Origin of the sequence: Flavobacterium cheongpyeongense (genome assembly GCF_003202435.1) — a bacterium.
In the GTDB taxonomy this organism is placed as follows: Bacteria; Bacteroidota; Bacteroidia; order Flavobacteriales; family Flavobacteriaceae; genus Flavobacterium; species Flavobacterium cheongpyeongense.
This window is the reverse complement of record NZ_QJHK01000008.1, coordinates 115,343-173,013: the sequence shown is the minus strand read 5'-3', so window position 1 is coordinate 173,013 and position 57,671 is coordinate 115,343. Positions and strand designations below refer to the sequence as shown.

General features: G+C 33.6%; 58 protein-coding genes (2 of these 58 running past the window's edge). 26 read left to right on the top strand and 32 right to left on the bottom strand.

What is annotated here, in order from left to right:
- Both DMB65_RS11375 and DMB65_RS11370 read left to right on the top strand, forming a co-directional pair.
- A protein-coding gene (locus tag DMB65_RS11375; protein ID WP_110306767.1) for an endonuclease MutS2 crosses the window boundary here: on the top strand, positions 1-99 show its end. 2,067 nt of this gene lie to the left of the window's left edge; the window shows 99 of its 2,166 coding nt (coding positions 2,068-2,166); the start codon falls outside the window, past its left edge; its stop codon occupies positions 97-99.
- A 9-nt stretch (positions 100-108) separates the two neighbouring features.
- Positions 109-522, top strand: a complete 414-nt coding sequence (locus DMB65_RS11370) for a thiol-disulfide oxidoreductase DCC family protein (protein WP_110306766.1) — start codon at positions 109-111, stop codon at positions 520-522.
- 163 nt (positions 523-685) lie between these two features.
- On the opposite strand, the gene ettA is transcribed toward DMB65_RS11370, so the two are convergent.
- From ettA to holA, 4 genes are all read right to left on the bottom strand, one after another.
- A complete protein-coding gene (ettA, locus tag DMB65_RS11365; RefSeq protein WP_057119783.1) occupies positions 686-2,377 on the bottom strand; it encodes an energy-dependent translational throttle protein EttA in 1,692 nt (563 codons plus the stop codon).
- 40 nt (positions 2,378-2,417) lie between these two features.
- A complete protein-coding gene (locus DMB65_RS11360; RefSeq protein WP_110306765.1) occupies positions 2,418-2,807 on the bottom strand; it encodes a four helix bundle protein in 390 nt (129 codons plus the stop codon).
- Between the two features lie 24 nt (positions 2,808-2,831).
- On the bottom strand, positions 2,832-3,014 hold the full coding sequence (locus DMB65_RS11355; RefSeq protein ID WP_110306764.1) for a CAL67264 family membrane protein: 183 nt from the start codon (positions 3,012-3,014) through the stop codon (positions 2,832-2,834).
- A 64-nt stretch (positions 3,015-3,078) separates the two neighbouring features.
- Entirely contained in the window at positions 3,079-4,083 is a 1,005-nt protein-coding gene (holA, locus tag DMB65_RS11350) for a DNA polymerase III subunit delta (protein ID WP_110306763.1), read from the bottom strand.
- A gap of 96 nt (positions 4,084-4,179) precedes the next feature.
- Here holA and DMB65_RS11345 point away from each other — a divergent pair, with 96 nt between their 5' ends.
- The 3 genes from DMB65_RS11345 to DMB65_RS11335 are packed head-to-tail and all read left to right on the top strand — an operon-like array spanning position 4,180 to position 6,539.
- The gene (locus tag DMB65_RS11345; protein ID WP_110306762.1) at positions 4,180-4,632 is read left to right on the top strand and encodes a type I restriction enzyme HsdR N-terminal domain-containing protein; all 453 of its coding nucleotides are present in this window, start codon (positions 4,180-4,182) and stop codon (positions 4,630-4,632) included.
- A gap of 18 nt (positions 4,633-4,650) precedes the next feature.
- Positions 4,651-5,670, top strand: a complete 1,020-nt coding sequence (locus tag DMB65_RS11340) for a glycosyltransferase family 2 protein (protein ID WP_110306761.1) — start codon at positions 4,651-4,653, stop codon at positions 5,668-5,670.
- A gap of 35 nt (positions 5,671-5,705) precedes the next feature.
- A complete protein-coding gene (locus DMB65_RS11335) occupies positions 5,706-6,539 on the top strand; it encodes an OmpA/MotB family protein (protein ID WP_031454675.1) in 834 nt (277 codons plus the stop codon).
- A gap of 152 nt (positions 6,540-6,691) precedes the next feature.
- On the opposite strand, the gene DMB65_RS11330 is transcribed toward DMB65_RS11335, so the two are convergent.
- The 4 genes from DMB65_RS11330 to DMB65_RS11315 form a co-directional block, all read right to left on the bottom strand.
- Complete coding sequence (locus tag DMB65_RS11330) at positions 6,692-7,312, bottom strand: L-threonylcarbamoyladenylate synthase (protein ID WP_110306760.1); 621 nt, start codon at positions 7,310-7,312, stop codon at positions 6,692-6,694.
- A 68-nt stretch (positions 7,313-7,380) separates the two neighbouring features.
- Positions 7,381-9,717, bottom strand: coding sequence for an ATP-dependent helicase (locus DMB65_RS11325; RefSeq protein WP_110306759.1), 2,337 nt, complete (start codon positions 9,715-9,717; stop codon positions 7,381-7,383).
- A 163-nt stretch (positions 9,718-9,880) separates the two neighbouring features.
- Positions 9,881-12,016: an InlB B-repeat-containing protein gene (locus tag DMB65_RS11320; protein WP_110306758.1), complete on the bottom strand. Its 2,136-nt coding sequence runs from the start codon at positions 12,014-12,016 to the stop codon at positions 9,881-9,883.
- 77 nt (positions 12,017-12,093) lie between these two features.
- Positions 12,094-12,861: a sulfite exporter TauE/SafE family protein gene (locus tag DMB65_RS11315; RefSeq protein WP_110306757.1), complete on the bottom strand. Its 768-nt coding sequence runs from the start codon at positions 12,859-12,861 to the stop codon at positions 12,094-12,096.
- Between the two features lie 125 nt (positions 12,862-12,986).
- On the opposite strand from DMB65_RS11315, the gene DMB65_RS11310 reads away from it, so the two are divergent.
- Positions 12,987-13,508 carry a DUF7935 family protein gene (locus DMB65_RS11310; protein WP_110306756.1) on the top strand — a complete coding sequence of 174 codons (522 nt, stop codon included), beginning with the start codon at positions 12,987-12,989 and terminating at the stop codon, positions 13,506-13,508.
- Between the two features lie 175 nt (positions 13,509-13,683).
- On the opposite strand, the gene DMB65_RS11305 is transcribed toward DMB65_RS11310, so the two are convergent.
- Together DMB65_RS11305 and DMB65_RS11300 are read right to left on the bottom strand one after the other, a co-directional pair.
- Complete coding sequence (locus DMB65_RS11305; protein WP_110306755.1) at positions 13,684-14,583, bottom strand: patatin-like phospholipase family protein; 900 nt, start codon at positions 14,581-14,583, stop codon at positions 13,684-13,686.
- Positions 14,584-14,700: 117 nt separating this feature from the next.
- The gene (locus DMB65_RS11300) at positions 14,701-16,767 is read right to left on the bottom strand and encodes a M1 family metallopeptidase (protein ID WP_110306754.1); all 2,067 of its coding nucleotides are present in this window, start codon (positions 16,765-16,767) and stop codon (positions 14,701-14,703) included.
- Positions 16,768-16,832: 65 nt separating this feature from the next.
- On the opposite strand from DMB65_RS11300, the gene DMB65_RS11295 reads away from it, so the two are divergent.
- Genes DMB65_RS11295 through DMB65_RS11285 form a run of 3 tightly spaced genes read left to right on the top strand, consistent with a single transcriptional unit; the run spans position 16,833 to position 18,812 of the window.
- Positions 16,833-17,603 (top strand): Dph6-related ATP pyrophosphatase, encoded by a 771-nt coding sequence (locus DMB65_RS11295; protein WP_078229997.1) that lies wholly within the window; start codon positions 16,833-16,835, stop codon positions 17,601-17,603.
- Between the two features lie 9 nt (positions 17,604-17,612).
- Complete coding sequence (locus DMB65_RS11290) at positions 17,613-18,119, top strand: hypothetical protein (RefSeq protein ID WP_110306753.1); 507 nt, start codon at positions 17,613-17,615, stop codon at positions 18,117-18,119.
- Positions 18,120-18,122: 3 nt separating this feature from the next.
- Positions 18,123-18,812: an aspartyl/asparaginyl beta-hydroxylase domain-containing protein gene (locus DMB65_RS11285; protein WP_110306752.1), complete on the top strand. Its 690-nt coding sequence runs from the start codon at positions 18,123-18,125 to the stop codon at positions 18,810-18,812.
- Positions 18,813-18,818: 6 nt separating this feature from the next.
- On the opposite strand, the gene DMB65_RS11280 is transcribed toward DMB65_RS11285, so the two are convergent.
- From DMB65_RS11280 to DMB65_RS11230, 9 genes are all read right to left on the bottom strand, one after another.
- Positions 18,819-20,516 (bottom strand): carbamoyltransferase family protein, encoded by a 1,698-nt coding sequence (locus DMB65_RS11280; RefSeq protein WP_110306751.1) that lies wholly within the window; start codon positions 20,514-20,516, stop codon positions 18,819-18,821.
- Between the two features lie 49 nt (positions 20,517-20,565).
- Positions 20,566-21,150 carry a chemotaxis protein CheB gene (locus DMB65_RS11275; protein ID WP_110306750.1) on the bottom strand — a complete coding sequence of 195 codons (585 nt, stop codon included), beginning with the start codon at positions 21,148-21,150 and terminating at the stop codon, positions 20,566-20,568.
- Positions 21,132-21,941, bottom strand: coding sequence for a CheR family methyltransferase (locus DMB65_RS11270; protein WP_110306749.1), 810 nt, complete (start codon positions 21,939-21,941; stop codon positions 21,132-21,134). Before DMB65_RS11270 ends, DMB65_RS11275 begins: the two co-directional genes overlap by 19 nt.
- A 7-nt stretch (positions 21,942-21,948) precedes the next feature.
- Positions 21,949-22,314, bottom strand: coding sequence for a response regulator (locus DMB65_RS11265; protein ID WP_110306748.1), 366 nt, complete (start codon positions 22,312-22,314; stop codon positions 21,949-21,951).
- 16 nt (positions 22,315-22,330) lie between these two features.
- Positions 22,331-25,900: a response regulator gene (locus DMB65_RS11260; protein WP_110306747.1), complete on the bottom strand. Its 3,570-nt coding sequence runs from the start codon at positions 25,898-25,900 to the stop codon at positions 22,331-22,333.
- Positions 25,901-25,905: 5 nt separating this feature from the next.
- Complete coding sequence (locus tag DMB65_RS11255; protein ID WP_110306746.1) at positions 25,906-27,126, bottom strand: hybrid sensor histidine kinase/response regulator; 1,221 nt, start codon at positions 27,124-27,126, stop codon at positions 25,906-25,908.
- A gap of 686 nt (positions 27,127-27,812) precedes the next feature.
- Positions 27,813-28,637: a hypothetical protein gene (locus DMB65_RS11245; RefSeq protein ID WP_110306745.1), complete on the bottom strand. Its 825-nt coding sequence runs from the start codon at positions 28,635-28,637 to the stop codon at positions 27,813-27,815.
- Between the two features lie 276 nt (positions 28,638-28,913).
- A complete protein-coding gene (locus DMB65_RS11235; RefSeq protein WP_110306743.1) occupies positions 28,914-29,255 on the bottom strand; it encodes a hypothetical protein in 342 nt (113 codons plus the stop codon).
- A 641-nt stretch (positions 29,256-29,896) separates the two neighbouring features.
- Positions 29,897-30,460 carry a YciE/YciF ferroxidase family protein gene (locus tag DMB65_RS11230; RefSeq protein ID WP_110306742.1) on the bottom strand — a complete coding sequence of 188 codons (564 nt, stop codon included), beginning with the start codon at positions 30,458-30,460 and terminating at the stop codon, positions 29,897-29,899.
- 189 nt (positions 30,461-30,649) lie between these two features.
- On the opposite strand from DMB65_RS11230, the gene DMB65_RS11225 reads away from it, so the two are divergent.
- Positions 30,650-30,862, top strand: coding sequence for a hypothetical protein (locus tag DMB65_RS11225; RefSeq protein WP_110306741.1), 213 nt, complete (start codon positions 30,650-30,652; stop codon positions 30,860-30,862).
- Positions 30,863-31,041: 179 nt separating this feature from the next.
- Complete coding sequence (locus DMB65_RS11220; RefSeq protein WP_110306740.1) at positions 31,042-31,563, top strand: hypothetical protein; 522 nt, start codon at positions 31,042-31,044, stop codon at positions 31,561-31,563.
- Positions 31,564-31,795: 232 nt separating this feature from the next.
- Here the strand turns inward: DMB65_RS11220 and DMB65_RS11215 are convergent, their stop codons facing one another.
- Positions 31,796-31,957: a DUF1328 domain-containing protein gene (locus DMB65_RS11215; protein ID WP_078230027.1), complete on the bottom strand. Its 162-nt coding sequence runs from the start codon at positions 31,955-31,957 to the stop codon at positions 31,796-31,798.
- Between the two features lie 178 nt (positions 31,958-32,135).
- Between DMB65_RS11215 and DMB65_RS11210 the strand changes: the two genes are divergently transcribed.
- The 6 genes from DMB65_RS11210 to DMB65_RS11185 all read left to right on the top strand — a co-directional run bounded on the left by DMB65_RS11210 (position 32,136) and on the right by DMB65_RS11185 (position 37,647).
- Complete coding sequence (locus tag DMB65_RS11210) at positions 32,136-32,450, top strand: hypothetical protein (protein WP_110306739.1); 315 nt, start codon at positions 32,136-32,138, stop codon at positions 32,448-32,450.
- A gap of 1 nt (position 32,451) precedes the next feature.
- The gene (locus tag DMB65_RS11205) at positions 32,452-33,015 is read left to right on the top strand and encodes a 2'-5' RNA ligase family protein (protein WP_110306738.1); all 564 of its coding nucleotides are present in this window, start codon (positions 32,452-32,454) and stop codon (positions 33,013-33,015) included.
- Positions 33,016-33,187: 172 nt separating this feature from the next.
- A complete protein-coding gene (locus DMB65_RS11200; RefSeq protein WP_110306737.1) occupies positions 33,188-34,105 on the top strand; it encodes a helix-turn-helix domain-containing protein in 918 nt (305 codons plus the stop codon).
- A 169-nt stretch (positions 34,106-34,274) separates the two neighbouring features.
- Positions 34,275-35,039, top strand: coding sequence for an SDR family NAD(P)-dependent oxidoreductase (locus tag DMB65_RS11195; protein ID WP_110306736.1), 765 nt, complete (start codon positions 34,275-34,277; stop codon positions 35,037-35,039).
- Between the two features lie 561 nt (positions 35,040-35,600).
- On the top strand, positions 35,601-36,347 hold the full coding sequence (locus DMB65_RS11190) for a hypothetical protein (protein ID WP_110306735.1): 747 nt from the start codon (positions 35,601-35,603) through the stop codon (positions 36,345-36,347).
- Positions 36,340-37,647, top strand: a complete 1,308-nt coding sequence (locus DMB65_RS11185) for a DGQHR domain-containing protein (protein ID WP_165834922.1) — start codon at positions 36,340-36,342, stop codon at positions 37,645-37,647. Before DMB65_RS11190 ends, DMB65_RS11185 begins: the two co-directional genes overlap by 8 nt.
- Before the next feature lie 564 nt (positions 37,648-38,211).
- On the opposite strand, the gene DMB65_RS11180 is transcribed toward DMB65_RS11185, so the two are convergent.
- The 9 genes from DMB65_RS11180 to DMB65_RS11145 all read right to left on the bottom strand — a co-directional run bounded on the left by DMB65_RS11180 (position 38,212) and on the right by DMB65_RS11145 (position 45,446).
- Complete coding sequence (locus DMB65_RS11180) at positions 38,212-38,934, bottom strand: universal stress protein (protein ID WP_110306733.1); 723 nt, start codon at positions 38,932-38,934, stop codon at positions 38,212-38,214.
- A gap of 77 nt (positions 38,935-39,011) precedes the next feature.
- The gene (locus DMB65_RS11175) at positions 39,012-40,415 is read right to left on the bottom strand and encodes a sensor histidine kinase (protein WP_110306732.1); all 1,404 of its coding nucleotides are present in this window, start codon (positions 40,413-40,415) and stop codon (positions 39,012-39,014) included.
- 1 nt (position 40,416) lies between these two features.
- Positions 40,417-41,091, bottom strand: a complete 675-nt coding sequence (locus tag DMB65_RS11170; protein WP_110306731.1) for a response regulator transcription factor — start codon at positions 41,089-41,091, stop codon at positions 40,417-40,419.
- Positions 41,092-41,214: 123 nt separating this feature from the next.
- Positions 41,215-42,678 (bottom strand): MoxR family ATPase, encoded by a 1,464-nt coding sequence (locus DMB65_RS11165; RefSeq protein WP_110306730.1) that lies wholly within the window; start codon positions 42,676-42,678, stop codon positions 41,215-41,217.
- A 141-nt stretch (positions 42,679-42,819) separates the two neighbouring features.
- Positions 42,820-43,938, bottom strand: a complete 1,119-nt coding sequence (locus tag DMB65_RS11160) for a vWA domain-containing protein (RefSeq protein WP_110306729.1) — start codon at positions 43,936-43,938, stop codon at positions 42,820-42,822.
- Positions 43,939-44,043: 105 nt separating this feature from the next.
- On the bottom strand, positions 44,044-44,424 hold the full coding sequence (locus DMB65_RS11155; protein WP_110306728.1) for a YchJ family protein: 381 nt from the start codon (positions 44,422-44,424) through the stop codon (positions 44,044-44,046).
- Positions 44,414-44,647, bottom strand: a complete 234-nt coding sequence (locus DMB65_RS11150) for a hypothetical protein (protein WP_110306727.1) — start codon at positions 44,645-44,647, stop codon at positions 44,414-44,416. The genes DMB65_RS11155 and DMB65_RS11150 overlap by 11 nt, the downstream gene beginning before the upstream one ends.
- A 110-nt stretch (positions 44,648-44,757) precedes the next feature.
- Positions 44,758-44,904 (bottom strand): hypothetical protein, encoded by a 147-nt coding sequence (locus DMB65_RS22135; RefSeq protein WP_165834920.1) that lies wholly within the window; start codon positions 44,902-44,904, stop codon positions 44,758-44,760.
- A complete protein-coding gene (locus tag DMB65_RS11145; RefSeq protein WP_110306726.1) occupies positions 44,904-45,446 on the bottom strand; it encodes a hypothetical protein in 543 nt (180 codons plus the stop codon). The genes DMB65_RS22135 and DMB65_RS11145 overlap by 1 nt, the downstream gene beginning before the upstream one ends.
- Positions 45,447-45,532: 86 nt before the next feature.
- Here DMB65_RS11145 and DMB65_RS11140 point away from each other — a divergent pair, with 86 nt between their 5' ends.
- The 4 genes from DMB65_RS11140 (at position 45,533) to DMB65_RS22685 (ending at position 47,925) form a co-directional block, all read left to right on the top strand.
- Positions 45,533-45,784 carry a hypothetical protein gene (locus tag DMB65_RS11140; protein ID WP_110306725.1) on the top strand — a complete coding sequence of 84 codons (252 nt, stop codon included), beginning with the start codon at positions 45,533-45,535 and terminating at the stop codon, positions 45,782-45,784.
- Between the two features lie 270 nt (positions 45,785-46,054).
- Positions 46,055-46,495: a KTSC domain-containing protein gene (locus DMB65_RS11135; protein WP_110306724.1), complete on the top strand. Its 441-nt coding sequence runs from the start codon at positions 46,055-46,057 to the stop codon at positions 46,493-46,495.
- A 263-nt stretch (positions 46,496-46,758) separates the two neighbouring features.
- Positions 46,759-47,520: a DUF4369 domain-containing protein gene (locus DMB65_RS11130; protein ID WP_110306723.1), complete on the top strand. Its 762-nt coding sequence runs from the start codon at positions 46,759-46,761 to the stop codon at positions 47,518-47,520.
- A 39-nt stretch (positions 47,521-47,559) separates the two neighbouring features.
- Entirely contained in the window at positions 47,560-47,925 is a 366-nt protein-coding gene (locus DMB65_RS22685; RefSeq protein ID WP_110306722.1) for a TlpA family protein disulfide reductase, read from the top strand.
- Positions 47,926-47,989: 64 nt separating this feature from the next.
- Here DMB65_RS22685 and DMB65_RS11120 read toward each other — a convergent pair whose 3' ends face one another.
- Together DMB65_RS11120 and DMB65_RS11115 are read right to left on the bottom strand one after the other, a co-directional pair.
- The gene (locus tag DMB65_RS11120) at positions 47,990-49,030 is read right to left on the bottom strand and encodes a PLP-dependent cysteine synthase family protein (protein ID WP_110306721.1); all 1,041 of its coding nucleotides are present in this window, start codon (positions 49,028-49,030) and stop codon (positions 47,990-47,992) included.
- Positions 49,031-49,098: 68 nt separating this feature from the next.
- The gene (locus DMB65_RS11115; RefSeq protein ID WP_165834918.1) at positions 49,099-51,234 is read right to left on the bottom strand and encodes a S9 family peptidase; all 2,136 of its coding nucleotides are present in this window, start codon (positions 51,232-51,234) and stop codon (positions 49,099-49,101) included.
- A 67-nt stretch (positions 51,235-51,301) separates the two neighbouring features.
- On the opposite strand from DMB65_RS11115, the gene DMB65_RS11110 reads away from it, so the two are divergent.
- Positions 51,302-51,622 carry a YbaB/EbfC family nucleoid-associated protein gene (locus DMB65_RS11110; RefSeq protein WP_110306720.1) on the top strand — a complete coding sequence of 107 codons (321 nt, stop codon included), beginning with the start codon at positions 51,302-51,304 and terminating at the stop codon, positions 51,620-51,622.
- Positions 51,623-51,711: 89 nt separating this feature from the next.
- Here DMB65_RS11110 and DMB65_RS11105 read toward each other — a convergent pair whose 3' ends face one another.
- Entirely contained in the window at positions 51,712-52,731 is a 1,020-nt protein-coding gene (locus DMB65_RS11105; RefSeq protein ID WP_110306719.1) for a threonine aldolase family protein, read from the bottom strand.
- Between the two features lie 151 nt (positions 52,732-52,882).
- On the opposite strand from DMB65_RS11105, the gene prfB reads away from it, so the two are divergent.
- The 4 genes from prfB to DMB65_RS11085 form a co-directional block, all read left to right on the top strand.
- Positions 52,883-53,981, top strand: a protein-coding gene (gene prfB, locus DMB65_RS11100) for a peptide chain release factor 2 (protein WP_110306718.1) whose coding sequence is annotated in 2 segments (ribosomal slippage) — positions 52,883-52,945 and positions 52,947-53,981 — 1,098 coding nt in all. Because the reading frame shifts where the segments join, the coding sequence is not laid out codon by codon here.
- A 106-nt stretch (positions 53,982-54,087) separates the two neighbouring features.
- The gene (gene msrB / locus DMB65_RS11095; RefSeq protein WP_110306777.1) at positions 54,088-54,534 is read left to right on the top strand and encodes a peptide-methionine (R)-S-oxide reductase MsrB; all 447 of its coding nucleotides are present in this window, start codon (positions 54,088-54,090) and stop codon (positions 54,532-54,534) included.
- 562 nt (positions 54,535-55,096) lie between these two features.
- Positions 55,097-56,095, top strand: a complete 999-nt coding sequence (lpxD, locus tag DMB65_RS11090) for a UDP-3-O-(3-hydroxymyristoyl)glucosamine N-acyltransferase (RefSeq protein WP_110306717.1) — start codon at positions 55,097-55,099, stop codon at positions 56,093-56,095.
- Positions 56,096-56,341: 246 nt separating this feature from the next.
- On the top strand, positions 56,342-57,671 hold the 5' portion of the coding sequence (locus tag DMB65_RS11085; protein WP_110306716.1) for an acyl-CoA carboxylase subunit beta. 299 nt of this gene lie beyond the right edge of the window; 1,330 of the gene's 1,629 nt are visible here — the first part of the coding sequence; it begins with the start codon at positions 56,342-56,344; its stop codon lies beyond the right edge, outside the window.

The following is a 57,671-nucleotide window of genomic DNA, read 5'->3' as shown; positions in this document are numbered from 1 at the left end:
GATTCAATTGAGAAAAATAAAGCAACGGTGAATTATGGGATTTTTACTTCGAAGGTTAATCTGGATGAGTTGGAGTTGGTTGAAGCTGTGAAGAAGTAATTTTAAAATATGCAAAACCTACCTCACGATAAAAAAATAATCCTTTTTGACGGTGTCTGCAACTTGTGTGATTCTGCTGTACAATACATTATCAAGCACGACAATAAAGATATTTTCAGGTTTGTAGCTTTGCAATCTGATTCAGGAAAAGAGATTTGTAATTATATTGGTGTTGATCAAACTAAAATCGACAGTATTATTTTATACAATCCTAATATTGCTTACTATTACAAATCTTCGGCAATTATTAAAATTGCTAAAGAATTAGGCGGAATCTACAGTTTAATTTCAATTTTTAAAATTTTACCAGAAAAAAATCGAAATTACATTTACGATTATATTGCTAAAAACCGTTATAAATGGTATGGTAAAAAAGGAAGCTGTATGATTCCGACACCGGAATTGAAGGCTAAGTTTTTGTAAACTAATTTTCTTATAAAACCTGATTTCGTAGCCCTGATAGTAGCGGCATCCTTTTGTGCCGGTGTTCGGCATAAAAGATATAGCGGATAGCAGGAAACAGCTTCAAATAAAAAGCCTCAAATTGCAATTGAATTTGAGGCTTTCAATTTATTAGAATTAATTATTATCTAATCAATTTTCTGTATTTCAAACGTTTTGGAGTTAAGTCACCGCCAAGACGTTTCTTTTTGTTTTCTTCGTAATCAGAGAAGCTTCCTTCGAAGAAATAAACTTCAGAATCTCCCTCAAAAGCTAGGATATGTGTACAAATTCTATCTAAGAACCATCTGTCATGAGAAATAATTACGGCACAACCTGCAAAATTCTCTAAACCTTCTTCAAGAGCTCGAAGGGTGTTTACGTCAAGGTCGTTCGTTGGCTCATCCAGTAACAATACATTTCCTTCTTCTTTTAATGTCATAGCCAGGTGTAAACGGTTACGCTCACCACCTGACAACATTGATACTTTTTTGTTTTGCTCTCCACCACCAAAATTGAAACGGGACAAATATGCTCTTGAGTTAACCTGCTTTCCTCCCATCATAATCAATTCCTGACCATCTGCAAAGTTTTCCCAAATCGATTTGTTTGGATCAATATTAGAGTGTGACTGATCTACGTAAGCGATTTTTACAGTTTCACCAACAGAAAATTCCCCGCTATCCGTAGCCTGCTCGCCCATAATCATTTTAAAAATGGTAGATTTACCAGCACCGTTTGGTCCGATGATCCCAACAATTCCGGCTTGTGGCAAAGTGAAGTTCAGGTTATCATACAATAACTTATCTCCAAAGGCTTTGGCAACATTTTTAGCTTCAATAACATTTGTCCCTAAACGCGGACCGTTAGGGATATAGATTTCAAGATTTTCATCCAGTTGTTTTTGGTCTTCATTTAATAATTTATCGTAATTCTGCAAACGCGCTTTTTGTTTCGTCTGACGGCCTTTAGCTCCCTGACGAACCCATTCAAGCTCACGCTCCAAAGTTTTTCTGCGCTTAGAAGCTACTTTTTCTTCCTGAGCCATACGGTTTGATTTTTGGTCTAACCAGGAAGAATAATTTCCTTTCCACGGAATACCTTCTCCTCTGTCCAGTTCTAAGATCCAGCCAGCTACGTTATCAAGAAAATAACGGTCGTGCGTTACCGCAATTACAGTTCCTGAATATTGCGCTAAATGTTGTTCTAACCAAAGAACTGACTCGGCATCAAGGTGGTTGGTAGGCTCATCAAGAAGCAAAACATCCGGCTGCTGTAATAACAAACGGCATAAAGCTACACGACGACGCTCACCTCCGGAAAGGTTTTTAATTGGTGTATCGCCTTCAGGAGTTCGCAACGCATCCATTGCGATTTCCAATTTGGTATCGATTTCCCAGGCACCTAACGCATCAATTTTATCTTGTAAAGCAGCCTGACGATCCATTAATTTATCCATTTTATCCGGATCTGAATAGTTTTCTTCAAGACCAAATAAATCATTAATTTGATTGTATTCTTCTAAAACTGCCATAGTTTCTGCCGCTCCTTCACGAACAATTTCTATAACTGTTTTAGAATCATCCAAAATGGGTTCCTGCTCTAAATAACCTACAGTATAACCCGGTTGAAAAACAACATCACCCTGATAATTTTTATCTACTCCTGCAATAATTTTTAAAAGAGAAGATTTTCCAGAACCGTTAAGTCCCAGAATACCAATTTTGGCTCCGTAAAAGAAACTTAAGTAAATATTTTTAAGTACAGGTTTGTCTGCTCCCTGATAGGTTTTACTCAATTTCTGCATTGAGAAAATTACTTTCTTATCGTCTGACATATTATTGTTTATTGTTTTTAGTTTATTATTTATTGTTAAATTACTTAAATTTAAGTCCCTTGATTTCACAATTTCTTAAATAATTCATCATTGCTCCTATTTTGTTTTTTTCAATTTCAGTCATTTCATTTAATTTCAAATGTTGTTCTTCTGAAATCAATTTTTTATCAAAAGCTCTGTAAGATTGTGACTTTACTTCTCCAGCTGAACCTTTTGCTATACTTAAAAATTGTATAAATTCTCTATTTCCATTTCTTTCAAAACCTATTGCAATATTATCCATTACAGATCCTGAACTCCTATCTATTTGATCTTTTAGTGAATAATTTGTTTTTAAAGTTGTTGTTTGAATTAATAACTCAACATATTGACATAATTCTCTTGCTTTCTGCCAAATTTCTAAATCTTCAAATTTATCTATCCTCGCCATAACAACAAACTATAAACAACAAACCTAAACCCTACCTTTTAAGGCATTAAAAACCCATGCATTAGCAAGAAATCCAACACCAACAGCTCCAAATCCCCAGCCAGAAACATCACTGTACCTGAATACGCCAAGACCTATAAGCAAGAGTCCCATTAGTACCATTATAAAAGTAGCCCATCCTAAAACGGTATTTTTATTCATTCCCATAATTGTGTGATTATATTTATGTAGTATTTTTTTTGGAATGGCAAATATCGTGAATTTTCACGTTTTAATTAAATATTTTATAAAGCATTTCTTTTAACAGATCTGATTGGGGTAAAGCATTCGCACCGACACCTTTACTTTTTACATCAACATCTCTTAATGTTGCCACAATTTGACTAACTTTTCGCATTGGATAATTTTTAATAGCCAGATCATATTCTTTTAAAAAATAAGGATTTACACCAATCGCAGCTGCCACATTTTTAGGATTTTTGTCCTTCAGCCCATGGTATTTTAAAAGCTGTACAAAAAAGCCAAAAATCAACCCTGTTGTCATTACCAGAGGATATTCTTTTGGATTTTGTGCAAAATTCTCTGCGATTTTATAAGCTTTTAACTGATTGCGCTCACCAATTGCTTTTCTAAGCTCAAAAACATTATAATCTTTACTAAAACCAATATTTTCTTCTATATGATCTGCCGTAATCATAGTTCCCTGAGGTAAAATAATTTTTAGTTTTTCCAGCTCGTTATTGATTTTACTTAAATCTGTTCCTAAAAACTCTACCAGCATTGCGTTCGCTTTTGGTTCGATGGTATATTTTTTTCCGGCCAAAACTCGTTTTATCCAATCGCCAACCTGATTTTCGTATAATTTTTTACTTTCGTAAACTATACCATTCTGAGCCAATAATTTCGTTACTTTTTTACGTTTATCTAGTGTTTTATATTTATAGCAAAAAACCAAAACCGTTGTTGTCATGGGATTATTGACATAAGATTCTATTTTATCAATAGTCCTAGACAAATCTTGTGCTTCTTTTACAATAACCACCTGACGGTCTGCCATCATAGGGTACCGCTTTGCCGTTGCAACAATATCCTCTACAGAAACATCTCTTCCGTATAAAACCGTTTGGTTAAATCCTTTTTCCTCTTCCGAAAGGACATTCTGTTCAATATATTCGGATAATTTATCAATATAATAAGGTTCTTCACCCATTAAAAAATAAATTGGCTTTATATTTCCCGCTTTTATATCGTTAACAATTTTTACAACTTCGTCCATTCAAATTCTTTTGTTTCAGGATTCAAGTTTCAGGCTGGCTTCAATAACTTGAAACTTTAAACTTGAAACCTTAAACTATTTTAATATTTTTGCTTTATGCAGCGATTAAATTTCCCAGTCTATCATTTTCGATTCAAAAATAGCGAAAATAAAGTGTCTATTTTTGATGAAATCAGAAAAAAATTTATAATTCTTACCCCCGAAGAATGGGTTCGTCAGCATGTTGTTCATTATTTAATGAATGAGAAAAAATACCCCCGATCGCTCATAAACGTAGAGAAAGTTTTAACTGTCAACGGGTTGCGAAAACGCTATGATGTTGTCGTTTTTAATCCGGATGGTTCTATACATATATTGGTAGAATGCAAAGCTCCCGAAGTTAAGATATCTCAATCAACATTTGATCAGATTGCACGTTATAACATGACAATGCAGGCACGGTTTTTGAAAGTCACAAACGGTCTGAATCATTATTATTGTCAGATGGATTTTGAAAACGAGAAATATGAGTTTTTGAAATCGTTACCAGATTACAAAGAAGTTTATTAAATTATAAAAAAAATACTTTTGGATAAAATTGCAGTTGTCATTTTAAATTGGAATGGAATAAAATTATTAGAACAATTTTTGCCATCAGTGATTCAATTTTCTCAAGGAGCTACAATATATGTAGCAGATAATGCTTCTACAGATGATTCTATCCGATTTGTTCAAAACAATTTTCCTGCTATCAAAATCATAAAAAACAGTGGAAATCATGGTTTTGCAAAAGGCTACAATGATGCCTTAAAGGACGTAAATGCCGAAATTTATGCCTTAGTCAATTCGGATATTGAAGTAACAGAAAATTGGTTAAAACCTATTTTAAAAAACTTTGACATTGAAAATAAAACAGCTATTATTCAGCCTAAAATTCTTGATTTTAAAAATAAAGAATATTTTGAATATGCCGGAGCTGCTGGCGGTTTTATTGATAAATATGGGTATCCTTTTTGTCGTGGCAGAATTTTTGACACTATCGAAAAAGACAATGGCCAATATGATGACAACTGCGAGATATTCTGGGCGTCAGGTGCTTGTTTTTTTATAAGGAAACGAGTTTATGATGAATTAGGAGGATTTGATGAATCTTTTTTTGCACATCAGGAAGAGATTGATTTATGCTGGCGTGCTTTAAACGCAGGACATACTATTAAATACAATTCAGATTCCGTTGTTTATCATGTTGGAGGTGCGACACTTCAACAAGGGAATCCAAAAAAAACGTATTTGAATTTTCGAAATTCATTACTGATGATGGTCAAAAACCTACCTAAAAAAGGCTTGTTTTTTATCATTTTCTTCAGAATGATACTTGACGGAATTGCAGGAATAAGATTTTTAACACAAGGAAAAATTAAGCACACACTTGCAATTTTGCATGCTCATTTTTCATTTTACTCTTTGTCAATGATTTATCTAAAAAAGAGAGGGAATTTTCAAATACAAAAATACTACACTATAAAAAGTGTCGTTTTCATATATTATATAAAGAAATTGGTTTTTTTTAAAGAAATCTTTAACAGAAATCAAAATATTAAAAACTAAATTTGTAAAACAACGTATAATTAAATTTAACATTTATGAGAAAAATAGTAATTGCGCTATCCGTACTAATGGCCTTAACTTCGTGTGTTTCTAAAAAGAAATATGCTGAATTAGAAGCTAAAAACAAAGAGACTCAGGATTTATTAAATTCTTGTACTGTCAAATTAAATGCCTGTCTGGAAGAAAAAGCCGGTCTGGCTGCTACTGCTGCTAGTTATAAAGAGCACAATCAGGATTTAATAAACAGCTCAAAAGATTTAACTGTATTAACTACAAAAGGAGCTGAAAATCTTGAAAAATCTTTAGAAAGTTTAAAAGAAAAAGATTTAAAAATATCCAGACTTCAGGATGCTTTAACGAAGAAAGACAGTGTTACTTTGGCTTTAGTTACAAGTCTAAAAGGTGCTGTTGGAATCAATGATCCGGATATTGAAATCAACGTTGAAAAAGGGGTTGTATTTATCTCTATCGCAGACAAATTATTATTTAAAAGTGGCAGCTATGAAGTTACTGATGCTGCAAAAGGTGTTTTAGCTAAAGTTGCAAAAGTAGTTAATGATAAACCGGATTTTGAATGTATGGTTGAAGGGCATACAGATAATGTTCCTTACAGAAGCAACGGAGTTTTACTTGATAACTGGGATTTGAGTGTAAAACGCTCAACATCAATCGTTAGAGTCTTAACAAATGATCTAGGAGTTAATCCTGCCAAATTAATTGCTGCAGGTAGAAGTTCATATGTTCCGTTAGTAGCAAACGATACTCCGGAAAACAAAGGAAAAAACAGAAGAACGCGCATTGTTGTGATGCCAAAAATCGATCAGTTCTATGATATGATCGAAAAAGAAATGAAAAAACAGGCAAAATAATTTATCGTTAATACTGATGTTACAGAAAAAGCAGGTCTAATGACCTGCTTTTTTAGTATCCGGAAGGATAAACTTTTTTAATTAACTAAATTTAACAAAGAATAAAGTTAGTAATATTTTTTGTTTGAACGCCTCTTTGTTTAAGTTTTTTTTTACAAAATATCAACATCACCCTTGCCTTCTCTGATAATTACCGGCTCATGTTCTGAAAGATCTATAATTGTTGAACCTACATTGTCACCATAACCACCATCTATAACTAAATCAACCAAATTTTGCCATTTCTCAAAGATTAATTCCGGATCGGTCGTATATTCAATCACATCATCTTCATCACGAATAGAAGTTGAAACTACAGGGTTTCCCAATTGTCTCACGATTTCAAGAATAATATTATTATCCGGAACACGTATTCCGACAGTTGTTTTCTTTTTAAACTCTTTAGGAAGATTATTATTACCTGGTAAAATAAATGTATAGGGCCCGGGCAACGCTCTTTTTAAAATTTTAAAAGTAGCCGTATCTATCTGACGAACATAATCTGACAGATTACTAAGATCATGACAGATAAAAGAGAAATTTGCTTTTTCTAATTTAACTCCTTTAATTTTTGCAATTTTTTCCAAAGCCCGCGAATTAGTAATATCACAACCTAATCCGTAAACGGTATCGGTTGGGTAAATTACCAATCCACCATTCTGAAGAACTTTTACCACTTTTGCAAGTGCAGCTTCACTTGGTTTATCGGGATATATTTTTATAAATTCGGCCATTTTCTTTTTTTGTTTAATTTGTTTCAGGTTTCAAGTTAAGCCATGGCAACTTGAAATCTGGAACATTATTATCCTACGATATCTAATTTAGCAAATCTCAATAGTAGTTTCTTAATTCCTCCTACTTCAAATTTTATTTCAGCTTTTTTATCAGCCCCAACACCTTCAAGATTGACTATTTCACCCTTACCAAAACGTTCGTGCATTACAATATTCCCAATAGTTAATTTGTTATCAAATAAATTTGTTGCTGCAGCATTCGGATTCGTTCCTGCTACAGGTTTTAATTTTCGAATATTGAAATCCGGTTTCGGTTCATTATCCGTTATATATTTTGGAGGTGTTCCTCCAATGGGTTTTGATAAACGTAATTTAGATTTATCGACATCTCCAAAAATATCACTGTCAATAGTTGGTTTATAGCGATAATTGCTTTCTGAGGGTGTTAAAAATTCTAAATACTGCCCATCAATTTCTTCAATAAAACGGGATGGTTCACTATCTGTCAATTTTCCCCAGCGGTAGCGGGATTGTGCGTAAGTTAAATATGCCTGATGCTCTGCACGTGTCAAAGCTACATAAAACAAGCGCCGTTCTTCCTCTAATTCGCTTCGGGTACTCATACTCATGGCACTCGGAAACAAATCTTCTTCCATTCCGACTACAAAAACATGAGGGAATTCAAGTCCTTTTGCTAAGTGAATTGTCATTAAGGCAACACGATCTTCATCAGATGTATCTTTATCCAAATCGGTAGCCAGGGCAACGTCTTCCATAAATTCAGATAATGCTCCTCTTGCTCCGTCAATTTCTTTTTGTCCTTCTGTAAAATCTTTTATACCGTTTAAAAGCTCTTCAATATTCTGAATTTTCGCCATTCCTTCAGGAGTAGCATCTTTTTTCAGCTCCTGAACCAAACCTGTTTTTTTGGCAACATGATCTGTAATATAAAAAGCATCCTGATTCTGGTCAATTACCTGAAAACTCTGGATCATCGTAACAAAATCTTTCAGTTTATTCTTTGTTCCTGCATTTAGTTTTAAATCAATTTTATCGATATTTACCATTACTTCCCAAATAGATCGTTTGTAATGATTGGCTGCAATGGTTAATTTTTCAACAGTTGTGTCTCCAATTCCGCGTGCCGGATAATTGATAACACGAATCAGTGCTTCTTCATCTTTTGGATTGATCACTAAACGTAAATAACATAAAACATCTTTGATTTCCTTACGCTGATAAAAAGACAATCCACCATAAATTCGATACGGAATATCCCTTTTTCTCAAGGCGTCCTCTATTGCACGGGATTGCGCATTGGTTCGGTATAAAATGGCAAAAGCACCATTGTGCAATTGATTTTGCATTTTTTGTTCAAAAATAGTACTGGCAACAAATCGTCCTTCTTCAGCATCCGTCAGGCTTCTGTGCACTTTTACTTTCGGTCCAAAATCGTTTGCAGTCCAAACTACTTTATCCAGTTTGGTTTTATTATTTTCCATTACAGTATTTGCCGCTTCTACAATGTTTCGTGTTGAGCGGTAATTTTGCTCCAGACGAAACATCTTCACCCCTTCATAATCCTTTTGGAAATTTAGAATGTTATTGATATTCGCTCCACGGAAAGCGTAAATACTCTGTGCATCATCTCCAACTACACAAATATTCTGAAACCTATCAGACAAAGCGCGAACAATTAAATATTGGGAGTGATTGGTATCTTGGTACTCATCTACAAGAATATAACGAAAACGATTCTGATACTTGGCTAAAACTTCCGGAAAACGAGTCAGTAATTCATTAGTTTTCAGCAGTAAATCATCAAAATCCATTGCTCCGGCTTTAAAGCAACGCTCCACATATTGCTGATAAATTTCGCCCAACCGAGGTTTTTTTGCCATTGCATCCGCTTCCATCAATTCCGGGTTATTGAAATAAGCTTTTACCGTAATCAAACTGTTTTTATAAGAAGAAATTCGTCCTAAAACCTGTTTCGGTTTATAAATATCACGATCCAGCTGCATTTCTTTTATAATAGACGAAATAAGCCTTGCCGAATCCTGTGAGTCATAAATGGTAAAGTTTGAGGGATAGCCCAAATGTTCTGATTCTGAACGAAGAATACGCGCAAAAACAGAGTGAAAAGTTCCCATCCATAGGTTTTTTGCTTCACTGGCTCCCACAATTGCCGAAATCCTGTGCTTCATTTCACGGGCTGCTTTGTTGGTAAATGTGAGTGAAAGTATATTGAATGCATCAATTCCCTGATGCATCAAATAAGCAATTCTGATTGTCAAAACACGGGTTTTTCCTGAACCTGCACCAGCGATAATAATCATTGGTCCGTCTTTTTGTAAAACAGGTTCTCGTTGTGCTTCGTTGAGCTGATCAATATAATTCTGCATGAAATTGTTTTCCTTTTATGCAAAAATAAGAATTAAACTCTTAGAATCTTAATTCTGTAAAAATCAAAATATGTTTAAAGAGAAAAAGACCAAAATAAAAAACCACTCTCTAAGATTTGTAGCGGTTTTGAATTTAAGAAAATGGTTTTGGTTTTCTTATTAATCAATAACAAGATTCTCCTAACGGTGCTTCTCCAGTAATTTCCATCCAGTCAATATTTGCAAAGCTTAAAGCATCGACTGTTTCTAATCGAATTGTATTTACACCTTTAACTAAATTAATATTTATGGGTATAGTTGTAGCAAATTGGGTTGTACTGGAGGTTATAGGAAATGACAAATCAATTACATCTGTCGCATTTATCTTAAGTTTTGCAGTTGTCGTTTTTCCTCTATGTACATATCGAAATATAATAGTATACAGTCCTGAAGTTGGTACCTTAAGAGCATAATTTATTCCTTTACCGGAAGCATCAGCAATATTCGTTACTTTTTTATTATCTGCACTGGAGTTAATGGCTATTGTACCTTCATGAGCACAATAGCCCAAGGCTAATTCTTCGATTCTTAATGTATGAGTTCCTGTAAGTTTCTCACCAAAAGTTGCTGTAATTCCTGTATCTTCAGTCATGATGATTGTTGTCTCTTCTTCACTACCGCCGGAACTCCATGATTTTAATTCATTTCCTTTTGAAGGAATAGCGGTAAGTGTTACCAGTTCTCCTTCTGTATAAGTTGGTTTGTTCGGATTTATTGCTATTGTTCCTCCCTCAGTTGGTGTGATTGATGTAGTCAAAAGATAAGCTGCCGGCAGTGTACTTTTAAAATTGGCAGTAATCGCTTTATTTGCCTCCATTTTAATAGTTGTGGTTGTAGCTGTTTCTCCATTACTCCATGATTTGAATACAAAATTATCAGCTGGTTTTGCTGTCAATGTTATAACTTCACCTGGATCATAAATTGTTTTATCAGGATTTACAGCTACATTTCCGCTCATCAATGGCTTTACCATAGTTTTTAACACAAAATCCGTTTTTTGCTCAGCACCTAATTCTCTTGCGCCAAGATCAGGTGCTGTTCCGTTAAATTCTATTCCGTTTGCCTGTACTCCTGCATCAATAAAATCGCTTGTCGCCTTTAATGCCAGAAAATCACCTAGATCTGGACTTCCATCTTCGTTTTTAAGAACAGCAGGAACAATCAAAGAAACAAAATCATCATCACTTATTACAAGTGCAGGATTTCTTCCATTAGTACTTCCTTTAATCCACCAAACATTAGAATTTTCGACATCTTTTCCAAAGTTTTTATCCTTAAATGATTTATAGGAAATGTTATTCCTGAATTGATGTTTCCCTCCAGGACGAAAACCGAAACCGTTACTTTTATTATTATACGAGGTGTTATTTGTCATTTCGATAGCCCCAAGATTATTATTGTCTGTAAAACCATGTTGCCCATTTCCAAAAGCTACACAGCGATGCAGAATATGATTTACAGGAATGCCTTCTCCCCCTAATTTAAAACCATTTTTATCTCCGGTTTTCGTTGTGCTTCCGTTTGTAAGTGTCCCATTATTATAGGCTACGCAACTTTCAAATAAAACAGCCCCGATCGGACCAGTTTTCTTTTTGGTATATAAGTCCCAGCCATCATCACTATTATGATGTGAAATACAGCCCCGAAAAATATTACCCTGGCCACAAGTCAATTTTGCAGCAAAACCATCTGCATTTTCTGCCAATAAATCTTTATTATCAAATGATTCGCAGTTCAGAATTAAGTTATTTGAAGGCCATTGATCAATTGTAGTGTAAGCAGCAGAGTATCTGCTAATTTGAAGACCACTATCTCTGTTTTTTTCAAATATACAATTGTCAATCGTATTATAATTTCCAGAAAGAAGCATCCCATTGTCTCCGGCTTTTCTAATAATAATTCCTTTAAAATACCAATAACAGCCATCCAGAACAATTCCTTTGTTTTCATTAATTTCTTTTTGAGCCGAAAAATCAAGAATTGGGGTTTCATCAGGATAAGCTTCTATATGTTTCAGATTTCCAGCCGTTCCGCTATTTTCTCTTGAAATAAAAATGGTTGAGGCTATTGAGTAAATTCCTCCACGCACATAAATCGTTTGCCCAGAAGCTACTTTATTAATAGCGTTTTGCAATGTTGTCGGACTATCAATAGATCCCTTATTTTCGACTTTTCCTGCAGGAGAAACATAGATTTGAGAAAAAACGCAAAACGGAAAGAGTAACAAAAAAGTTAATATGATTATTAATTTATTTTTCATCTATAAAGGCTGTTTGATTGGTTGATAATTGTCCTTATTTGATATTTAGCAATTCATTTTTTATCCTCTTGAAAAAATCATTTGAAAAAAACATCATAAGCAAAGCGGATAAGAGTTCCGATTACTACGATTAGAAAAAAGACCCTGATAAAACCATTGCCTTTATTTATGGCCAATTTTGCTCCTAACCAGCCACCAAATCCATTGCTGATTGCCATCGGGATAGCAATACTCCAGATAATTTTCCCTTTTAGCATGAAAAGACAAATCGAACCGAAGTTTGTTGCCAAATTTACCATTTTAGCATTTGCAGAAGCGTGCAGAAAGTCAAAACCTAAAAGTGCAATAAAAGCAACTACAAAAAAGCTTCCGGTTCCGGGACCAATAAATCCGTCATAAAAGCCAATAATTACACTAATAACAACTGCATAAATAATCTGAGTGGTTGGTGAATGGTCTTTGACTAAATGCTGACCAAAATTTTTCTTGGCATACGTGTAAACAAATAACAAAGACAAAACCACAAGCAAAAGAGGTTTCATAAAATCATTGCTGACCAAAGTCAATATCGTTGAACCCAGAAATGCTGATGGAACTGCAAGGCACATCATAATTAAAAGTAACCTCCACTGGATAACGACTTTTTTAAGATATTGAAAAGCGGCAAATGCTGTACCACTAAAAGCCGGAATTTTTAATGTCCCGATAACTGTTGAAACCGGAAGATTAGGCAATAAAATCAATCCCATTGGGGTTTGAATTAATCCTCCTCCTCCAACAATGGCGTCAATAAATCCTGCAGCAAAAGCGGCCAGACATAGAAAAAGTATACTATAAGGATCCATTTAAAATTGTATTTGAACTGTTTTAAAAAACAAGTTGTAAAAGTACACCTTCCATTCATTTATTACTGAAAATTTAAAATGGATTTCTCTACAAAAAGTATATTTTTGCCTAAAAAATTATTGAAATGGATTTTACCCGAATTATAGAATTAGCGAGTTATACGTTACCAGCCATTATCACGGGATTTGTGGCTTACCGTTTTTTTGAACTGCATATTAAAAATAATGATAAAAAACGTGCTTTTTTATTAAACAGAGACTATCAAAAACAATCCTTGCCAATCCGTTTACAGGCGTACGAGCGTATGACCTTATTTTTGGAGCGTATCAACCTGACCAAATTATTGATTCGGATTGCTCCAATTTCACAACACAAACACGATTACGAAAATTTCATCATTGACCAGATTGAACAGGAATTCGAGCATAATTTAACGCAGCAGATTTATATGTCTGATGAGTGCTGGACGATTATTACGACAGCCAAGAACTCAACTATACAAATGATCCGTAAAGCCGCCATGAGCGATCGTGTTGACAGTGCAGATAAATTACGTGAAGTGATTTTGAATGATTTATTAGAAAAACAATCGCCAAGCAATGCTGCTTTAGGATTTATAAAAAATGAGGTTGCCGAGCTCTGGTAGCAATTTATAGTGGTTAAGCCTTAGTTTTTTAGTCCTTAGTATATTCTTTCTGTACTTAACTAATACATCTTAGTTCAGTTAGTTATTCGCACATAGTTTTTTCAATTCCGTAGTCTCTAATTATCAAGAAGTTTACAAAAAAAAATAGTAACTAAGAGCTAAGGACTAAAAAAAATCACTTATTATCACTCATAATTTCCGACTTATTCTGAGCGTATTCATATCCCTGTTCCCACCACTTCTTCATCACTTCTTTATTAAAAATCAAGGCGTTATTGGTCAGCTTTGTCGGAGTGTAATATAAATTAAGTTTTACATTCTTATTGTTTGCTATTAGTTTTCCTATGGCAATATCGTGTTTCTCAACCTGATCCAAAGCAATTCGGAACAAGTCGATCATCAGTGAAAACGGATTTTTTCCGATTACTGTCTTTTCCATATGGACTTCTGTTTCCAGGATAATGACATCAATTTCTGTTGCTCCACGGTTGATTGCTTCACGAATGGGAACCAGACTTGAAAATCCACCATCGCCATACTCGCAATTGTCCTTTTCAACAAGACTCATAAAAGGGACATAATTACTAGAAATCCAGGACCAGTCACAAAACTCTTCGTAAGTACATTCTTTTATTGATTTATATTCGGCTTCGTTTTTTGTAAAATTGGTTACTGTGATTATAACATCTTTCTTCATCTTTTTTAACTGATTGAAATCAGATAGAGAGAAGTTACTTCTAATGTATTTTTTTAGACCTTTACTTTCTCCAAAAGTTCTCTTCCCCTTAAAAAACTGGCGAACAACATTAAAGTGATTAATGGTCACTATATCAACTCCATCTTTAACTTTGACCACAAAAGGACAAATATTAAATATCTTCGACATGTTTACATTCGTATAAATCGAATGAATTTGATCAATATTTCCGAGTGCCAGATGCGGAATCAATAAACTTCCGGTTGAAGTTCCAAGGAATAAATCGTATTGATATTTTTTTACTTCTAATAAATACTGGGCAACACCACCGGCAAATGCGCCTTTACTACCGCCACCAGAAATAACCAATGCTCTCATTTTGTAAGTTATGCGTTTTTTGTTATGTGTTATGAGTCAACTAATCCTCAAAACTTTAAACATTTTTGTTTTGAAATTTTAATCAATTTCTTTTTGAATCAATAATATAAATAAATCTTAACTTTTTTCTGCCAAAAGGCGGTTCAATTGAAATTTTTCATCGGGGTTCAAATTAGTCAAAATTCTTTCAAAGGAAGCACGCTTTTCAGGATTTTTTAATAACAATCGAATAGTATCCCTTCCAAATTTAGAAAATTGCCACATGTGATGGGTTGTGGCATTGACTAAATTACTCAAAACCTGATCGTTAATAATTTCAAAACCAATTAGTTTCTCTAGAGCATTTTGTCTGGTAGCAGCTTCATATTTTGTAGAAGAAAACGCAATCAACTCTAAAATCAAAGTTTCAGGATTATCAATGTAATTAGTTGTAGATAAAGCTAATGAAAGCCATAACGTGCGAAGGTTATACTCATTAAAACCTATCCAGTTTTGAGATTTATTAAGATATTCTGTTCTTCGTTCAGGAAAATTCTTCCACAAAAAATAAAGCGCAATTTCCTGTGTCTGATACGATTTATCGTCTAGTAATGTTTCATAAGCTGCTCTGAAATCTTCTGGAATCACATTCATTGTTTCAGCAACGGATTGCCTTATTTTTAAATTATTACTTTCTAAAGCTAATAACAAAAGTTCCTTCTTAGCGTCATATTTTTCAGATTCAATCTGATCTATGATCGCTTTTTTAACCGTATAATAAACATCTGAATTTAAAATTTTCAAAAAATAGTCCTTCTTTTCAGCCAATGGGGTTTTCTTCAGTTTATCAACTTCTAAACGAACCAGAATTGCTTTATTTTTACTCAATAAGGCATTCGCTGTCGGGGTGTCAAAAGCAGTAGTTTCCAGCCAGGTTTTTTGAAATTTATTCAAATCAAAACCGGATACTTTTTTTATTTCATCAAAGAAATCCTGAGTATTTACGGTTTGATATCCGTATTTCTTTAAATAATTTTTTATCGCTTTTTTGAAGGCTTTATCCCCTATTGATTCATGTAAAACAAATAACGCCCATGCTCCTTTTTCGTAAAAAGTCAGAGAACTGGCCTTGGCATTCAAAACCGGAATTGCATCGGTTCTGGAAGCAAATTTAATTTGTTGTGCCGTATCGTATAATTTCGAATAAAAATAATCCTCTCCAAAAATTTCTCTTTCGGCCAATAAAGCATAATAAGTTGCAAAACCTTCCTGCAGCCAGTGATGTGTGCTGTTTTCTGCGGTTATTAAATCCCCAAACCAATGATGTGCTAACTCGTGGGCATCAACATTGGTGTAGTTCCTGTCTTCAAAGCCAACGGAATCAACTACATAACGCGTAGCAAAAAGTGTGGTGGTGGTGTTTTCCATCCCGGCATACAAAAAATCCCGAACCGGAATTTGCCTGTTGATTTTCCACGGGTACTTCACTCCTATTTCTTTTTCTAAAAAATCAAAAATACGCTTAGAATAACGATAGGTGGTCTCAAAACGATCTGAATCTTTAGGCTCTACATAATATTCTAAAGGAATTTTAGATTTTGACTTGAATTCTCTTTTATCGAATTTCCCAATGGCAAGCATCAATAAATAAGAACTCATTGGTTTTTTCATTTGGTATTGCCAGTGAAATTGATTGCTGTTCTCTGTCTTTTCTTTTAAAATCCCGTTCGAAAGAACCTGATAATCTTTATTGTACAAAATTCCTAAATTGAAAATGAGTTTTTCATTTACATCATCAAAACTCGGAAACCAGTTACTCGTGTACCTTCCCTGACCTTGTGTCCAAATCTGGACTTCAGAATTTTCAATATCAACAAAATACAAGGCCTGTTTTGGTTTAACAGAATATTCAAAAGTCAACTGATTTTTTCCTTTCTGAAAATGATCTATGATTTGCAATTGCTTTCCCGTATTAATAAAAACAGCTCGTTTTTGGTTAATTTCTACTTTTGAAAATTCCATGTTTCTGGCATCAATATTAATGGTGTCAACTGGTTTCAAAACTTCAAATTGATAGTCAGCCAAACCTGAAACCGATTTTTCATTGGCATTTATTTTTAATTGTGCGGAAACGGATTTAAAATCGACAAATTGGGTTTGTTGTGCAAAACCCAAGACGGTGAAAAATAATAGAATGTATTTCATTGAATTAAATTGAAGGCAAAATCCAAAGTTACAAAGGTTTCATCAACAAATCGAATGAAATTTGTATGTTTACATTAGAAAATTATACAATCGTGTCAACATCTAAAAAAGCTTTATTTAACTGGAGCAGCGGAAAAGATTCTGCTCTGGCTTTATACAAAATCCTTCAAAATTCTGATTTTAAAATAGAATGTTTATTAACAAGTGTCAACCAGCAATATCAGCGAATTTCGATGCACGGTGTACGTGTAGCATTGCTCGAAGCTCAGGCAAAAAGTATTGGTTTACCTTTAAAAATAATGCAGATTCCAGAGATGCCAACCATGGAAGTTTATGAAAATGTCATGACTGAAACATTATCTGAACTGCAAAAACAAGGCATCACACATTCGGTTTTTGGAGATATTTTTCTGGAAGATTTACGAAAATACCGTGAAGATAAATTAGCCGAAATTGGCTTTGAAGCCGAATTTCCTTTGTGGAAAATTTCAACACAAGAGTTAATTCAGGAGTTTATCAGCTTAGGGTTTAAAACTATTGTTGTGTGTGTAAACGAACGTTACCTCGATAAAAGTTTTGTTGGCCGGATTATAGATCAGGATTTTATAAATGATTTACCGGAAAATGTAGATGTTTGTGGTGAAAACGGAGAATTTCATACTTTTACTTTTGATGGTCCTGTTTTTTCAGAACCAATTAGTTTTGAAATTGGTGAAACCGTTTATCGTAAATATGAAAAGCCTAAAAATCAGGATTCTTCGAATACGGCCTGCGACACAAACGCAACCGATGCATTTGATTATGGATTCTGGTACACCGATTTAATTGCGAAATAATTTATTAAAATGACCGTACAAAATCAATCTTTTGAATTAAAAAAAATCCTGGGATTCTTAAACGAAATCGGGATAGACGTGTTTGAGAAAGTACTCGAAACTTCTTTTTTGCCCGGATTGAGTTTAGGGCCAAACTGTCTTTATATTGATTTCGAAAAATTATTATATCCTGGAGACATCCTTCACGAGGCTGGGCATCTGGCTGTTACAACCTCTGCCGAAAGAAAAATTGCAGGAACGGATAAAATGGCTTCAGACTGGCCTTCACAAGGCGAAGAAATAGGGGCTATTTTATGGTCTTTTGCTGCAGCACAACATTTAGAGTTGCCTATTGAATTTGTATTTCATCCCAACGGATACAAAAATGAATCAAAATGGCTGATTTCAAATTTTACCAATGAAAATTATATTGGATTACCCTTTCTGGAATGGGCAGGACTTGCTTTAGGAAAAGAACGTGCAGCTAAAGAAGATAAAGAAGCTTTTCCAAAAATGCTGAAATGGCTAAGAGATTAAATTATGGATAAACTTGTACGCTCAATAAAGTTCCCGATGTTTTTTGATCCAGAAAAACTTAAAAATGATGTTTATAAAATCATCGATAAAAACTGGATAAATCATTATAATACAAATGATTATTCCGGAAAATGGACTTCGATTGCCTTAATGTCGCAAAACGGAAAATCGAATTCTATTTTTGCACTGCCAAATGGTGAGGATAAACTCGTTGCTACCGAAATTCTGGATTCCTGTAGTTATTTTGAAGAAATATTAAATAGCTTTTTATTCGAAAAAACGGCTGTCCGCTTGCTGAAATTAGATGTTGGTGCAACAGTCAAACCTCATCGTGACAATTGTCTTGGATATGAGGACGGCTGTTTCAGATTGCATATTCCTATCATTACAAATAGTGACGTTGAATTTGTTTTGGATGGTAATCGACTGATTATGAATGAAGGCGAATGCTGGTATATTGATGCAAACTTTATCCATTCGGTAGCTAACCGAGGGTCTGAAGATCGTATTCATTTAGTTATTGACGGACTTCGCAATGAATGGACTGATCGTTTATTTTTTAAGGAAGCCGATCAAAATGATTTTGTACGGCCTGCTACAAAAATTTCCGAAAAGGAAAAACAACTTATGATTGCAGAACTGAAACGAATGAACCCGCCAAATTTAGATGCTATTTTGAACGATTTGGAGTAAATTAAATCACTTTTCTAAAACATAATTTTCTAAAACCAAAATATCCAAAGCTGTCATTTCAAATAAATGAAGCGCCTCTTGTGGGGTTTCAACAATTGGCATCCCTTTTTTGTTCAGGCTTGTATTCAGTACGACTGCGATTCTGCTTTGTGCATAAAATGCCGTAAGCAATTTTACAAACTTCGGATTCCAGCTTTCTTCAACAGTCTGTACGCGTGCTGAACCATCCCGATGCGTTACGTTTTTGAGCTTTTCTAAATATTCCGGTTTTGTTTTATCTACTAAAATCATATAAGGACTATTTCTTCCCTGCACAAAATATTTGTCTGCTTTTTCTTTTAAAACTGCCGGTGCAAACGGACGAAAATCTTCCCTGAATTTAATATCCAGATTGATATGATCTTTGATTCCCTCAATTCCGGGATGCGCCAAGATACTTCTTCGTCCCAAAGAACGAGGTCCAAATTCTGCTCCCGACTGAAACCACGCTATTGTTTTTCCCTGATTTAATTTTTCGGCACAAAACTTTACGAGCTCATTTTCGTCTGAAAACTTTACAGGATTGTATTTTTTATTTTCAAGGTTATTAATCGCTTTTTCGATTTCATAATCTGAGTATGTCTTACCAAAACAGGTACTGCCATCGTGAGGTACTTTTGGCATTTTTAAATATTCTAACCAGCCGTAAAATGCACAGCCAAGTGCCAAACCATTATCTGCGGCAGCTGGTTCAAAATATATATTTTCAACTATTTTACTATCCTGTAGTTTGGCATTTGCAACGGCATTAAGTGCGACTCCGCCTGTATAACATAAATTTTTATGAGGAAATTTTTCCAACCGGTTATGAATGCATTTTAAAACTGCCTTTTCTACCTGCTCCTGAGCCCATTTTGCTACATTAGCATAATAATCAAAATTGCTTTTGAAATATTCATATCCTTTTGACGGATTTTTAAATTCATTTTTCCAGCCCTCATTTACAAACAAATTATCCGGTTCAAATTTAAAAGCCTCAAAATCATAAGTTCCGGAGTTTCCAAATGGCGCAAGTCCCATTAATTTCCCTACATCATCCATATCACCAAAAACATAATGACTTACAGATGCATAGAATCCGCCAATGGAGTGCTGCGTTGTAGGAAGTGAAAATAAACGCTCTGACCTTTCAGCCATTTTACTGAAATCCTTCATTAACGGAATTAATTTTTGTCCGTCAAAATGATAAAAGCTGTCTTTTTCGCACATCATCTGATCTTGCTCCAGAATTTCAGGACTAATATATTGTTTTTGTTCAGGATGCAATTTTAGAAACTGGTCAAGCGGACTCCCGCATCCATCAATAACCATTACAGCACATTCAGAAAAAGGACAGGTACCTACTGCGCTGTAAGCATGTGCTAAATGGTGTGAAATGTCAATTATTTTTAAATTCGGAACTTCTGCAAAGAGTCTTTTGCCTTTGTATTGATTGCGATCCGGGATTTCAAAATTAGCACACTGTACTACCAGGGAAATATCTTTTAATTCAATTCCCTCTGCCTCCAGGCAATACTGAACTGCCAGATTATCATTTCCCCCATCATGTTTAATCCGGCTTAATCGTTCTTTTTCAATACCCACACAAACACGTCCGTTTTTTAATAAAACTGCCGATCCGTTGTGTGAAAGTCCGGTTCCTAAAACATACACAGGTGAATTCATTAAAGTACTTTATTATAGTTAGCTTTTAAAGCTGCTAAAATAATTAAAGTTAATTACCTATTGTGCAGATAAATTGTATAATTTCCGGAATATTTAAAACATAATCCGGTGTCATATTTTGTATAGCATTATTAGGCATAAAGGGCATATCAGCTGTTTCGGGATTTTGAACAACAATAGTACCGCCTTCTTTTTGAATTGCTTTTAAACCGTTGGTTCCGTCAGCATTTGATCCGGACAATAAAATTCCTATCAGTAGATTTTTATATACCTCAGCTGCTGACTCAAAAGAGACATCAATACTTGGTCTGCTGTAATTTACCTTTTCGGAAGTATCAAGTGATAGCTTATGATTTTTTTCAAATAACAAATGATAATTTGAAGGTGCAACATAAATAAATCCCGGTAATAGTCGCACTTTGTCTTCAACCTGTCTTAGTTTTACAACTGATTTTAAGTCAATTAGTTTTTCAAGCGTTTGTTCATCTGTACTTTTTCGATGTACAACAATTACGATTGCAAAAGATTTAATTGCAGTTAATTGTGGTAAAACCTGCATTAGTACACTTAAACTTCCCGCTGAACCTCCTATAATTAGTACCTTAAAATGTGAATTTATCTGATCTTTCTCCATATTTTTTCCCTATCTAATTGTTTATACTTGCCCGGGGATACTGAATACTTTATGGTTTCTTTTGTTCCTAAAGCGAGAAAGCCCAACAGGGCAAGGCTGTCATCAAATAAATTGATGGCTCTTTTTTGTAAATCATTATCAAAATAAATCAGAACATTTCGGCAAAAAATCACATCAAATTCATTAAACGAGGTATCAGAAACTAAGTTGTGCTGCGAAAAAACCATTTTTTGAGCCAGATCTTCATTAAACTTTGCAATACCGTAATTTGCTGTATAATAATTCGAAAAATCTTCTTTCCCGCCTGAATCCCTGTAATTTTCAGAATACTCTTTCATCATTCTTAACGGAAAGATTCCTTTTTTTGCTGTTTCAAGTACTTTTACATTTATATCTGTGGCATAGATTAAAGATTTATGCAGTAATCCTGCTTCCTTTAATAAAATTGCCATTGAATACACTTCTTCACCTGTTGAACAGCCTGCGTGCCATAAACGAATAAAAGGTTTTGCATCCAATAACGGGAGGATTTGATTTCGAATAACCTTATAAAAAGAAGGATCACGAAACATTTCGGTAACATTTACTGTAATTTCATCAACCATGTGTCTGAAATATTCAGGATCATATCTCACTTTTGATAAAAATTGTTCAAAATGTGAGAACCCGTCCAACTGATATATCCTGTTAACACGTCTTTTTAAAGAGGCTCTTGAATAACTACCAAAATCAAAACCATAATATTCATATACTTCATTAATAAGGGTTTCCAGTTCGATATCTTCTATCATAACAACTTTAAATTTTGCTTAATATTAAAAGTAATTTATCTACATCAACGGGTTTAGAAATATAATCATCTGCACCTGCCTCCATACATTTTTCTTTATCTCCTGCCATCGCCTGAGCTGTTACGGCTATAATGAAAGTTGACTCATGCGACGGGATTTTTTTTATTAAAGGAATTGCCTCATAACCATCCATATCAGGCATCATCATATCAATTAACACTGCTTTAATATTTTTATCAGAATTTAATATTTTCAAAGCTTCCTCTGCACTCTGACATGATAAACAGTCAAATGATTTGGCACGTAGTGTATTCTCCAGTGCAAAAATATTTCTGGAATCGTCATCTATAATTAAAAGTCGTTTTTTATTCATTTTTTACTACTTTTTATTAAACTTTATCATACAGCCAGACCCTGAGTAATGAGAGCAGCTGATCAATATCGACAGGCTTTGTGATATAATCTGAAGCACCTGCTTTGATGCATTTTTCCCGGTCTCCTGTCATTGCTTTTGCTGTAACTGCAATAAGCGGTAAGGTTAAATGTTTTGAATTACTTCGTATTTTTTCTGCCGTTTCATAACCGTCCATATTGGGCATCATCATATCCAGTAAAACAATATCTGTATTTGGATTTTCTTCAAGCATTTTTATGGCTTCTTTGCCATCAAATGCCGTAATTACATTCATTTTAAATACTTCGAGAGCTTTTGTAAGAGAATAAATATTACGAACATCATCATCTACGATCAAAACAGTTTTATCAAACAAAATGTTATTCAGCAAATTCAGTTTCCTATGGTTATCTTTTTTACCGTCCGGATTTTTGTTTTCTTCAACCAAATGCAGGAAAAGTGATACTTCGTCGAGCATTCTCTGATAAGAATGTGCGGTTTTTACAATTATGGAATCTGCATATTTTTTAATTTTTATTTCTTCCTTAAGCGACAGGCTTTTTCCGGTAAACACTATTACAGGAAGGTTTTCTAATCCTGGATTTTTTTTAACATTATCTAAAATTTCGTAAGCATGTTTGTCCGGTATTCCCATATCCAAAATGACACAATCTACTTCACTTTTATTAAGCGCTTTTAATCCTTCAGAAACTTCACTTTTAATTTCAGAATTGATATTATAACTTTCTAAAAAGTAGGACAGGGCTTTGGCGTGTTTAGGATTATCCTCAATAATCAGCACCTTTTGGGCTTCTTTATTAATAATATGTTCTATTCTGATAAAAACATCGGGAATTTTTTCAAAAGCTACCGGTTTATCCAGAAAGTCAACAGCTCCTTTTAATAAACTCTCTTGTTTGAGTTTGTGCGATGACATAACATGTACCGGAATGTGCTTGGTTTTTGAATTATTTTTAAGTTCTTCCAGAATTTCCCATCCACTTTTTACGGGAAGCTCAATATCTAACAAAACGCCAATTGGCCTGTAAAGTAAAGCAAAATTTAAAGCATAATCACCTCTTACTACTACTACCGCTTTATATCCTTTTTTTCTGCTAAATGTTAACAATGACTTTGCGAAATTAATATCATCTTCTACAATCAGGATAACTTTATCATTTTCTGTGATTGAGTTTCTGTCATCTGCTACTTCCTCAGGAATTACCATACTGATATATTTATTTTGGGTTTCCTGTTTTTTTTCTTCCTGCTCATCGATTTCGATAGGCGGAGTCTTTAAAGCTGTGTTTTTTTTTAACGAGGAACCAAAAACCGGCAGACATAAAGTAAAACTGCTGCCCTCATTTTCTTTACTATGCAAAATTATTTCTCCATTTAGTAATTTTGCCAGTTCCCTGCTAATGGATAATCCCAAACCTGTTCCGCCGTATTTTCTTTTGGTTGAGCCGTCTGCCTGCTGAAAAGCCTCAAAAATTAAAGGCTGTTTATCCAGCGGGATTCCGATTCCTGTATCTTTTACAATAAAACAAATTATTTTATCATCGTCATCATTTACTTTTATTTCTAAACTTACAGATCCTTTTTCTGTAAATTTTATGGCATTTGAAATCAGGTTTTTAAGGATTTGTTCCAGACGCATTTTATCCGTTTTAATAACTGCCGGTGCGTCTTTGGAAATAATTTCAAAATCAATTTTTTTTTCTTTTGCCACAATCGTAAACAAATTAGACAGATTGTCTGTTATTTCTTTTGTGGTAACATCTAAAAATTCAAGTTCCATTTTACCGGCTTCAATTTTGGACAAATCCAGAATTTCGTCAATCAGTCCTAATAAACTATTACCTGAACTCTGAATAACTTTTGCAAATTCGATTTCTTCAGAATTCATGCTTTTATTATTATTTTCGGACAATAAACGGCTTAATAACAAAATAGAATTTAAAGGAGTTCTCAATTCATGTGACATATTTGCCAAAAACTCCGATTTATAACGTGTTGTAAGTTCCAGTGCTTCTGATTTTTTTTGAATTTCAGTGTTTCTTTCTTGTAATAAAACACTTCGCTCAGACAATTCTTTATTGGTTTGTTCGAGTTCTTCCTGTTGTACCCTCAATTCTTCTTCAGAAGCCTGTAATTTTTCGGTTTGGGTTTCCAGTTCGGCATTCATTGCCTCCATTTCTGTATGCTGAATTCTTAACTCTTCTGATTGCGCCTGAGTTTCTTCAAGAAGCTCCAACACACGTTTTCTGTTTTGAGTTGATTTTATGGCAATGGCAATATTATTTGAAACCGCCTGTAAAAATTCCAAATCGATTGCCGTGTATTCTTTTACGCTTGCCAATTCAAAAGCTCCCTCTACTTGAGTATCAATTAAAGGTACTGCAATAATATGTTTTGGTTTTATTTCTCCCAAAGCATACGTAATCTGTACATCATTTTCTGAAAATGATTTTAGTTCCAGAATTTTTCTTGAAACCACGCATTGCCCAATTAATCCCTGTCCGGTTTTTATATGTTCCCTGTTCTTATCAGGAAGGTAACTGTAGCCCGAAATTGCATAAAGTTCATCACCATCTACAGCATATATCACTCCTGCACTACTTTTAGTGTATTGGCATAAAAACTCGATCACATCTTTAGACAATCTTTCGAGTTCTTTATCCCCTATCATTACATTGTTTAGTTTTGCGATTCCGGTTTGCAGCCATTCTTTTTGAGACAATAAATCAAAAGTGGTTTGTAAGGAAACGCCCATACTATTTAATGATTCTCCCATACTACCTAAAGCATCCGATTTGGTATCATCAACCCTGATGTCATAATTTCCTTTTGAAATATGACTTGCAATAGTACTTATAGCTTTTATCCTTTCGGCTGTTTCTTTGTCTTTTCGTTCTAATTCTTCCTGAAGAAACGACCGCTCATTGTGATCCTTTAAAATACGCAGCAAAAACACAATCGTGATAATAAAAGCGATTATAAAAGCGGCTATAATTAAGATAACACTATAATTACCATATCGTTCCGAATTTTCATTTCGCTCTTTTAAAAGTACCTGCTCTGAATTTTCTATACGTTTGTAATAACTTCTCAATTCATCCATCATCTTTTTTCCCTCGTCCAGATCAAAAGAAACAGTGTCCTTGCCTATTCTTTTTTTTACTACCTGATTATTCAGATATTTATAAAAAATATGGGTATTATATCTTATTTCCTGAAGGTTTTTTTGCTGCGATGGATTATCATCAGTTAATTGATCAAGTCTATTAAAAAAACTGTCTGATTTTTTTTCTGCATCATTATACTGGCTTAAAAATTCTTCTTTACCGGTTATTAAGTAACCACGCATACTGGTCTGGGCATCAGTGACAACAAATATTCCTTCGTTCAGGTTATAAATTACTTCCTGGGTGTGGTTTACCCAGTAGTTACTTTTCAATAAGCTTTTTATACTTAAAAATGAAGCTGTTGAGCTTATCGTTAATATCAATAAAGAAATCAATGAACTGATTAATAAATTTCTTTTAAAGTTATTTTGTTTCATATAATTTATTTTATTTCCTGATATTCTAAAGGTAAAACCATAATAAAGCTTGCCCCTTGGCCTACTTGACTTTTAGCGGTAATTAATCCATTATGCTTTTCAATTATTTTTTTTGCAATTGCGAGCCCAATCCCTGTTCCTTCATAACTTTGGCGATCGTTAAGGCTCTGAAAAATGATAAAAATCCTGTCCAGGTAAATTTCATCAAAACCAATTCCGTTATCCTTTACAATAACACGGCAATACCTTCCGCTTGGGGAAGGTATTGCGTCAAAATCTTTTGTTTCAATTAATTCTGAAGTAATTTCTATCACAGGGTTTTCTCTACTGTTTGAAAACTTTAGTGCGTTTCCTATCAAATTTTGAAAAACCTGACGTAACTGACTCGGAATACTATCAATAGTAGGAAGCACGTTTTTTTTTATTGTAGCATTTTTACGTTCAATCAGATAATCAAAATCCGAAAGCACTTCCTGTAAGACCTCATTTAAATCCGTTTTTTCGGGCTGTACTTTGGATGATAACCTCGAATAGGCAAGCAAGTCTGTAATTAAAGTCTGCATTCTTTCTGCCGATTTAATTGTACGGTTCACATAATCAAATGCTTTATCATCTTTTGCCAGATAAAGATCTTTGATAATTTTAATGAAGATTTGAATCTTCCTGATCGGCTCATTCAAATCATGCGAAACCGCCCAGGCAAACTGCTGAAGTTCATGGTTTTTAAATTCCAGTTCTTCATTTTTTAAGACTAATTCTTTTGTTCTTTCAGAAATTTTCACCTCCAGGTTGTCCTGTGCTTCTTTTCTTACCTTAATCTCTTTTGAAAGCAGTTCTTTCATTTCTTTTAATTGGTTCTGCTGCTCATAAATCTTCAGGAAGGTTTTAACTTTTAAAATAAGCAAATCAGTATCAACTGGCTTGGTAATGTATTCTACAGCTCCGGTTTCATATCCTTTAAAAATATATTTTTTCTCTATGTTTGCTGAAAGAAAAATAACCGGTATGTCTTTTGTTTTTTTATTTCCGGAAAGAATTTTTACCACCTCAAAACCATCCAGACCCGGCATCTGAACATCCATAATGATAAGACAATAATGTATCTGTAATATTTTTTTTAATGCTTCTTCACCTGATTCCGCAGTATCTACATCAATATTATGTAGCTCTAAAGTTTTTTTTAAGGCAATTATATTTGCTCTTATATCGTCTACAATTAATATCATTTATTTGGCTAATGCGTTATAATTAGAGTACATTTTCAATATTTACTTTAAATTAAAGTTTATAGAATCTCAAATATATCTAAAAAAAAACCACCCCAATTTTCATTTGCAAGTCTATTAATTACATAATTCCCATGTTTCGTTCTTATAATCTGCAACCCTTTTTGGGGACAATCTTAAATTCTTTTAAGTCAATGATGGCTAAGGACTTGAATTGTTTTAGTAGTGCACTATTCTAAAATAATGAATTATAAAAAAAACATTTCCGGAAGAAAAACAAAACTTGCCGGAACACGAATATGTAATGAACCCTGAAGCTGAAATTATCAAGAAAATTATAGCAGAAGTGGCAAACTTTGATGAAAAACAGCCTTTAAAACTGGAGTCAACAGCAGAATAAGCAGAGAGCTGATAGGGAGTTAATTAGAAAACTATGGGGCTTACCAATATAATTAACTGTTTTACAAAAACTTGACTTAGCATTTCAGTTATTCAGCAGATAGTAAAAGTATGCAGTACAAAAAAGTAAAACAAATTTCACGGCTTGCTTTTAGAATTGCAATGTGAATTGTTTACAGAATTTAAAAAAAGACCTCCCCACTATTATAACCAAAAGGATTTCGCTATTCCTGAATCTGCTATGGTTTATTTTTTCATTTATTATGAAAAAGAACAAAAGAGCTCCGTTAGCTCACTAATTTTTGATTGTATATTTTACTGAAAGCAAGATGATATTTTTCTTTAAATACTCTTGAAAAATAATTCCGGCTGACTTGACCTGCTCCTGAAAAAACTTCTAAAAGGCTTAAATTAGAAACTCTTTTAAGCTCCGTTATTTGTTTATTTGCCAGCGTTATAATGGGCTTTATATCTTTCGCATATCCGTAAGTATGCTTGTCAAGCTCAATTTCTAAAATGCTTTCCAAAATTCTGCTTCTCAGTAAATTCTTTACAATTCCTTTTTGCGGAATGGTATTAAGTTCATTTATTTTTTTTGTTATTTTAAAGTTTTTTGGTCCAACATTGAAATAATGTCCTGATGCATTAAAGAAAACCTTGTTGAGATCTGAAAACAAATCTATGTTTTCGACGTTGGATGTATGACAGCTCACAACCGAAAACTGAACACGTTTATATCCTTCAAAATAAAAAACATTATTAATATTTGATGTATTTCTAATAATTCCGGTATGATTAGGCTTTATTTTTTTTCTGTCTCCGTTAATTCCAAAGCCATGACTTAAAATACCTTGGGAACAATTGACAAATAAAATAGGTGAATACGCATTAGATTCTACACTCAGTAATATATCATCGTTAAAGACAATATCAAATTGTAAATAGGAAATTTGCCTGCTAAGGCTAATCCCACTAACAAACCCATTTGCATTTTTAGAGTTAACCTGAATATTATATTGATTATTTTCTAAAGTTAATACCCCATTGAGACTATCTTTCAGGTCATTAAAAATAGAATTTATTCCTCCTGTATTTATGTAAAGTTTTTTCATCTGATCATTTTTAAAAAGGGTTATGCAATTAAATGGGTTCAAAATGTTAAACTTTAAACCAGGATAATTTCTCTCTTTTGAACAATTCAAATTTCGATATACTCTGAAGGTTTCTTGTTATATAATTTTTTGTAGGACTTTCATAATTAATAGTTGATAAATGAATCCTAAAAAAAACAAAAACAGCTGCTTCAAACTCAATGTTTGAAAACAGCTGTTTTTTCAGCAAAATAAAAAAATCCCTAACCTATATAACCATAAATCTAAATTAAGCTCTTAAGTAAGTTTATTGATGTCGGCATTATTCGTAAAGTTTTTTTCTGGTATATCCTTAAAAAATTCTGACGCTTCTAAATCAGCAGATGGGCCATAGCCGAGCAAATAAGTCCCTTTTTTACTGTCTGCCGTTTCTATAATGTATAAAATTGACATATCATCAGGATTACTCATTCCTTCATATCTATGATGGGCAACAATAAAAATTTCGTCAGGCTTATAGGAATATTTTGATTCTGTTTCTAAAAGTGATCCGTCCTGAAACAAAAAATTACAGCAATATCCATTTTTTTGATATTCGTTCAGGTATTCTAATTCGTTTTTTGAAAGTTCGTTTTTCATGATAATTTGGATTATTTGATTCCGTAAAGTTTTCCAAACTTTTATCCAAACAAAATTAATACATTCAAAATCAATGTTTTGACCCAATAAATATTTTTTTTATCTCATTAAATCCAATCTGCTAAATGGCATTTGACATGAAAAACTCATAAATATCAAAAAAAGCAGCAAAACAGTCTAAATCATTGGGCTGATTTTAAATGTTATTTTTGTGGACTATAAAAGTTTATAATTATCTGAACTCTTTTATCTTTTTTCGGATTCTAATTTTTGTTTATCATATCCTTATTCCAAATGAAGATTGACATCGCCCTCTTAAAATTAATATTGAGCAGGTATAAAAATTGTTTTCATCATTTGCAAAAATCAAACCCAGCGGCAATATCGTTTCCTTTCTTTAATTAATTCGGTAATGACCCAATATTAGTATTTTATGTTTTATCGTAAATTCATCTAAACAAATCAAAAAATATTTTCCCGAAAGTTTTACACTCAAGAATTATTTGATTTTTTAATCTATAGATATCAATACTACTGTTTCTTTTAATATCACCTCTAGTAGTCACTTTGGCATAATGTCACTACGTTTTAAAAACTAAAAAAACACAGTATAAAACTGCGTTTTTTTAGTTTAAAGAATATTAATCTGCTTCCTCAGCTTCAAGATTTACTGCATTTACAGCAACTTCTGTAAGTTTTTTGTCTGCACCTTTTTCTTCGTCAAGAGTTTGCTCTAATAATGTAGCAGCTTCTAGAAATCCTAAGGTTTCAGCAAATTGTCTTAAAGTTCCATAAGTTGCAATTTCATAATGTTCGATTTTTTGGCTTGCTGCAATAATTCCTGCATCACGTACTACGCCTAATTCTGTTTCTTCAAGGATACCTTTTCCTTCTTCGATCAAACCTTCCATCGCATCACATTTTTTAGCTGTTGCTTTTTTGCCTATCAGTTCAAAAACTTTTTCAAGACGGGTAATATGTTCCTCTGTTTCGATCAAATGAGAATTTAGCGTTTCTATCAAATCTGCAGATGTTGCATTTTTAGCCATTGTTGGAAGAGCTTTTATCAAAGCCTTCTCTGCCCAATAAATATCTTTAAGGCTGTCCTCAAATAATTCTGTTAAACCGGAGGCTGCATTTGATTTTGCTTTTATTGTTTTTGCACTTTGTTTAGGAGCTGTTTCTTTCTTATCAGTCGTTTTCATAAACTTGTTTTTTTTAAATGATTAATATCCTCAAAATTAAACTGTTTGTAACACCGTTGCTTATATTATTTAAGTTCAAAGTTTCAAAATGGACACCTGTGTATTATGAAAACAGATGAATAAATTCTGTAAGGTCTTTCTTTTAAATCAGCAATAGATTTGTAATAGCAAATAAGTAAACTAAATATCATGAAAACTCATATCACATATAACAAATTTATATACAACGATCACGAAAACGCACAGCTTTACTTTCAGCAAAATTTTCAGGGCGGATTTCTGGATCCCGATGCTGCTATAGTAATTGAAAAGGCAATTAATCAACTTCTTAAAAGGACAATATCCTTAGAAATGAAAATATTCCTAATGATGATCAAACAATCAGTGAAGAAGAATATGTGAAAAAACATCAGGAAGACGACAATTATTACAAACATCAACCAAAAGAAAAGAAAGAAGAAGGCATTCAGAACGATGAAAATTTAGATTATGATGACCTAGAGCAACGAAATGACTAGCTATTAAAAAACTCAATATTTCGTTACTTAATTTTAAAATACTAACATTAAAAAAACACTATTATGGACACAACAGACCAAAAAAACAAAGTCTTTCAGGGAAACAGAAAATCAGAAAATCAAAAAAACTCAGATAAAAATGAATTTATGAATGAGAAATTGTATGACATCGACGAGTTCAAAGAAACTTATAATCAAAGCAACAGGGAAATTGCTGAACAGGGATTTGCCGTAAGAAATGGTCACGACCCAAACAAGCCAAACCCGGATGAAGATCAAATCACAAACGACGAAGATGATTTAGACGACCTTGATGATGATTTCCATACTGATAAAGACCTTGAAGGAGATGATAACCTCGACGATTTAGACCAGGAAATAGATCTTGAAGGTGATGAAAAAATCGTGAATGACGAATTTGATAATCCTTCTGATGACTTTAATGAAACCGAAGAAGATTTAGAAGATATTGATCAGGATGACGATAAAATACAAGAAGAGGAAAATTACAAATATATAGAGGATGATATCCCGGAAGAAGACACTAAAGAAAATTATCCTGCGTACGATCCCAGAAAATTCTAGCTTTTAAATTCTAGTTTTTAAAGGCATGAAGCACAAAGAAACATTAGATACCTAAAGTTTTTTTGTGCTTTTTTAATACGATTAATTAGTCTCCAATTTTATTGACAACAGGAATATCATCCGTTTTTTCAAGGCGTTCTGCCAAACCAGTTCTTGCTTCGGCCAGGTCTTCTTGGGGCTTAATTAATTCTATATACCATTTGTCCTTTTTGCTTTATTTCGAAATACTCTTCTAAATTTTTCTTCTCCCGCTAATTAAAGACAACAGGAACAATACGATAAATATAAAAAATAACACTTTAGCGATACTTGCAGCTCCGGCAGCAATACCACCAAAACCAAATATTCCGGCCACTATAGCCAAAATAATAAAAATGACTGTCCAACGTAACATAAGATGATTTTTTTTTAATTAATACTGATTTTGTTTGTTATATCAAATTTCCAATTTCAACAGCAGTTCAATTAACTCAAAACATTATTTTTTTATCTCTATCGAATAGTAGTTCTTAATCTGGATTAAGTGTTTTTTATTTCCTATAAATTACTTTTGCAAAGTAAATCTGGAGACCATGAAAAAATACCAATTTTTGATACTAGGCAAAAATCAGCCTATCCTTGAAATTTTACTTCGATTAGTAAATGCCTATGAAAACTGGCATGCGGTTGGGTTTAGTGATGAAAAATTAGCCCAGGATTATTTTTTACAAAACAGCGTTGATTTTGTTTTATTAAGTGCTGCAATTGAGGATCATGTAGAAAAGGAATTTGCGGCATTTTGTCTAAAAGCCCATCCTGATGTAGATGTTATTGAACATTTTGGCGGCGGAAGCGGGTTACTTCAATCTGAAATTTATGATCGGTTGTATAAAAAAGGAAAGCTTTAAAATGGAGAAAAAATACTCTGTCGCTATTTATCCTTCAGAAGAAGTCATCGAAGCTGTCAAAACAATGAAGGATTATTTAAAAAGCAAAATCAACTGGTATAACAGCTGCAACTCTACTGCACATATTACGATCTGCGAATTCACGGTTGACGATTCTCAAATTGATACATACAAACAAAAACTTTTTAAAAATTGTGACCGTTTGATTCCTGTTCAGGTAAACTTAGATCATTTTGGATATTATGATAACGCGGGTGCCTTTTTTATTGCCCCAGATGAAGATTCCAAAAATTCTCTAAGACTAGTCATGAAAAAGGTTCAGGAAACTTTAAAACCTTTGAATCTCAAAAAGAGCGATGATCCGCATATGTCTATCGGCAGGAAACTAGCTCCTGAAAATCTCAAGATAGCTTCACAGCTTTTTACTACAATAGATATTGATTTTTTATGCTACTCAATAGTTTTACGAGAGCTGGATCCTGTTAAAAAGCAGTTTTTTGTCATTGATACTTTCGAATTTGGCAATAATCCACAGCCCGAATTTGTTCAGGGAAGTTTGTTTTAAAAAGTTAAACGCAAAGTTTACGCAAAAACCGTTAGGTTTATTTCCTGAGAGGATGCAAAGCTGAAAGGGAAAAACTTCGCGAAGCTTTTGCAAACTTTGCAGTTAAGTCCAAAGGATAATTAAACTCTTATTTTGATTTTTGTATATTTGAATTTTACAAATCAAATTCATTATGAAATCCTTAGATTCTTTTTACAAAGACATTAGCAAAGGTTCAATGACAGAACCCAAATCACTTTTACCCAATGGCATTCAGAAAGAAATTGGTCATTTCAATGTTTTTAATATTAGGGAACTTTTTGAACGTCTTAAAGGAAAATGCTGCATGCCTTACGACCGAAGATCCTATTACAAAATAAGTTTGATCAAAGGAAAAAACACAGTTGAATATGCCGATAAAGTAATCGAAATTGACAAACAGGGCCTTTTATTCGCAACTCCAAAAATCCCTTACAACTACCTTCCTCAGGAAACAGATCAGTCAGGGCAGTTTTGTGTATTTACAAGCGATTTTCTATCCAAAAGCGGAATCGATCTGGACAATCTTCCCATTTTTGCGTCTGAAGGTTATCCTGTTTTTCAGCTTTCTGACGAAGAGATAACAGAAGTTGAATTGATTTTCAACAAAATACAAAAAGAAATAAATTCTGACTACGCCTATAAATACGACCTGATCCGGAATTATGTTTCAGAATTAATTCACTTTGGACAGAAATTACAACCTGTTACAGCACTTTATTCCAAACATAATTCAGCAACCAGGGTCTCTTCTTTGTTTGCTGAATTATTAGAAAGACAGTTCCCTATAGAATCACCGCACCAGCGTCTGGAACTTAGAACTGCCAAAGATTTTGCCGAAAGATTAGCTGTTCATGTCAATCATCTGAATAAAGTTTTAAAAGAAAGCACCGGAAAAACAACAACCGAATTAATCAGCAACCGGCTAACGAGCGAAGCCAAAACCCTCTTAAAACAAACCGACTGGAATATCTCTGAAATTGCTTATTCATTAGGTTTTGAAGAACTGGCACATTTTTCTAATTTCTTTAAAAAACAAACTACTTTGACACCATTGGCTTTTAGAGGTTAATTTAAAAGTTTCAGGTTTAAAATTGGAATTGGATATTGAATTGTTTTTCAAATTTAAATTCTCTCTTTTTACTTTTTATTTGAATTTCGCAAACATCGGTTTGATATTTACAAATTCACAACGCTGCTTTCATTATAGCTTTGCCTTATCAATTTAAAACAAATATAAAATGGCAGTAAATACAAAAATCGCCCTGGTTACCGGCGGCAGCAGAGGTTTAGGAAAAAATATGGCAATCGCAATTGCAAAAAAAGGAATTGACGTCATTATCACATACAACAGCAAGAAAGACGAAGCCGATGAGGTTGTAAAAGAAATTGAAAATCTGGGACAAAAAGCGGCTTCACTCCACTTAAATGTAGCCGAATCGAATACTTTTGATTCCTTTTTCGAGAATATTTCTGCGACTCTTAAAAATACTTTTAAGACCGACAAATTTGACTTTTTAGTAAACAATGCCGGAATTGGGATTCACAATTCATTTGCAGAAACTACTGAGGCCGAATTTGACCAACTGGCTAATATTCATTTTAAAGGCCCTTTCTTTTTAACTCAAAAAGCGCTGCAGGTATTAAATGATGGTGGCGGAATCGTAAATATCTCAAGCGGACTGGCAAGATTTTCATTTCCTGGTTATGCGGCTTACGCTTCCATGAAAGCTGCCATTGAAACTTTGACAAATTATCAGGCAAAAGAACTGGGCGACAGAAAAATCAGGGTCAACATAGTCGCCCCGGGTGCTATCGAAACTGATTTTGGAGGCGGGGCTGTTCGGGATAATGAACAAGTAAACAAAACTATTGCCGACTTAACTGCTCTTGGAAGAGTTGGGTTGCCTGATGATATTGGCGGTGTAGTTGCTTTTTTATGTTCAGATGAATCACGCTGGGTAAATGCACAGCGCATTGAAGTTTCAGGAGGAATATTTTTATAATTTTTTGAAAACCTGAGCTCGTTAGTGCAATTCAAAAAAATATTCAACACAGAGAAATATGAATTTCTTCTGTATCGAATAAAATTTATTTTTAAGCCTGAAACCTCTTTTAAAATTAATTATTGATTGGTATAAAATGCTGTAAAACTTTAGGGTTTTGCGGCATTTTTTTATGGAGCTTTTCCTGCTATCCGCTTGTATCTTTTCCTGGCTAAAGAAGCCAGAAAAAGGAGGCCGCTGCTATCAGGGCTAGGGTTTTAGGTTTTTATAAGCAATAGAGAGTTCACATTTGCAAATCAAATACAATACTGTTTAAAGTATAACAGCAGCCTTTAACTTCCCGATACAATCAAAATCACTTTGCTGTATACCGAAGTGAGCGATAAAAGTATTCGAAAAACAACACGTATTTCTGATAATTTGTAGGATAATAATTAAAATGTATATTTACAAAGTATACGCTACTGAATAGCGGGTTTGCTTCCTAAAAAGGAGGGATAGTCGCTATAAAGTAGCGACTATATACTAGTTAGTGGCAAGCTTAAAAAAATCACGTTAAATATGAAAATAAAAATACGGAATTTAATATTTATTTTAATTATAGCATTCATTTTTAATGATTTGTATTCTCAATCTAAAACAAAAGTTGATACAAAAATTAAAAATGAATCTACTTCACAAGCTTTAATTGAAAATCCAAAAAATGAAAAAGTTGAAGTAAATTATAAAACTCAAATAGACGATCTAAATAAGCAAATAATTGACTTAACAAAAACAGTTGCTGACACAAAGCAAGCTTTCTATGATAGTAAATTAAATTTATGGAATTTCATATTAACAGGATTAGGGATATTAATAGCTGTTATCGGTTTCTTTGGATATAAAAGTATTTCTGGAAAGATAAATGATTTAAAAAGTGAAAATGAAAAATCAATTTCAAAGAGTGAAGATAATATTAAAGAAATCAAATCAGATTTAATTCAAAGAATAACTGAAATTAAAACCGACATTAGAGAATTTAAGGCAGAACAAGTAAGAATATTTGAAAAGTTCGAAAAAGAAGCCAATGACAAAATGGATAAAGGCTTAGGTTCAGCACTTCAAGATGCTATTGATAAAATCATGAAGGATAGCTTTATTGATGAAATGAATGGAATAAACGATCAAGTTTCTGAACTTAAAAATCAGTTTGAAAATTTCACATCAAAATCTGAAGTGAAAGAAAATGAAACTGTTGATAGTAGTGTTAATTCAATTACAAAATCTACAGGAGTTACAAAACCTACAAAAAATGCATTCGATGAATAATTTAGATAACTATATAAAATTGAATGTTGTTGAAGTTAGACAACTTCAAAACGGTATCGTTTTTACTGGTAAAATTAAATTCAATCAACTTAATCAAATTTTTAAGTTAACTGAGCGTATAGAAAATGTTCAAGATCCATTTGACAATACAACTTTAAATTTATCTAGTAAAGATGAACAATTTCAAAGACAACTTAGTAGTAAAAAATTAAAAGAAATTCAGGAATATTTACAAGAGGAAATTTTACAAATTGAAAAAGGAAAGTCTTTAGGAATGTTTCCTTCATCACTCATTTTATACAATAGATCTTATGAATTAGATGATCTTGATTTAAAAGATGTCAAGGAAAAAATAACTGAAAAAGATGAAGTTATATTAACCGAAGAAATTGTATCGAATAGTTACAAAACAAGTTTGGATTGTTGTTTTTATATTGCGGATGAATTAAACAATGATTTGTTCAAATTATACATTCCTAAAAATCCAGATACAACATTAATAGTTGATGGTCAACATAGATTTTTTGGCACAAAAATGTTGTATAATAAATTAAGTGATCCAAAAATTAAAGAGATTGTAGAAAATTTTGAATTTATTATAACGTATTTAGTTGGTTTTGACATTTATGAAGTTGGACAAATTTTTGCAACAGTAAACTTCAATCAAAAACCTGTAAATAGATCTTTATATTATGATATTTTTGGGTCTGCTCCACAAACAGATAGAGAAGGAAATTTACAGAATGACATAAGACTTGCTCATGATTTAGTTTTGCATTTAAACAACAATGAGACTTCACCTATCAATTCAATGATTAAGTTATTAGGTAAAGGTTACGGTATGTTTTCTCAAGCATTTTTTGTCTTTAATATGCTAAGAGTTTTTAAAACTGGAATTTGGAATGAATACTTGATTGATTATGTTAACAATGGTAAAGAATATAAAAATATAGCAAAATTCATGAAAGCTTATTTTCAAGCTATTCAAGAAGCATATCCTAGTGCTTGGCCTGAAAAGGTTGACAAAAAAGGAGATCTTGTTTATTCAGCATATTATTATCAATATGTGCTTTGTAAAACAACAGGTCTAGGCGCATTTTTTAGATTAATAAAATATATTTATCCAAAAGTTTCAAGTGATTCAGATAAATACAAATCAAATATTCTAAAAATATTAGAAAAAATTGATGATTCTGAAGCCAAGAGAATATTCTCTAAAGAAGGTGCGTTTGGAGGTTCTGGTTCTGAAGGTTTACAAGATAAACTTTTTAAATTTTTACTATCTAAATATGAACTTTGAAAATAAATACAAAGCCAGCCACTAACAGCAGTTTGGCAATATGGCGGGATTAGTCTTAAATTTTAAATTGTTTTTGTACTTGTAAAGTCAATTTTTAACTGAAAGTTTAGGCTTCCTTAATCCGCCACATCGCCAAGCTGCGGAACGTTGGTGGCAATTTTGCCCGAAATACGGAATCAGAAAACAAAAAGATATGAAATATAAAATTGGAGATGTTGTAAGTTTGATAGACAATAATTCAGAAAAATTTGTTGTTGCTAAATCAAGGTTTGAAAATTTGACACTACCTGTAACAGCTAAGATTTGTTGCGTGTGTAGCACGAACAATGAAGCCCGTGTTGAACTGAATCGCTGAGATTCCGCAACTATGGGTTTTTCGATAAATGAGTTATAAGAATTTCAAGAGGCTATCGCGCCTCTTTTTTTTGAAGTCATATCTTATAGAATTTAATTATATTCGTAAGATCCAAAATCATCAAATGCGCTACCGAAGGTTTAGTTCAACAATTTATTTACTAATCACTATACACTACACTAAGGACTAATTACTATTCACTAAACCAATCAAACCAGTTCCTCATATATTGAAAGTACCGGAAGTCCTGATTTTTCATTAATGCTGTGTGTTTTTACTTTTTTGAATTTAATTTTTTCAATTTTACGTGTCTCTACTAATAAATCGATTTCATATTTTAAAACAGCTTCAGACAAATAAGGTGCAAATCGCTCATAGTCATCATCAAAATTGACTGTTTGGCTTACGATTTCAAAGGAAAAATTTGCACTCAAAAATTGCTGTACATCTTTAACATCTATATTGGTACCAGCATTTTCTATATATAGTGCTTTATTAAAATCTTCTTTATTTACCTCGGTACCTAAATGTAAAATAGGGCATTTTTGATTACCTGTCAGTCTTACTAGATACTGATGAATTCGTTTGTTTTCTTCTTTATAAGAATGCGTCAGAACAACTAATTTTATGTCAAAGGCATTAATAATACCTTTAAAAACAGAGGCAGAAATCCCGAATTGGTTGTGAATTTTTAATTTGCAATTTGCAGTGTGTTCTATCATGTAATGGCAGGTTTCAAGTACTTCTTCCTGGCTTGCTGTAAGTGCCGTTCTCATTTCGTGTAAAAACTGTGCAGAAGAAAAAGTATCCGGAGTATCAGAAATCATCATTAAGATAATTTCGCAATTGGTATTTTTAGCCTGATTGATTGCGGATTTTACAGCATTGATCGTATCAGGTTCTAAAGTAGTAGGTATAAGGAAGTTTTTCATATGTATAATCGTTTAGTTCATACATACAAAATAACACTGCGTGCATTAGACTGGGTTTAATCTAAAATTAGAATTTTCTAAGATGTCACATTAGAACTTCTAATAGTGACTTTTTTGGTGCTTTCTTTCTTAAAAATAATGGTCACAATAGTTCCCTTGTTTTGTTCTGACTGCACTTGTATCTCACCATTATGCATTCTGATAATTTTTGAAGCTAAAGGAAGTCCCAAACCATACCCGATATATTTAGCTGCAATTTTACCTCTGAAGAAAGGCTCATACAAATGTGGAATATCTTCCGGTGGAATCCCAATTCCAATATCATTAATCGATATTTTAATCCATTCATTAGTAACCGAAAGCATTACAAAAACTTCATTATTATCAGAGTACTTCACACCATTTGTAATAATATTGTTGATTGCCAGCTCTAATAATGGTTTATTACACGGAATCAATAAAAGATTGGAGTCCTTAGGGGCAAAATTAAGTTTAACACTTACGCGGTTATCCGGATAAATTTTATCCAGATCAGATTTTACATCCATTAACAATTCATCAATCCTGGCAATATCCTGAACCTGTTTTTTTCCGTCGTAACCTGTCTGGGTCAGTTTTAATAAGCTTTCGGTGAGATTTCCAAGTTTTGAAGACTGACTGTAAATATTTTCTAAGGACTGAATATATTCCGGAACAGTTCTTTCCTTTAAAAGCATAATTTCAGATTCAGCAATGATAGTTGTTATTGGCGTTTTTAATTCGTGGGAAGCATTGTTAATAAAATTCGCCTGAATTTCAAAGGAGGTTTCCAGACGATCTAACATATCATTGAAAGTATGGGTCAGATCTGAAATCTCGTCTGAGTTTTTTACTTCAGGCAATCGGTTATGAAGATTGGAAGCACTAATTCTATTCACCTCTTTGGTGATCCTTGCTACCGGATTAATAACTCCCTTTGCTAATAACCTTCCTAAAAAGAATGACAAAAGTATAAAACCAATACCTCCAAAAATCAAAATTTTTGCAATATAAACTGTAGTTGTATTTCCACGTTTGTCCCTAGCGCCAACAATTACTATGTATTTTTGACTGTTTTCTGTAAAAACCTGACCTAAATAATACTTGCTGTTAACTTCAAAATAATCATTTCCTGTCCTTAAAATATTAGTATAAAATTCATTAGGCAGGTTTAGCTTTGTATTGTAATCAAAACTATTCGCGCTATTTATCTTCAGAACATACTCTTCTTCTTCTATTAGTTCTTCGAGTCCGTTTTTTTTGAGTTCACTGTAATATTTGCTTTTTTCCGGATCATTCTGAAAATGAATCGAAGCCACAATTTTTGCCCTGTCTTCTAATCTTTTCAGAAAATTATATCTGTTATTTTCCCGAAACAATACAAAAACGATAACACACAACAGCAGCGTACTAAAGGTTGAAAGGGCTACATAAGTAAAAGTAATTTTTTTTCTTATATCCATTTTATGGCTGTATAACGTAACCCAAACCTTTCATGGTATGAATAAGTTTGGTTTTAAAAGGTTTGTCTATTTTTTTTCGTAAGTAATTAATATAAACATCCACCACATTGGTATTCATATCAAAATTAATGTCCCAGACATTATCTAAAATCTGATCTCTGGAAACAATTCTGCCTGTATTTTTGGCTAAATAATATAGTAATTTGAATTCTTTGGCAGTTAAAACAATCGATTCTCCATCGCGTTTTACAATTTTGGCTTTGCCATTGATCTCTAAATCTCCAATTATTATACTATCAGCTTTATCCGTTTCCTGATTGGCCCTGCGATTCAATGCATTGACCCTTGCATCAAGTTCTCCGAATTTAAAAGGCTTAACCAAATAATCATCAGCACCGGCATTGAGTCCGGTTACAATATTTTCTGAGGTTCCGAGTGCCGTTAAAAGTAAAATAGGAACAAAATTTTTCGAAGAACGCAATCTTCGGCAGATTTCAATTCCGTTAATATCCGGTAACATTACATCTAAAATGACTACATCAAATGTATAATTCTGAATCATTTCTAAAGCCGTTTTTCCATCAAGAGCCACGCTGACATCATTGCTGTTTTCAGCGAACCCTTTACGCAAAATGGAAAGTAGATTTGGTTCATCCTCGACTATCAGTAATTTCATATTGTTAAGATGTATCGTTTACAAAAATAAGGATTGAATTGCATTTGATAGTACTAAAATAGAAAAAGCTTTAAAATAAAAAACCCGACAAGTTTAACTGTCAGGTTGAATAATAGCTATTAATTATAACTTACTTATATAACTTCCGTACATATCTTTAAACTGATGTCCGGTTGCAAAACGGTCTTTGCTTAATTTTTTGTATTCTACCAAGGCCCATAAAACAAATTCCTTCATAAAGTAAAGATCCTTTTTATCTATTTGTGGCTGATATTTTTTTATCAGTACATCCAAAGGAGTTACTTCATCCAAAATAGTCTGATATTCAGCATCCGAAGCTTCATCCAGCAATTCGAAACCGCTTTCTGTAAAAAACCATTCTATTAAATCCGAATATGGTGTTTTTTCTCCGGGCTTTTCCAGTTTTTCAATTTTAGGAAAAAAATCTGAAAATAAAGTCCGAATTGCCGAACCTATTAAATGCTGTGCTACTGCAGCTGCACCCTCCTGCTCTCCTTCATATACCAGCTCTACTTTTCCGGTAATCGCAGGAATGATTCCAATGAAGTCTGATAAACGCAATGTAGTTTTATCAACTCCAGAAAGTAAAGCTCTGCGTTCTGCTGTACTAATTAAGTTTTCAAAAGCAGTAATACTCATTCTCGCACTTACACCACTTTTATTGTCAATGTATTCACTATCACGGGCTTCAAAACTAATTTGTTCCAGGATGTCTCTTGCCAGTTCAGGAACATACACAAGATCTGCCTGATTTTCATCTAGTTTTGCTTCCTGCTCCGTAATCGTTCTCGCTATTGCAACACTTTCCGGATAATGTGTCAGAATCTGCGAACCAATCCTGTCTTTTAAAGGCGTTACAATACTTCCTCTATTGGTATAATCTTCCGGATTTGCTGTAAAAACAAATTGCATATCAAGTGGCATTCTCAATTTAAAACCTCTAATCTGAATGTCGCCTTCCTGTAAAATATTAAACAATGCTACCTGAATTCTGGCTTGTAAATCCGGTAATTCGTTAATGACAAAAATACAGCGGTTCGCTCTCGGAATCATTCCAAAATGTATCACACGGTCATCTGCATACGATAATTTTAAATTGGCCGCTTTTATTGGGTCGACATCACCTATCAAATCGGCTACTGTAACATCTGGCGTTGCTAATTTTTCAAAAAAACGTTCACTTCTGTGCAACCATGAAATTGGGGTTTCATCTCCTTTTTCTACAATTAAATCTTTAGCAAAACGTGAAATTGGATTGAGCGGATCGTCATTGATTTCAGAACCCGTCACAAACGGAATATATTCGTCTAATAATTCGATCATTTTACGGGCAAGTCTGGTTTTGGCCTGACCGCGAAGCCCTAATAAATTAATATTGTGACGGGATAAAATCGCACGCTCCAATTCCGGAATTACGGTATTTTCGAAACCATGAACGCCCTCAAAAACTGCTTGTCCTGATTTAATTTTCTCCCGAAGGTTATTTCGCAATTCGTCTTTGATGCTTATACTTTTATACCCTGAGGCTTTTAATTGACCTAATGTATTTATGCTGTTTATTTCCATGTTTTTTATTTAATAATTGAACGATTTTATGATTTAAAAATTCAATTTATTGTAGAATATTTTTCATTAGAACATTTAATCTGAACGAGCGCTTTGACTCCGCTCAGTGTGACAACTGTAAACTGTCACTGAGACTAAAAACTATCTCACTCTCTTTTTCCTATTCGTTTCATAATCTTCAAAAATCATTTCTCCCAAACCTTTTAGCCCGGTATAAAATGCTTTTCCCTGATTGGCTTCGGTAAAATGATTTACAAATCGCTGTAAATAAGGATCTCGGGCAATCATAAAAGTTGTAATCGGAATGTGTAATTTTCTGGCCTGCTGTGCCTGTGTGTAACATTTATCTACAATATATTCGTCGAGACCATTACTATTCATATAATACGAACCATCGCGCTCTCGCACACAACTTGGCTTTCCGTCAGTAATCATAAAAATCTGTTTGTTAGTATTTCGCTTTCTGCGCAAAATATCCATCGCCAATTGCAAACCTGCAACAGTGTTGGTATGATAAGGCCCCACCTGCAAATATGGTAAATCTTTTATGGGAATTGTCCAGGCATCGTTCCCAAAAACCAAAATATCAAGCGTGTCTTTTGGATAACGCGTTGTAATTAATTCGGCCAAAGCCATAGCAACTTTTTTGGCAGGCGTGATTCGGTCTTCACCATACAAAATCATACTGTGGCTGATATCGATCATCAAAACAGTACTCATTTGTGCTTTGAATTGTGCCTCTTCGACAACCAAATCATTTTCTGTAAGCATAAAACTTTCGACACCATTGTTGATCTGGGCATTTCTTAAACTCTCTGTCAATGAAATACGCTCCAAACCATCGCCGAAATTAAATTCCCGAAATTCACCAGTATGTTCATCACCATTTCCGGCATGTTTGGTTTTGTGATTCCCGGTTCCGGCACGTTTCAAATTTCCAAAAATCTGATCCAAGGCCTGCTGCCTGATTGCCCGTTCGGTTTTAGCTGTGATTCCAAAACCCGGAGTTCCATCGTTTTTAACTTCGTCTTTGATGTAACCTTTTTTCTTGAGGTCTTCAATAAAGTCATCAATTGTGTAGTTTGTGTCGGTCAGTTTGTATTCTTTGTCCAACTCCCGAAGCCAGTCTATTGCTTCGTCAAAATCTCCCGAAGTATGGGTAATCAGCTCTTTGAAAATTCCAAAAAGTTTTTCAAACGGAGACTGAAATGGGGCTTCGTAAGTCTTAAAATAAAAACCTTTTTTTAAGTCGTTTTTCATAGTTCTAAAATTAATCTTTTTTAGAACTATGAAAAATGAAACGTTTATTAATTTTTAGTTAAAGTATCTGAAAATTAGAAGCCAAATTAGCAGGAATAATAACCGTTATTGAAACTTTCCGTCAAGATAAAACCATGCATTATTTTCGAATTTAAAAGTCGAAAATTCATAATGCGTTTGAGGTTTTTGATTATTGTCTAAAAAATAAGCATTGAACTCAACCGTATTTTCGGTATAAGACAGAATTTCCAGTTTCTGCCATTTATTATTGGTCGCCCACTTCAAAATTTCGGATTTTGAATAATATGGTCTTTCTGAAACATACGTTGTTTGCAAAAGGTAATCGGCATCATGAGTCGCATAAGCCGAATATCTGGAACGCATCAGAGCCACAGCTGTTGGTGCTTTTTGATTATTTTTTAAATATAATCCGCAGCAAGTATCAAATGTTAAACCCGTATCGCAGAAGCATTTTTTATTCTCCATCAACCGGCTCTTCTCCATTAAGTTTTACATGCAGCTGATTCAATAAAACCTGATAACGGCTTATTTCCCTCAGTTCTTCATCCTCTTCGGCAAAATCCAGCATTTCGTCTAATACATCACTTACTGCAAGCAATTTATTATTTGCCTCCCTGGTATCTTGTACAGCAATCAAATCAATAATTTCCTGTACGCTGGCTTTTAAACTTTCAAATTTAGTATTCATATTTTTTTGTTTTTATTTTTTGTTTGCTTCGCCAGTTCTACTAAAGTCTCGGGTCAGGTTTCAAGTTTCAAGTTGCGTGTCGTAACTTGAAACTAAACAAACTTGAAACTTTATTCTTCAGTTTTGTTTTCGTTAAACTTTTTAATAATTTCTTTTAGCTTTTCCTTACGTGCAATTTCAGCCTGTTTGACTTTGTTTTGGGCTTTGTGCAATTTGTCATTATGTTTTTTGATATTCTTTTCGTTATTGCGTCCCATTATATTTGTCTTTTTATTTCGTCTAAAGATTTTTCAGAATAAATCAACTGATCAATAATTTGTTTTCTTAAATCGTCAATATCATCGTAGTCAAAATGTTTGGCCCAGGAGGTGAGCTGTTGCAAATTCCTGATTTGTTTGATACGTTTTGTGGTTTCAAAACTTGTTCTCAGAATTGCTTTTTTATCATAGTCCGGATTATTTCTGTGCTGATATGTTACTACGCTTTTATCATAATCAGCTTCAATGTAATATAATTTTTCCTCTGCATTATCCGGGTAAAATTCATTCCAGGCGGCAAAACCTGTTTTTGTTTTAGAAGGAGTTTCTGGCTCCATAGCAATTAATCTCCATTTACTGTTGGCTAATCTTCCCCAATGATTCGAAACACGGTACATTCCGGCTTCGGTATAATAATAGGTACTTCCTGCTTTGCTTTCAAACTGAACTTTCAATCCTTTAACGGCTTCCGGCAATACTTCATGAAATACACAAAATGTATTTTTGAAGGAATTAGGATGTGGCTTAAAGTTTTTTTGCATGTGCAAATATACTCAGATTGTCACGAACTCCCTAAAACAAACCAAAATTGATTAACTTTGTTGCTTCAATTTTAAATAAAACAACTATGTCTAAAGATTCACAAGAAAAAATGCCTCAAAAAGGAGTTTATACCGGCATCATCGAAAAAGATGAAAACAACAATTATTTTTGTGGTGAATATCTTTTAGATTATAAAATTGTGCATTCAAACTTTACTATTGGAGACTGGGTTACAATTAAATCGGTTATTGAAAACCCAAGCGATATAAGTTATGATAAATATCCTAAGAAATCAAAAAACTTCGATAAGGCCAACCTTAAACCAGAAAACAAGTGATTACTTTAGTTTTCATATTAAAATCTAAACATCTTATAAAACAAGTTTCCTAGCCCCGATAGAAGTGGAAATCCTTTTATGCCGGTGTTCGGCATAAAAGATTAGAACGGATAGCGGGAATAGCTCCTGAAAACTTCATTTTACATATTTTCTGAATATTTTTTCCATCAAAAGTAAAAAGTTAAAAAAAAGTGTACCTTTGCAAAAAATTTGTCTTTTTGAACAATTAACATCAATTTCAAACTAATAGACAAGTAGTTACCTTTATTTATGAAAAAAATAGTTGAATACAGAAAGTTACTAAACGTTGACAAAACTGCAGAATTAAAAGATTTGAAAACCATTTATCGTAATGCGATGAAAGAGGCGCATCCTGATAAATTTCAGGGAGATGAAGCCGGTTTAAAAGCTGCAGAGGAAAAAAGTAAAGCAATCATTGAGGCATACCACTTTTTGGTAAGTATTAATCCTGAAACGATTAAAGCTAATTTACCTGAATATACTGAAACAATTTCGACTTGTTCAATTACAGACTATAAATTTGTTGAAGGTCGTTTGATCATCGATTTTTCAAACGGAAGTGTTTACGAATACATCAGTGTTCCAAAAGCAACTTACGTAAAAATGGTAAATGCTGATTCTCCTGGAAGATTTGCAAAAAGGCACATTTTAAACTCTTTTACCTGGAGAAAGAAAACAAATCAGGAATAAAATTTCACAATCCATATTTATTAGAAGCATTCTTTCCTCAGAATGCTTTTTTTATGCTAAAAAAACTATTCAATTATTGAATTCGATCCTTAATAATGAATCTATTTATAGTTTTATCACCATAAAAAAACAACTAACTTACTATATACAAACCGTTTAAAACAAAAAAAACTATAACAAAATTTTAGGGAGTAAAATTGTTAATGTTTTATATTTTTAAATACTTTTGTTGCACAAATCAATTAACTAATTAATTTTTTATAATGAAAAAAATATTTTTTTTACTTACCGCTTCTGCAGCGATAATTTCTTGCAGTAAAGTTAAAGATGGAGAATTCCTTATTACCGGAACTGCAAAAGGAATTGAGAACGGAAAAACAATAATCCTTCAGGGTCAGGATCCCGTAACAATGGCACCTAAAGCCCTTGATACTGTAAAAGTTGAAAATGGGAAATTTGAAATAAAAGGAAAAGTTACTGAACCTGCTTTTCATACTTTAATTGTACAGGATTTGCAAGGCCCGGTTCCATTTATCCTGGAAACTGGTGAAATAAAAATTGATGTTGATAAAGATAGTATTCATAAATCAAAAATTTCAGGAACTTACAGTAATGATGAATATGTAAAATTCAACGAAGAGCTTACTAAAGTTCAAAAAACCCTAATGGACTTTCAAAAAAACAATACACAAAAAATGCAGCAAGCCCAACAAGCTAAGGATACAGCTGTTATCAATAGCCTAATGAAGCAGTATATGGAAATCCAAACTACGGTTCAGGCTGAATCAAAAAAGAAATATACCGCTTACGCTGAAACGCACCCAAAATCTTTTATTACAGCTTTAATCATCCAAAGTTTAATTAACGACCCAAGTGCCGACTTCAAAAAAACAGAAGCCTTATACAACAGTTTAGATGAGTCTTTGAAAAAAACAAAACCAGGAAAAGCTATCAAAGAAAAAATTGGTCAAATGAAATTGCCTGCAGTTGGTGCGTCAGCTCCTCCGGTTGGCAGCGCTAAATGAAGATCAGATTTTTCAGCCCCTAATCCTGAAGGCAAAAGAATATCGCTTAAAGAAAGTTTAGGAAAAGTAACAATTGTAGATTTTTGGGCTTCATGGTGTGGACCATGCAGAAAAGAAAACCCTAATGTTGTAGCCATATACAAAGAGCTACATTCAAAAGGATTAAATATCATTGGTGTTTCATTAGACAAGGAAGCATCAGCCTGGAAAGAAGCTATCGCAAAAGATAATTTAAGCTGGACACATGTTTCTAACTTAAAATTTTGGGACGAGCCAATTGCCAAACAATACGAAGTTGAATCAATCCCTGCGACCTTTATATTGGATTCATCGGGAAAAGTCGTTGCAAAGGATTTAAGAGGTTCTGAATTAAGAGCAAAAATTTTAGAACTTTTAGCAAAATAAATACCAATAAAAAACTCCAGATTTTCATCTGGAGTTTTTTTTATGTCTAAAAGTAAATTATATATTACTTCACAAATTCAATTTTTTGAACTTCTTCTTCGTTTACACTATCAAAGAATCCTTGTTCATTCATCCAGTCATCACTAAACACTTTACTCATATAACGTGAGCCATGATCCGGAAATATAGCAATAATATTACTGTCTTTAGTAAACTCTCCTTCCTCTGCATATTGCTTAATAGCCTGCATTACAGCACCTGAAGTATATCCAACAAACAAACCTTCTTTACGGGTAATTTCCCTGGCTGTATGGGCACTTTCTTCATCAGTTACTTTCATGAACCTATCAATAATATCGAAATCTGTTGCTGAAGGAATTAAGTTTTTCCCCAAACCTTCAATACGGTATGGATATATTTCTTTATTGTCGAATTCTCTTGTTTCATGGTATTTTTTCAACACTGATCCAAAAGCATCAACACCTAATATTTTAATATTTGGATTTTGTTCTTTTAAGAATTTCGCAGTTCCGGAGATTGTCCCTCCTGTTCCACTGCAAGCAACAAGGTGTGTAATTTGTCCTTTTGTCTGCTGCCAGATTTCAGGTCCCGTAGTGTTGTAGTGTGCATCAATATTTAATTGATTAAAATACTGATTGATATAAACAGAACCTTTCGTTTCTTCATGTAAACGTTTTGCAACGTTATAATAAGATCTTTCATCATCTGCTGAAACGTGAGCCGGGCAAACATAAACTTTTGCCCCTAAACTCCTCAGCATATCAATTTTATCTTTGGATGATTTTGAGCTTACTGCTAATATACAATTGTAGCCTTTTATAATGCTTACCATAGCTAAACTAAAACCAGTATTTCCGGATGTTGTTTCAATTATGGTGTCACCTGGAGATATAATCCCTTTTTTCTCTGCTTCTTCAATGATGTATAATGCTATTCTATCTTTTGACGAATGTCCCGGATTAAAAGCTTCTACCTTTGCGTAGAAATTTCCTTCTAACCCTTCGGTGACTTTATTTAGCTTAATAAGCGGTGTATTACCTATTAACTCTAAAACATTATTATAAGCATTTATTTCTTCTTTCATAAAAAAATAGTTAATCAAGGTATTTTTAAATAACCCGATAGGTTGCAAATTTAACAAAAAATTTCTAATTAGCTTTTAATTTTCTCTAAATCTAATAAAAAACTAAATTCTTTTGCTAAGTCTTTCAAAGCCTGAAATCGACCAGAAGCCCCGCCATGACCAGCATCCATATTAGTATCTAAAAATAATAGTGTCTCATTTGTTTTTAATTTTCTAAGCTTAGCCACCCATTTAGCAGGCTCCCAATATTGTACCTGCGAATCATGCAATCCCGTAGACACATACATATTAGGATATTTTTGCTCTTTTACATTATCATATGGTGAATACGATAACATATAATCGTAATATTTTTTATTGTTCGGGTTTCCCCACTCATCATATTCTCCTGTTGTAAGCGGAATACTATCGTCTAACATTGTCGTAATAACGTCTACAAAAGGAACCTGGGCAATAACTCCGTTATACAATTGCGGGGCTTCATTTACGATAACCCCCATCAAAAGTCCTCCGGCAGATCCTCCCTCTGCATATAAATGTTTAGCGGAAGTATATTTTTCGTTTATTACAAATTTAGAGCAATCAATGAAATCTGTAAAGGTATTTTTCTTTTTTAACAGTTTCCCATCTTCATACCACTGCCTACCTAAGTCCTCACCTCCTCTAATATGGGCGATTGCGAATATAAACCCACGATCCAGTAAAGAAAGTCTAGTCGATGAAAAATAAGTATCCATCGTAATTCCATATGAGCCATAAGCATAAAGCAATAACGGATTTTTACCATCTTTCTCTAATTCTTTACGATAAATCATCGAAATTGGAACTTTTACCCCATCTCTGGCCGTTACCCATACACGCTCTTCTATGTAATTATTTTTATTAAATTTACCGCCTAAAACCTCTTGTTCTTTTAAAATTTCTTTGGTTTTGGTCTTCATATTAAAATCAATTACTGACGATGGTGTTGCCAATGATTGATAACTATAACGCAAAACATCAGTATCAAAATCAATATTAGTTGTTGTATAAGCATTGTAGGTTTCGCTTCCAAAAGGTAAATAATAATCTGGTTCACCATTCCACGGTATAATCCTGATATGATTTAAGCCGTTTGACCGTTCTTCAACCACTAAATAATTTTTAAAAATCTCAATATCTTCTAACAAAACATCTTCACGATGTGGAATAAGATCTTTCCAGAATTTTTTCTCTGTCCTGTTTTCAGGCGTTTTCATCAACTTAAAATTCGTAGCCTTATCTTTATTGGTTAAAATATAAAATGAGTCTTCGTAATGCGAAATACTGTATTCTAAACCACGAACGCGCGTTTGAAACACTTCAAATTCACCATCCGGATTATCCGAATTTAAGATCCTGTATTCAGTCGTTAAAGTACTTCCTGAACCGATAACAATATATTTTCTGGATTTTTCTTTGCTTATAGAAACATTAAAAGTGTCATCAGTTTCATTAAAAACCAAAACATCAGTTGCTGAGTCTGTATTTAATTTATGCCTGAATACTTTATCTGACCGTAAAGTAACTTCGTCCTGTGTGGCATAAAAAATGGTGTTATTGTCGTTTGCCCAAACTGATTCACCTGTTACATTCTCAATTTTATCGGGCAAAATTTCTCCAGTTACTAAATTTTTAATCTGAATGGTATAAATTCTTCTTCCCACAATATCAACAGCAAAGCTGGCAAATTTATTATCAGGACTAACGCTTAATCCGCCTAATTTAAAGTAGGCATGATCTTTTGCTAATTCATTGCAATTGAACATAATTTCTTCTTCAGCAGAAAGACTGCCTTTTTTTCTTGAAAAAATGGGGTAATCCTGCCCTGTTTCAAAACGTGTAATGTAGTAATAACCATTATAAAAATAAGGAACAGAGGAATCGTCTTCTTTTATCCTCCCTTTCATTTCCTCATACAAAGATTCTTGTAAACCTTTAGTATGGGCAGTCATTTTCTGATAATACTCATTTTCTTTATTCAGATAATCAATAACTTCCGGATTCTCTCTGTCATTTAGCCAAAAATAATTGTCGATTCTGGTTTCTTTATGCTTTTTTAATTGTTTTGGAATTATTTTGGCTTGCGGAGCCGATATATGATTTTGCATTGACTGAGCTTTAATTTTTATATAAGGAGCAGCAAAAATACTATAAACACAATAGAACAGAATTAATTTTTTCATAAAATATTGTATGGATATAATAGAGCAATATACTAATTTTGTCTGAAATAATTTAAAAATCAACAAAATGGATTTAATGGGAATGATGGGAAAACTTAAAGAAACCCAACAAAAAATTGAAGATACAAAAAAACGCCTCGATACGGTTTTAATTGATGAACAGAGTACTGACGGATTATTGAAAATTACATTAACGGCAAACAGAAAAGTAAAATCGATTTCTATAGATGATTCTTTACTGGAAGATAAAGAACAATTAGAAGATTATTTAATTGTGACTCTAAATAAAGCAATTGAAAAAGCAACCAGTGTTAACGAAAGAGAATTAGATGCCGTTGCCAAGATGGACATGCCAATGATCCCGGGAATGGATAATTTGTTTAAGTAAAAAAGTTTCAGGTTTCAGGATAATCGCAACGAATAAACCTGAAACCTGAAACCTGAAACCTGAAACCAATAAAACGTGAAACATCTTCCTTAAAACTTCTGAAACGTTTCAATCACATAGGTATGCATCACTTCCCGATAATCTAAATGTGTTACGATTCGTAGTTTATTATGTCCCATTGAACTAATTGAGATATTTTTTTGCTTTAATTTTTCTATTAAAAGTTTATCGCTATACCCCTCTGCGAGGGAAAAAATTAAAATATTCGTTTCTACAGGTTCGATTGCGGCAATCCATGGTTTTGTACTTAAAACTGCTGCAATTTCTTTAGCTCTTCGGTGATCTTCGGCCAATCTTTCGATATTATGGGCCAACGCATATAAGCCCGCAGCAGCCAAATAACCAACCTGACGCATTCCTCCGCCAAGTATCTTCCTGATTCTTAACGCCCTGTGAATATCTGCTTTGCTTCCCAATAAAATTGAACCAATTGGAGCTCCCAATCCTTTTGACAAACAAACCGAAATGGTATCGAATATCGCCCCAAACTCTTTCGGATTCTGCCTTTTTGCCACTAGTGCATTCCAGATTCTGGCCCCATCGAGATGAAACTTCAAATTATTAGCATCGCAAACTTTTTTTATTTCCCTTAGATCTTCTAATTCATAACAAGCGCCACCACCTTTATTAGTGGTATTTTCTACACAAACCAAACTCGTTAAAGGACTGTGGTAGAATTCGGGATCGTTTATCGCTGCTGCAACCTGAGCGGCATTTATCATTCCTCTGTCTCCATCTAATAAACAACATGAAACCCCACTATTAAAAGAAACCCCACCACCTTCATAATGATAAACATGCGCATATTTATCTGCAATTAATTGCTCTCCGGGCTGTGTGTGTAATTTAATAGCGGTTTGATTCGCCATAGTTCCTGACGGAAAAAAAAGCCCAGCTTCCATACCAAAAAACTCCGCTACTCTGGTTTCTAATTCGATAACCGTCGGATCTTGTCTGTATACATCGTCGCCAACATGAGCGCTGAACATATACTGCAGCATTTCGTAGCTAGGCTTGGTAATAGTATCGCTGATTAAATTTATTTCCATATTCTAAAAACTATATCTTATTTTTGTAGCGCAAAATTACGTATAACTGCTAGTTATTAACAGCGAGTTTTAATAAATTTTAACTTGCCGTTTATTCCTTAACCAAATTAACGTAATATTTGTAAAAAACATATAAAACTATTATTAATTTATGACAACAGCCGAACAAGTAAAAGGTATTGTGGAGCGCCTTGGTGCGTTGAGGAGGTATCTTTGACGTTGATGCCAAGCTAATCGAAATTGCAAACGAAGAAGAAAAAACTTTTGCTCCTGATTTTTGGAACAAACCAAAAGAAGCAGAAATGATTGTGAAAAATCTTCGAAACAAGAAAAAATGGATTGAAGATTACAATAAAGCTGTCGAACTTACAGACGAACTCCAGCTTGCTTATGATTTTTATAAGGAAGGAGAACTTTCTGTTGAAGAACTCGATGAAAATTACAACACAACACAGCTGCACATTGAAAACATCGAATTTAAAAACATGCTTTCTGATGAAGGCGACAGTTTAAGCGCTGTAGTGCAGATTACTGCCGGTGCAGGTGGAACCGAAAGCTGTGACTGGGCAGGAATGCTGATGCGTATGTATATGATGTGGGGAGAAAGTTATGGTTATAAAATAAAGGAACTTAACTTTCAGGAAGGTGATGTGGCCGGAATAAAAACAGTAACTTTAGAATTTGAGGGCGATTATTCTTTTGGTTATCTGAAAGGAGAAAATGGTGTCCATCGTCTGGTCAGAATTTCACCTTTTGACAGTAATGCCAAACGTCATACATCGTTTGTTTCGGTTTATGTTTATCCGCTTGTGGATGACAGCATCGAAATTGACATTAATCCTGCCGATATCGAGATTACAACATCACGTTCAAGCGGTGCAGGAGGACAAAATGTAAATAAGGTTGAAACTAAAGTACAGTTGGTTCACAAGCCAACCGGAATCCAAATTCAGTGTTCTGAAACCCGATCGCAACAAGATAACAGACAACGAGCCATGCAAATGTTACGTTCACAATTGTATGAAATTGAATTGAAGAAACAACAGGCACAACGTGCCGATATCGAAGCCGGAAAGATGAAAATCGAATGGGGCTCGCAAATACGTAATTATGTAATGCAGCCTTATAAATTGGTTAAAGATGTTCGCACCGGATATGAAACAAGTGATGTTGACGGTGTAATGAACGGAAATATCGATCCTTTTTTGAAAGCTTTCTTAATGATGATGGGACAAAAGGAGGAAGAATAGAGCGTTTTAAGGAACAATATTTATTTTTTCAGTTTGGGCCTCAGTTTACACTCACAGTAAACCTGAAATGCGAAACATAAAACTTCAAACTAAAAAGAAAATAGTTATGATAAAATGGTCAGATGTAATTCATTTTACAAATAAAGGAAATCCGGTTCCGGATAAAAGAGTCGAGAAAACCGAAGAAGAATGGAAACAGCTTTTAACTCCTGAAGAATTTCAGGTTGCCCGTTTAAAAGGTACCGAAAGATCATTTAGTTCTGAATTATGCAGCTTGTTTGATCCGGGAATTTATGAATGTAAATGCTGTAGTACTTTGCTTTTTGACGCTGGTGAAAAGTTTGAATCCGGAACAGGATGGCCGTCTTTTACTCAGCCTCTTAAAGAAAATGCAATTGCATATCATGCAGATAAATCATACGGAATGATTCGGGTTGAAGTAATCTGCAATACCTGCGATGCCCATTTGGGACATGTTTTTCCTGACGGTCCTGCACCAAGTGGTTTAAGATATTGCATCAATGCTGTCTCTCTTACCAAAACAAAACAGTAAAATTAAAGCGATTCATTCGATAAAAATGAATCGCTTTTTTGTTTTAAATTGATATTTAATAAGATAATACAAATTAGAGAAAAAATCTTTAGTTAAATGTTTTTTTACAAAAAAAGCTGCTAAAGCCTAATTTACAACACATTAACAACCTAAAACAATAAAAAACCTTTTGTTTTATTATTTCTTCTATTAAAAAAATTGCATAAAAAATCAGATAAAATTTAAACTATTTAGTATGCTTTGAATTGCATAATTAAAAAACTGCAACAAAACCATTCTTTAAGGCAAATTAAACGAGATTAACACTCACTGACAACCAATTACACCGATATCTTTCTTTTAAAAAACTTGTCTTATAAATCGCTTCTGAGGAAAATTGAGAAAATAAAGATGGTGCTATTTTTTCAAAACTATTATTAATTAAACACTTTAAATGTTAAAAAAGCAATTTTAAAACTTTAATTATAAAATATATTTAAAAAACTTCAAAATAAGATTAGGTAATTCAAATCTAATTCATTTTATTTGGGAAAAATTAACCCCAATAAATTTAATTCATTAGATGAAATCCTATTCAATTCAAGAAATTAACGAAGTTATAAATGGTGAAATTTACGGTAACACTTCTCAATGCATAACAGCTACAGAACAGTTAGATAAAGCAACACCTTCTGAAATTTCTTTTATAGGAAATAAAAAATATGAAAAATTATGGCAAACTTCAAAAGCCTCAGTAGCAGTTGTTAATGAAGATATTTCTATTGAACCAGGAGAGAATCGTGCTTTTATTAAAGTAAAAAATGCTGATTTAGCTATGTCTCAGATTTTGGCACTTTTTGCTCCTCCCAGCCCGGTATTTCATAATGACATCCACCGGACAGCAGTTATAGATGAAACCGCTGTTATTGGCGAAGGAAGTAGAATAGGTGCGGGTTGTTATATTGGTCCAAAAGTTGAAATTGCTGCTAATGTTACCATATACCCAAATGTTACAATTCTGGACGAATGTACAATCGGGGAAAATACTATTATCTGGTCCGGAGCCGTGGTTCGTGAACGTTGCCATATTGGTAACGACTGTATTATTCACCCAAATGCAACCATTGGTGCCGATGGATTTGGATTCCGTCCTTGCAAAGAAAAAGGGCTAGTAAAAATTCCACAAATCGGAAATGTAATTATAGGAAACGGAGTTGAAATTGGTGCAAATTCATGCGTTGACCGGGGGAAATTCAGCTCAACCATTCTGGGTGATGGGTGCAAAATTGATAATCTGGTACAAATTGGTCACAATAGCAAATTAGGTAAGTTTTGTATCATGGCCGGAAATAGTGGTTTAGCCGGTTCTGTAACTTTAGGAAACGGCGTTATTATTGGCGGAAGCGCTTCGATAAAAGATCATACTACTATTGGTGATGGTGCTGTCGTTGGAGCGGGTTCTGGTGTAACCGGAGATATAGCGGCAGGGAAAACTATGTTAGGATATCCTGCGGTCGAAGCACGTGATGCTTTGAAACAATGGGCTATTTTAAAACGCCTTGTTTGTGATTCTAAAAAATAATACGCTATTCAAAATATATTAAAAACAGAAGTTCGCTTCTGTTTTTTTGCTTTAAATAATTTCAAATTTTCGTAAAATCACAATTTAAACAAAATCTTAAAAATCTATATATTTTCGTTTGTAAACTCTTTAAAATTGAGAGTTAAAGCCTATTCATATCCGGATCTTAAGATCATAATTTATTATGTATGTTTCAATTGATTTTGTAAATTAGCCAACACTATTTTGTAAAAACATCAATATCATATGGATTTAAACTTCAATAAAAACGAAGATCATAATAAACTATTACTTTCTGAATTAAAACAAAAATTTGCCAAAGTAAAATTGGGCGGAGGAGAAAAACGAATTCAAAAATTACATGCCGAAGGTAAAATGACGGCCCGTGAACGTATTGCTTATTTGCTTGATGAAAATTCTAAAAGTATTGAAATTGGAGGGTTTGTTGGAGAAGGAATGTACGCTGAACACGGTGGCTGTCCTTCGGGAGGCGTTGTAATCAAAATAGGCTACATCAGGGGTAAACAATGCATTGTTGTCGCCAATGACGCAACGGTCAAAGCCGGCGCCTGGTTTCCTATTACAGGCAAAAAAAACCTGCGCGCTCAGGAAATTGCCATGGAAAACAGACTTCCTATTATTTATTTAGTTGATAGTGCCGGTGTCTATTTACCGCTCCAGGATGAGATTTTTCCCGACAAAGAACATTTTGGCCGAATCTTTAGAAATAATGCTCAAATGAGCAGCATGGGAATTACCCAGATTGCTGCTGTAATGGGAAGCTGTGTAGCAGGAGGAGCATATCTCCCAATTATGAGCGATGAAGCTTTAATTGTAGATAAAACGGGAAGCATTTTCCTTGCGGGAAGTTACCTGGTAAAAGCAGCTATTGGAGAAACTATAGATAATGAAACTTTAGGCGGTGCAACAACTCATTGTGAAATTTCGGGAGTTACTGATTATAAAGCAAAAGATGATAAAGATGCTTTAGACAAAATAAAAAATATAGTAGACAAAATTGGTGACTATAATAAGGCAGGCTATAACCGAATTAAATCACAGAAACCTGCTTTCGAACCAAATGAAATCTACGGTATTTTGCCAAAAGCCCGAAACGAGCAATATGATATGCTGGAAATCATTAATCGTTTGGTAGATAATTCAGAATTTGAAGCCTATAAAGACGGTTATGGTCAGACCATCATTACCGGTTATGCCAGAATTGATGGCTGGGCAGTTGGAATTGTGGCCAACCAGCGAAAAGTGGTCAAAACAAAAAAGGGCGAAATGCAGTTTGGAGGTGTCATTTATTCTGACAGTGCCGATAAAGCCACCCGCTTTATTGCAAACTGTAATCAAAAGAAAATCCCATTAGTATTTTTGCAGGATGTTACCGGTTTCATGGTCGGATCAAAATCAGAACATGGCGGAATTATCAAAGATGGAGCCAAAATGGTAAATGCCGTCAGTAATTCGGTTGTTCCAAAATTTACTGTAATTATCGGGAATTCATACGGTGCCGGAAACTATGCCATGTGCGGAAAAGCCTATGACCCAAGATTAATTTTTGCATGGC

Coding starts and splice junctions, on each gene's coding strand:
- DMB65_RS11370 (WP_110306766.1), top strand. CDS start 109: ATGCAAAACCTACCTCACGATAAAAAAATAATCCTTTTTGACGGTGTC.
- ettA (WP_057119783.1), bottom strand. CDS start 2,377: ATGTCAGACGATAAGAAAGTAATTTTCTCAATGCAGAAATTGAGTAAA.
- DMB65_RS11360 (WP_110306765.1), bottom strand. CDS start 2,807: ATGGCGAGGATAGATAAATTTGAAGATTTAGAAATTTGGCAGAAAGCA.
- DMB65_RS11355 (WP_110306764.1), bottom strand. CDS start 3,014: ATGGGAATGAATAAAAATACCGTTTTAGGATGGGCTACTTTTATAATG.
- holA (WP_110306763.1), bottom strand. CDS start 4,083: ATGGACGAAGTTGTAAAAATTGTTAACGATATAAAAGCGGGAAATATA.
- DMB65_RS11345 (WP_110306762.1), top strand. CDS start 4,180: ATGCAGCGATTAAATTTCCCAGTCTATCATTTTCGATTCAAAAATAGC.
- DMB65_RS11335 (WP_031454675.1), top strand. CDS start 5,706: ATGAGAAAAATAGTAATTGCGCTATCCGTACTAATGGCCTTAACTTCG.
- DMB65_RS11330 (WP_110306760.1), bottom strand. CDS start 7,312: ATGGCCGAATTTATAAAAATATATCCCGATAAACCAAGTGAAGCTGCA.
- DMB65_RS11325 (WP_110306759.1), bottom strand. CDS start 9,717: ATGCAGAATTATATTGATCAGCTCAACGAAGCACAACGAGAACCTGTT.
- DMB65_RS11320 (WP_110306758.1), bottom strand. CDS start 12,016: ATGAAAAATAAATTAATAATCATATTAACTTTTTTGTTACTCTTTCCG.
- DMB65_RS11315 (WP_110306757.1), bottom strand. CDS start 12,861: ATGGATCCTTATAGTATACTTTTTCTATGTCTGGCCGCTTTTGCTGCA.
- DMB65_RS11310 (WP_110306756.1), top strand. CDS start 12,987: ATGGATTTTACCCGAATTATAGAATTAGCGAGTTATACGTTACCAGCC.
- DMB65_RS11305 (WP_110306755.1), bottom strand. CDS start 14,583: ATGAGAGCATTGGTTATTTCTGGTGGCGGTAGTAAAGGCGCATTTGCC.
- DMB65_RS11300 (WP_110306754.1), bottom strand. CDS start 16,767: ATGAAATACATTCTATTATTTTTCACCGTCTTGGGTTTTGCACAACAA.
- DMB65_RS11295 (WP_078229997.1), top strand. CDS start 16,833: ATGTTTACATTAGAAAATTATACAATCGTGTCAACATCTAAAAAAGCT.
- DMB65_RS11290 (WP_110306753.1), top strand. CDS start 17,613: ATGACCGTACAAAATCAATCTTTTGAATTAAAAAAAATCCTGGGATTC.
- DMB65_RS11285 (WP_110306752.1), top strand. CDS start 18,123: ATGGATAAACTTGTACGCTCAATAAAGTTCCCGATGTTTTTTGATCCA.
- DMB65_RS11280 (WP_110306751.1), bottom strand. CDS start 20,516: ATGAATTCACCTGTGTATGTTTTAGGAACCGGACTTTCACACAACGGA.
- DMB65_RS11275 (WP_110306750.1), bottom strand. CDS start 21,150: ATGGAGAAAGATCAGATAAATTCACATTTTAAGGTACTAATTATAGGA.
- DMB65_RS11270 (WP_110306749.1), bottom strand. CDS start 21,941: ATGATAGAAGATATCGAACTGGAAACCCTTATTAATGAAGTATATGAA.
- DMB65_RS11265 (WP_110306748.1), bottom strand. CDS start 22,314: ATGAATAAAAAACGACTTTTAATTATAGATGACGATTCCAGAAATATT.
- DMB65_RS11260 (WP_110306747.1), bottom strand. CDS start 25,900: ATGAAACAAAATAACTTTAAAAGAAATTTATTAATCAGTTCATTGATT.
- DMB65_RS11255 (WP_110306746.1), bottom strand. CDS start 27,126: ATGATATTAATTGTAGACGATATAAGAGCAAATATAATTGCCTTAAAA.
- DMB65_RS11245 (WP_110306745.1), bottom strand. CDS start 28,637: ATGAAAAAACTTTACATAAATACAGGAGGAATAAATTCTATTTTTAAT.
- DMB65_RS11235 (WP_110306743.1), bottom strand. CDS start 29,255: ATGAAAAACGAACTTTCAAAAAACGAATTAGAATACCTGAACGAATAT.
- DMB65_RS11230 (WP_110306742.1), bottom strand. CDS start 30,460: ATGAAAACGACTGATAAGAAAGAAACAGCTCCTAAACAAAGTGCAAAA.
- DMB65_RS11225 (WP_110306741.1), top strand. CDS start 30,650: ATGAAAACTCATATCACATATAACAAATTTATATACAACGATCACGAA.
- DMB65_RS11220 (WP_110306740.1), top strand. CDS start 31,042: ATGGACACAACAGACCAAAAAAACAAAGTCTTTCAGGGAAACAGAAAA.
- DMB65_RS11215 (WP_078230027.1), bottom strand. CDS start 31,957: ATGTTACGTTGGACAGTCATTTTTATTATTTTGGCTATAGTGGCCGGA.
- DMB65_RS11210 (WP_110306739.1), top strand. CDS start 32,136: ATGAAAAAATACCAATTTTTGATACTAGGCAAAAATCAGCCTATCCTT.
- DMB65_RS11205 (WP_110306738.1), top strand. CDS start 32,452: ATGGAGAAAAAATACTCTGTCGCTATTTATCCTTCAGAAGAAGTCATC.
- DMB65_RS11200 (WP_110306737.1), top strand. CDS start 33,188: ATGAAATCCTTAGATTCTTTTTACAAAGACATTAGCAAAGGTTCAATG.
- DMB65_RS11195 (WP_110306736.1), top strand. CDS start 34,275: ATGGCAGTAAATACAAAAATCGCCCTGGTTACCGGCGGCAGCAGAGGT.
- DMB65_RS11190 (WP_110306735.1), top strand. CDS start 35,601: ATGAAAATAAAAATACGGAATTTAATATTTATTTTAATTATAGCATTC.
- DMB65_RS11185 (WP_165834922.1), top strand. CDS start 36,340: ATGAATAATTTAGATAACTATATAAAATTGAATGTTGTTGAAGTTAGA.
- DMB65_RS11180 (WP_110306733.1), bottom strand. CDS start 38,934: ATGAAAAACTTCCTTATACCTACTACTTTAGAACCTGATACGATCAAT.
- DMB65_RS11175 (WP_110306732.1), bottom strand. CDS start 40,415: ATGGATATAAGAAAAAAAATTACTTTTACTTATGTAGCCCTTTCAACC.
- DMB65_RS11170 (WP_110306731.1), bottom strand. CDS start 41,091: ATGAAATTACTGATAGTCGAGGATGAACCAAATCTACTTTCCATTTTG.
- DMB65_RS11165 (WP_110306730.1), bottom strand. CDS start 42,678: ATGGAAATAAACAGCATAAATACATTAGGTCAATTAAAAGCCTCAGGG.
- DMB65_RS11160 (WP_110306729.1), bottom strand. CDS start 43,938: ATGAAAAACGACTTAAAAAAAGGTTTTTATTTTAAGACTTACGAAGCC.
- DMB65_RS11155 (WP_110306728.1), bottom strand. CDS start 44,424: ATGGAGAATAAAAAATGCTTCTGCGATACGGGTTTAACATTTGATACT.
- DMB65_RS11150 (WP_110306727.1), bottom strand. CDS start 44,647: ATGAATACTAAATTTGAAAGTTTAAAAGCCAGCGTACAGGAAATTATT.
- DMB65_RS22135 (WP_165834920.1), bottom strand. CDS start 44,904: ATGGGACGCAATAACGAAAAGAATATCAAAAAACATAATGACAAATTG.
- DMB65_RS11145 (WP_110306726.1), bottom strand. CDS start 45,446: ATGCAAAAAAACTTTAAGCCACATCCTAATTCCTTCAAAAATACATTT.
- DMB65_RS11140 (WP_110306725.1), top strand. CDS start 45,533: ATGTCTAAAGATTCACAAGAAAAAATGCCTCAAAAAGGAGTTTATACC.
- DMB65_RS11135 (WP_110306724.1), top strand. CDS start 46,055: ATGAAAAAAATAGTTGAATACAGAAAGTTACTAAACGTTGACAAAACT.
- DMB65_RS11130 (WP_110306723.1), top strand. CDS start 46,759: ATGAAAAAAATATTTTTTTTACTTACCGCTTCTGCAGCGATAATTTCT.
- DMB65_RS11120 (WP_110306721.1), bottom strand. CDS start 49,030: ATGAAAGAAGAAATAAATGCTTATAATAATGTTTTAGAGTTAATAGGT.
- DMB65_RS11115 (WP_165834918.1), bottom strand. CDS start 51,234: ATGAAAAAATTAATTCTGTTCTATTGTGTTTATAGTATTTTTGCTGCT.
- DMB65_RS11110 (WP_110306720.1), top strand. CDS start 51,302: ATGGATTTAATGGGAATGATGGGAAAACTTAAAGAAACCCAACAAAAA.
- DMB65_RS11105 (WP_110306719.1), bottom strand. CDS start 52,731: ATGGAAATAAATTTAATCAGCGATACTATTACCAAGCCTAGCTACGAA.
- msrB (WP_110306777.1), top strand. CDS start 54,088: ATGATAAAATGGTCAGATGTAATTCATTTTACAAATAAAGGAAATCCG.
- lpxD (WP_110306717.1), top strand. CDS start 55,097: ATGAAATCCTATTCAATTCAAGAAATTAACGAAGTTATAAATGGTGAA.